Source organism: Streptomyces sp. B15 (genome assembly GCF_018070605.1).
GTDB classification, from domain to species: domain Bacteria; phylum Actinomycetota; class Actinomycetes; order Streptomycetales; family Streptomycetaceae; genus Streptomyces; species Streptomyces smyrnaeus.
Genome location: NZ_JAGPXJ010000024.1, coordinates 1 through 57,671 on the forward strand (window position 1 = coordinate 1; position 57,671 = coordinate 57,671).

Annotated in this window: 48 protein-coding genes (1 of these 48 running past the window's edge); 15 read left to right on the plus strand and 33 right to left on the minus strand. The window is 71.8% G+C overall.

Going from position 1 to position 57,671, the window contains the following annotated elements; all coding sequences use genetic code 11:
- Both KBY19_RS13730 and KBY19_RS13735 read right to left on the minus strand, forming a co-directional pair.
- The coding region (locus KBY19_RS13730) for an alpha/beta hydrolase (protein WP_210965852.1) at positions 1–622 on the minus strand (622 nt) is incomplete at its 3' end.
- Positions 619–1,173: a quercetin 2,3-dioxygenase gene (locus KBY19_RS13735; RefSeq protein ID WP_210965853.1), complete on the minus strand. Its 555-nt coding sequence runs from the start codon at positions 1,171–1,173 to the stop codon at positions 619–621. The genes KBY19_RS13735 and KBY19_RS13730, both read right to left, overlap by 4 nt.
- Positions 1,174–1,298: 125 nt before the next feature.
- Between KBY19_RS13735 and KBY19_RS13740 the strand changes: the two genes are divergently transcribed.
- Positions 1,299–2,558 (plus strand): S9 family peptidase, encoded by a 1,260-nt coding sequence (locus KBY19_RS13740; protein WP_210965854.1) that lies wholly within the window; start codon positions 1,299–1,301, stop codon positions 2,556–2,558.
- 6 nt (positions 2,559–2,564) lie between these two features.
- Here the strand turns inward: KBY19_RS13740 and KBY19_RS13745 are convergent, their stop codons facing one another.
- Complete coding sequence (locus KBY19_RS13745) at positions 2,565–3,989, minus strand: metallophosphoesterase (protein ID WP_099883577.1); 1,425 nt, start codon at positions 3,987–3,989, stop codon at positions 2,565–2,567.
- Positions 3,990–4,043: 54 nt separating this feature from the next.
- Positions 4,044–4,283 (minus strand): SCO4848 family membrane protein, encoded by a 240-nt coding sequence (locus KBY19_RS13750; protein WP_099886732.1) that lies wholly within the window; start codon positions 4,281–4,283, stop codon positions 4,044–4,046.
- Between the two features lie 417 nt (positions 4,284–4,700).
- Here KBY19_RS13750 and KBY19_RS13755 point away from each other — a divergent pair, with 417 nt between their 5' ends.
- Positions 4,701–5,906, plus strand: a complete 1,206-nt coding sequence (locus KBY19_RS13755) for a D-alanyl-D-alanine carboxypeptidase (protein ID WP_307842674.1) — start codon at positions 4,701–4,703, stop codon at positions 5,904–5,906.
- Here KBY19_RS13755 and KBY19_RS13760 read toward each other — a convergent pair.
- The 3 genes from KBY19_RS13760 to trpS form a co-directional block, all read right to left on the minus strand.
- Entirely contained in the window at positions 5,812–6,888 is a 1,077-nt protein-coding gene (locus KBY19_RS13760) for a YihY/virulence factor BrkB family protein (RefSeq protein ID WP_210965855.1), read from the minus strand. The two genes, KBY19_RS13755 and KBY19_RS13760, sit on opposite strands and share 95 nt — an antisense overlap.
- 85 nt (positions 6,889–6,973) lie before the next feature.
- Positions 6,974–7,672, minus strand: coding sequence for a 2'-5' RNA ligase family protein (locus tag KBY19_RS13765; RefSeq protein WP_210957159.1), 699 nt, complete (start codon positions 7,670–7,672; stop codon positions 6,974–6,976).
- Positions 7,673–7,683: 11 nt separating this feature from the next.
- Complete coding sequence (trpS, locus tag KBY19_RS13770) at positions 7,684–8,697, minus strand: tryptophan--tRNA ligase (RefSeq protein ID WP_099883574.1); 1,014 nt, start codon at positions 8,695–8,697, stop codon at positions 7,684–7,686.
- 226 nt (positions 8,698–8,923) lie between these two features.
- On the opposite strand from trpS, the gene rocD reads away from it, so the two are divergent.
- Positions 8,924–10,159, plus strand: coding sequence for an ornithine--oxo-acid transaminase (gene rocD, locus KBY19_RS13775; RefSeq protein ID WP_210965856.1), 1,236 nt, complete (start codon positions 8,924–8,926; stop codon positions 10,157–10,159).
- Positions 10,160–10,180: 21 nt separating this feature from the next.
- Here the strand turns inward: rocD and KBY19_RS13780 are convergent, their stop codons facing one another.
- The 3 genes from KBY19_RS13780 to KBY19_RS13790 form a co-directional block, all read right to left on the minus strand.
- Positions 10,181–10,426, minus strand: coding sequence for a hypothetical protein (locus KBY19_RS13780; protein ID WP_210965857.1), 246 nt, complete (start codon positions 10,424–10,426; stop codon positions 10,181–10,183).
- A gap of 126 nt (positions 10,427–10,552) precedes the next feature.
- Positions 10,553–11,986 carry a cytosine permease gene (locus KBY19_RS13785; RefSeq protein WP_099883571.1) on the minus strand — a complete coding sequence of 478 codons (1,434 nt, stop codon included), beginning with the start codon at positions 11,984–11,986 and terminating at the stop codon, positions 10,553–10,555.
- A gap of 77 nt (positions 11,987–12,063) precedes the next feature.
- Positions 12,064–13,668, minus strand: a complete 1,605-nt coding sequence (locus KBY19_RS13790) for a PLP-dependent aminotransferase family protein (protein WP_210965858.1) — start codon at positions 13,666–13,668, stop codon at positions 12,064–12,066.
- A gap of 46 nt (positions 13,669–13,714) precedes the next feature.
- Between KBY19_RS13790 and KBY19_RS13795 the strand changes: the two genes are divergently transcribed.
- Together KBY19_RS13795 and KBY19_RS13800 are read left to right on the plus strand one after the other, a co-directional pair.
- A complete protein-coding gene (locus KBY19_RS13795) occupies positions 13,715–14,194 on the plus strand; it encodes a carboxymuconolactone decarboxylase family protein (protein ID WP_185017945.1) in 480 nt (159 codons plus the stop codon).
- Positions 14,191–14,934, plus strand: coding sequence for an isocitrate lyase/phosphoenolpyruvate mutase family protein (locus KBY19_RS13800; protein ID WP_185017944.1), 744 nt, complete (start codon positions 14,191–14,193; stop codon positions 14,932–14,934). Before KBY19_RS13795 ends, KBY19_RS13800 begins: the two co-directional genes overlap by 4 nt.
- 4 nt (positions 14,935–14,938) lie before the next feature.
- On the opposite strand, the gene KBY19_RS37505 is transcribed toward KBY19_RS13800, so the two are convergent.
- The 6 genes from KBY19_RS37505 to KBY19_RS13830 form a co-directional block, all read right to left on the minus strand.
- The gene (locus tag KBY19_RS37505; RefSeq protein ID WP_210965859.1) at positions 14,939–15,982 is read right to left on the minus strand and encodes a CopD family protein; all 1,044 of its coding nucleotides are present in this window, start codon (positions 15,980–15,982) and stop codon (positions 14,939–14,941) included.
- A 141-nt stretch (positions 15,983–16,123) separates the two neighbouring features.
- Positions 16,124–17,086, minus strand: a complete 963-nt coding sequence (locus KBY19_RS13810; RefSeq protein ID WP_099883566.1) for a glycine betaine ABC transporter substrate-binding protein — start codon at positions 17,084–17,086, stop codon at positions 16,124–16,126.
- 78 nt (positions 17,087–17,164) lie between these two features.
- A complete protein-coding gene (locus KBY19_RS13815; protein ID WP_099883565.1) occupies positions 17,165–19,204 on the minus strand; it encodes a proline/glycine betaine ABC transporter permease in 2,040 nt (679 codons plus the stop codon).
- A gap of 52 nt (positions 19,205–19,256) precedes the next feature.
- The gene (locus KBY19_RS13820) at positions 19,257–20,393 is read right to left on the minus strand and encodes a glycine betaine/L-proline ABC transporter ATP-binding protein (RefSeq protein WP_210965860.1); all 1,137 of its coding nucleotides are present in this window, start codon (positions 20,391–20,393) and stop codon (positions 19,257–19,259) included.
- Positions 20,393–21,964, minus strand: a complete 1,572-nt coding sequence (locus KBY19_RS13825; RefSeq protein ID WP_210965861.1) for a GMC family oxidoreductase — start codon at positions 21,962–21,964, stop codon at positions 20,393–20,395. The genes KBY19_RS13820 and KBY19_RS13825 overlap by 1 nt, the downstream gene beginning before the upstream one ends.
- A gap of 157 nt (positions 21,965–22,121) precedes the next feature.
- Entirely contained in the window at positions 22,122–23,624 is a 1,503-nt protein-coding gene (locus tag KBY19_RS13830; protein ID WP_210965862.1) for an aldehyde dehydrogenase family protein, read from the minus strand.
- A 275-nt stretch (positions 23,625–23,899) separates the two neighbouring features.
- On the opposite strand from KBY19_RS13830, the gene KBY19_RS13835 reads away from it, so the two are divergent.
- A complete protein-coding gene (locus KBY19_RS13835; RefSeq protein ID WP_099883561.1) occupies positions 23,900–24,697 on the plus strand; it encodes a hypothetical protein in 798 nt (265 codons plus the stop codon).
- A 9-nt stretch (positions 24,698–24,706) separates the two neighbouring features.
- Here the strand turns inward: KBY19_RS13835 and KBY19_RS13840 are convergent, their stop codons facing one another.
- Positions 24,707–24,937: a hypothetical protein gene (locus KBY19_RS13840; protein WP_185017940.1), complete on the minus strand. Its 231-nt coding sequence runs from the start codon at positions 24,935–24,937 to the stop codon at positions 24,707–24,709.
- 322 nt (positions 24,938–25,259) lie between these two features.
- Complete coding sequence (locus KBY19_RS13845) at positions 25,260–26,288, minus strand: ArsR family transcriptional regulator (RefSeq protein WP_099883559.1); 1,029 nt, start codon at positions 26,286–26,288, stop codon at positions 25,260–25,262.
- Positions 26,289–26,649: 361 nt separating this feature from the next.
- On the opposite strand from KBY19_RS13845, the gene KBY19_RS13850 reads away from it, so the two are divergent.
- Entirely contained in the window at positions 26,650–27,957 is a 1,308-nt protein-coding gene (locus KBY19_RS13850; protein ID WP_210965863.1) for an MFS transporter, read from the plus strand.
- Here KBY19_RS13850 and KBY19_RS13855 read toward each other — a convergent pair.
- Positions 27,848–28,240, minus strand: coding sequence for a hypothetical protein (locus tag KBY19_RS13855; RefSeq protein WP_099883557.1), 393 nt, complete (start codon positions 28,238–28,240; stop codon positions 27,848–27,850). The two genes, KBY19_RS13850 and KBY19_RS13855, sit on opposite strands and share 110 nt — an antisense overlap.
- Before the next feature lie 243 nt (positions 28,241–28,483).
- Here KBY19_RS13855 and KBY19_RS13860 point away from each other — a divergent pair, with 243 nt between their 5' ends.
- Positions 28,484–28,900 (plus strand): MarR family winged helix-turn-helix transcriptional regulator, encoded by a 417-nt coding sequence (locus KBY19_RS13860; RefSeq protein WP_210957172.1) that lies wholly within the window; start codon positions 28,484–28,486, stop codon positions 28,898–28,900.
- A gap of 238 nt (positions 28,901–29,138) precedes the next feature.
- On the opposite strand, the gene KBY19_RS13865 is transcribed toward KBY19_RS13860, so the two are convergent.
- The 5 genes from KBY19_RS13865 to KBY19_RS13880 form a co-directional block, all read right to left on the minus strand.
- A complete protein-coding gene (locus KBY19_RS13865; protein WP_210965864.1) occupies positions 29,139–30,137 on the minus strand; it encodes a malate dehydrogenase in 999 nt (332 codons plus the stop codon).
- Positions 30,138–30,249: 112 nt separating this feature from the next.
- A complete protein-coding gene (locus KBY19_RS13870; RefSeq protein ID WP_210965865.1) occupies positions 30,250–31,716 on the minus strand; it encodes an XRE family transcriptional regulator in 1,467 nt (488 codons plus the stop codon).
- A 277-nt stretch (positions 31,717–31,993) separates the two neighbouring features.
- Complete coding sequence (locus tag KBY19_RS13875) at positions 31,994–32,410, minus strand: DUF3017 domain-containing protein (protein ID WP_247690957.1); 417 nt, start codon at positions 32,408–32,410, stop codon at positions 31,994–31,996.
- Positions 32,407–32,613 (minus strand): hypothetical protein, encoded by a 207-nt coding sequence (locus tag KBY19_RS36465; RefSeq protein WP_247690958.1) that lies wholly within the window; start codon positions 32,611–32,613, stop codon positions 32,407–32,409. The genes KBY19_RS13875 and KBY19_RS36465 overlap by 4 nt, the downstream gene beginning before the upstream one ends.
- Positions 32,614–32,646: 33 nt before the next feature.
- Entirely contained in the window at positions 32,647–33,525 is an 879-nt protein-coding gene (locus KBY19_RS13880) for a bifunctional methylenetetrahydrofolate dehydrogenase/methenyltetrahydrofolate cyclohydrolase (RefSeq protein ID WP_099883554.1), read from the minus strand.
- A gap of 341 nt (positions 33,526–33,866) precedes the next feature.
- On the opposite strand from KBY19_RS13880, the gene KBY19_RS13885 reads away from it, so the two are divergent.
- Both KBY19_RS13885 and KBY19_RS13890 read left to right on the plus strand, forming a co-directional pair.
- Positions 33,867–34,826: a hypothetical protein gene (locus KBY19_RS13885; protein WP_210965867.1), complete on the plus strand. Its 960-nt coding sequence runs from the start codon at positions 33,867–33,869 to the stop codon at positions 34,824–34,826.
- Between the two features lie 256 nt (positions 34,827–35,082).
- Positions 35,083–35,736 (plus strand): hypothetical protein, encoded by a 654-nt coding sequence (locus tag KBY19_RS13890; RefSeq protein WP_210965868.1) that lies wholly within the window; start codon positions 35,083–35,085, stop codon positions 35,734–35,736.
- Positions 35,737–35,930: 194 nt separating this feature from the next.
- On the opposite strand, the gene purH is transcribed toward KBY19_RS13890, so the two are convergent.
- Positions 35,931–37,547 carry a bifunctional phosphoribosylaminoimidazolecarboxamide formyltransferase/IMP cyclohydrolase gene (purH, locus tag KBY19_RS13895; RefSeq protein ID WP_210965869.1) on the minus strand — a complete coding sequence of 539 codons (1,617 nt, stop codon included), beginning with the start codon at positions 37,545–37,547 and terminating at the stop codon, positions 35,931–35,933.
- The gene (gene purN / locus KBY19_RS13900) at positions 37,540–38,202 is read right to left on the minus strand and encodes a phosphoribosylglycinamide formyltransferase (RefSeq protein ID WP_099883550.1); all 663 of its coding nucleotides are present in this window, start codon (positions 38,200–38,202) and stop codon (positions 37,540–37,542) included. The genes purH and purN overlap by 8 nt, the downstream gene beginning before the upstream one ends.
- 248 nt (positions 38,203–38,450) lie before the next feature.
- Here purN and KBY19_RS13905 point away from each other — a divergent pair, with 248 nt between their 5' ends.
- Positions 38,451–39,455, plus strand: a complete 1,005-nt coding sequence (locus KBY19_RS13905) for a hypothetical protein (RefSeq protein WP_210965870.1) — start codon at positions 38,451–38,453, stop codon at positions 39,453–39,455.
- Between the two features lie 35 nt (positions 39,456–39,490).
- Here the strand turns inward: KBY19_RS13905 and KBY19_RS13910 are convergent, their stop codons facing one another.
- Complete coding sequence (locus tag KBY19_RS13910; RefSeq protein WP_210965871.1) at positions 39,491–41,350, minus strand: DUF6350 family protein; 1,860 nt, start codon at positions 41,348–41,350, stop codon at positions 39,491–39,493.
- A gap of 76 nt (positions 41,351–41,426) precedes the next feature.
- Between KBY19_RS13910 and KBY19_RS13915 the strand changes: the two genes are divergently transcribed.
- Entirely contained in the window at positions 41,427–43,358 is a 1,932-nt protein-coding gene (locus KBY19_RS13915; protein WP_210965872.1) for an RNA polymerase sigma factor, read from the plus strand.
- 174 nt (positions 43,359–43,532) lie between these two features.
- Here KBY19_RS13915 and sucD read toward each other — a convergent pair whose 3' ends face one another.
- The 5 genes from sucD to KBY19_RS13940 all read right to left on the minus strand — a co-directional run bounded on the left by sucD (position 43,533) and on the right by KBY19_RS13940 (position 50,892).
- Entirely contained in the window at positions 43,533–44,417 is an 885-nt protein-coding gene (sucD, locus tag KBY19_RS13920; protein ID WP_099883546.1) for a succinate--CoA ligase subunit alpha, read from the minus strand.
- A 35-nt stretch (positions 44,418–44,452) separates the two neighbouring features.
- Positions 44,453–45,625: an ADP-forming succinate--CoA ligase subunit beta gene (gene sucC, locus KBY19_RS13925; RefSeq protein ID WP_099883545.1), complete on the minus strand. Its 1,173-nt coding sequence runs from the start codon at positions 45,623–45,625 to the stop codon at positions 44,453–44,455.
- A gap of 280 nt (positions 45,626–45,905) precedes the next feature.
- Positions 45,906–47,123, minus strand: a complete 1,218-nt coding sequence (locus tag KBY19_RS13930) for a VWA domain-containing protein (protein ID WP_210965873.1) — start codon at positions 47,121–47,123, stop codon at positions 45,906–45,908.
- The gene (locus KBY19_RS13935; protein ID WP_247690959.1) at positions 47,120–49,774 is read right to left on the minus strand and encodes a DUF5682 family protein; all 2,655 of its coding nucleotides are present in this window, start codon (positions 49,772–49,774) and stop codon (positions 47,120–47,122) included. The genes KBY19_RS13930 and KBY19_RS13935 overlap by 4 nt, the downstream gene beginning before the upstream one ends.
- Positions 49,771–50,892: an AAA family ATPase gene (locus KBY19_RS13940; RefSeq protein ID WP_099886728.1), complete on the minus strand. Its 1,122-nt coding sequence runs from the start codon at positions 50,890–50,892 to the stop codon at positions 49,771–49,773. Before KBY19_RS13940 ends, KBY19_RS13935 begins: the two co-directional genes overlap by 4 nt.
- A gap of 226 nt (positions 50,893–51,118) precedes the next feature.
- Between KBY19_RS13940 and KBY19_RS13945 the strand changes: the two genes are divergently transcribed.
- Positions 51,119–52,657, plus strand: a complete 1,539-nt coding sequence (locus tag KBY19_RS13945; protein WP_210965874.1) for an SWIM zinc finger domain-containing protein — start codon at positions 51,119–51,121, stop codon at positions 52,655–52,657.
- 275 nt (positions 52,658–52,932) lie between these two features.
- Positions 52,933–54,561, plus strand: coding sequence for a DUF5691 domain-containing protein (locus KBY19_RS13950; RefSeq protein ID WP_307843510.1), 1,629 nt, complete (start codon positions 52,933–52,935; stop codon positions 54,559–54,561).
- A gap of 131 nt (positions 54,562–54,692) precedes the next feature.
- Here the strand turns inward: KBY19_RS13950 and KBY19_RS13955 are convergent, their stop codons facing one another.
- Complete coding sequence (locus tag KBY19_RS13955; protein WP_185017928.1) at positions 54,693–55,103, minus strand: cobalamin B12-binding domain-containing protein; 411 nt, start codon at positions 55,101–55,103, stop codon at positions 54,693–54,695.
- Between the two features lie 901 nt (positions 55,104–56,004).
- Here KBY19_RS13955 and KBY19_RS13960 point away from each other — a divergent pair.
- On the plus strand, positions 56,005–57,671 hold the 5' portion of the coding sequence (locus KBY19_RS13960) for a peptidoglycan DD-metalloendopeptidase family protein (protein WP_210965875.1). 247 nt of this gene lie beyond the right edge of the window; only the first 1,667 of its 1,914 coding nucleotides appear in the window; it begins with the start codon at positions 56,005–56,007; its stop codon lies off the right edge, out of view.

Sequence of the window (57,671 nt, forward strand, 5' to 3'; positions counted from 1 at the left end):
CGATCTGACCCCCCCACGGGGCGGCACCCAGCAGGAGCGCTTCGGGGGTGGAGGCGTCGTCGGGCCGGAAGCCGCCCCGTGGGGTGGTCAGATCGCTGGGGCCGTACCAGCTGACGGCGCCCGCCAGCGGCGGCTCGGGGTGCGTCAGGGCCAGCAGGGCGGCCAGATGTCCGCCCGCGGACTCGCCCCAGGCCACCGTGCGGCGGGTGTCGATGCCGAGCTCCGCCGAGCGCAGCGCGAGCCAGCGCAGCGCGGCTCGCAGATCGTCCAGCGGGGCGGGGAAGGTGGCCTCGCCGCTGAGGCGGTAGTCGACGCAGGCGACCGCGAGGCCCGCGGCGGCGAGGCGGGTGAAGGGGCCCGGGTCCCAGTCGCGGGTGCGCATTCCCATGTCGTCGCGGCGGCCCCGGCGCCAGGCCCCGCCGTGGATGTACAGCACCAGGGGCGCCGGTCCTTCGGGCAGCCACAGGTCGAGTTCGAGGGGGCGGCTGCCCTCGGGGACGGCGTAGGGCACGCCGCGCAGCAGCCGGACGCCGGGCGCCGGCCCGGCCGCGGGCGGGAGCGGCGCCTGGTCGGGGTGCGGTGCGGGGAGCTGCTTGAGCAGGTCCGGGTCCGGAAGGGTCACCGCTTCCTCCACTGGTGGTCGGGCAGAAAGCGTACGTCGTACTGGTCGGGCACGGTGGCGAACTTGTGCGGGGTGGGAACGACGGGCCGGGTGGGCAGGCCGTGCTGGTCGGTGGGTTCGCCGAGGGTTTCGAAGAACCGCTCGAAGGTGCCGCGGGCCCCGGCGACACCGACGACGACGCTGTGGTGGCGTTCCATGCGGTAGGCGTGCGGACAGTTCTTGGGGACGAAGCCGAAGTCTCCCGGGGTGAGGAGCTTCTCCTGCTGCTCGCCCTCGGTGTCCTCGACGAACAGCCGGACAGCGCCGTGGGTGACGTAGAAGACCTCGTGGGTGTCGGGGTGGAGGTGGGCGGGGATGATGTCGCCCTTGGGGCCTTCGACGGTGAAGAAGTTGAAGGTGTTCCCGGTCTGTTCGGCCCCCGCGTAGACGGTGATCAGATCACCGAAGAGGTGGGCGCGGTCGCCCTCGCCCTTCTCGATGACGTAGGGCTTCGCGGGGTCGGCCGGGATGCGGGAGGCCCGCCGGTGGCGGGTGGCGTATTCGATGGTCACGCTGGCTCCGGGTCCACTCGTCATGTCACTCGTTATGTCAGGCGGCCTGACATGCTACGCCCGGTGATACCCCCGGCCGGTCCCCTGGTGGAGGGCCGCGGCGCCGGGTGCGTATCGTGCGGCCGATGGGACGGATGCGGAGCGTACGGACGGCAACGGCGACCCTCGCCCTGACACTCGCCGCGGCGGGCTGCGCGGGCGACGACGCGGGCGCGGGCGGCCCCGCCGAGCCCTCCGGGCAGCACGGGGTGCACTTCGAGACCGGCCGCTCGACCGCTTCGGCGGACACGCCGGTGCGCGTACGGCTCAAGGGGCTCGCACCCCGCGCAAAGGTCCGGATCACCGCGCAGGCCAAGGACCGGCACGGCGCGCGCTGGACGGCCGACGTGTCGCGTACGGCCGACACCAAGGGCACGGTCGAACTCGGCGACAAGGACAGCACCCGGCTGCTAGGAAGCATGCTGCCCACCGGCGGGCGCGCGAAGAAGCTGATCGGCAGCGGCAAGGCGTTCTCGTACCACCCCGGCCCGCCCGGACAGCAGCGGTCCTACACACTGCGGATCAGCGCCACCGCGCTGTCGGGCAAGGACAAGGGCGAGCGGGTCGCCCGCCGCGATCTGGTCAGGCAGTGGCTGGTCGACGGCGCGACGCACCGCGAGCTCACCGTCGCCAAGGACAAGGTGGCGGGCGATCTGTACCTGCCGCCGAAGGGCGGCGACCAGAAGGCTCCCGTACTGGTGTTCGGCGGCTCGGAGGGCGGCAACGCCGGTACGTACACGGCGGCCCTGCTCGCCTCGCACGGCCACCCGGCCCTGTCCTTGTGCTACTTCCGGTGCGGCAAGGACTCCGGGCGCCCGAACGGGATCGACTCCATCGACCTGGACTACTTCACCCTGGCCGGAAAGCTGCTCCGCGAACAGGAGGGCGCCGAACCCGACCGGCTGGCCGTCATGGGCAACTCACGCGGCAGCGAGGCCGCACAGCTGCTCGGACAGCGCCGCCCGTCCGTCTTCCGCGACGTCATCGCGTACGCGCCGTCCTCGAAGGTCAACGGCCCCTATCTGAGCGGCACGACGGCCTGGACCGACCACGGCGAGCCGGTCCCCACCGGCCCCATCCCGCTGAACCACGTGCGCGGCACGGTGCTCGCCGTCGCGGGCGGCAACGACAAGATGTGGGGCTCGGCGGCCTCGGCCAAGGACATGGCCCGGCACGGCGCCAAGACGCTGGTGTACCCGGACGCCGGGCACCATGTGAACTGGTTCCCGCTCGGCCAGCCCGGCCAGGAGGGTGGCCGCGACGGCACCGTGACCAGCACCTCGCAGGCCGACCAGGCCGCCCGCGCCGACTCCTGGCCGAAGGTCCTGCGACTGCTGGAGGACTGACGGCCGCTACGCCTTCCTCGCGGCCAGGGTCACGACGGTGATGTCCGACTCCGCGCCCACCCGGACGGGCGGGCCCCAGGCGCCGGCGCCCCGGGTGACGTACAACTGGGTGTCCCCATAGCGTTCGAGCCCGGCGACCGTGGGGTTGGCCAGGGCCGCGAGGTAGTTGCCGGGCCACAGCTGGCCGCCGTGGGTGTGACCGGAGAGCTGGAGGTCGACATCGTGGTCCACCGACTCATGGATCTGCACCGGCTGATGCGCCATCAGCACGCAGGCGCGTGACGCGTCCCGGTCGCCCAGCGCCTTGTCGTAGTCGGGCCCCTCGCCCTGCTCCTCGCCCGCGAGATCGTTGACCCCGGCGAGGTCGAAGCCCGGCAGCTCCCGCCGGGTGTTCTCCATCGGATGGACGTTCAGCTCGCGCAGATGGTCGATCCACTCGCGGGCGTCGCCGAAGTACTCGTGGTTACCGGTCACGAAGAACGAGCCGTGCCGCGAGCGCAGCGCCCGCAGCGGCTCCGCAGCGGGACCGAGATCGGCGACGCTGCCGTCGACCAGGTCGCCGACTATCGTCACCAGATCCGGCTGCGTCCCGTTGATGGTGTCGACGATCCGCTGGGTGTGGGCACGCCCCAGGATCGGCCCCAGGTGGATGTCGCTGACGACGGCGATGCGGTAGCCGTGCGCACGGCGGTCCAGCTTGGTCAGCGGGACGGTGAGGTGCTTGAGCGTCGGCCCGTTCAGCACGCTGTACGCCCCGGCCGCCGTTGTACCCAGGCCGACCGCCGCCGCGGTACCGGCGAGGGTGCGGGCCAGGAAGACCCGCCGGGTGGGGACGGCGGCGGAGAGGGGGACGGAAGGCTCGGTGGACGCTGCCGACCCGGTGGGCTGCTCGGCCGCATCGGGCCGCTGCCCGGCGGCTGCGTCCGGATGCTGCCCGGTCGGCGTCCCCGCACCACCGCCCGCGCCGCCTCCCGGGAGGCCGCCCGGCACCCCCACCGGCTCCGCCACGGCAGGCTCCGGCTCCGCCGCCACGGACGCGGCTCCCGCCGCTTCCGCCGCCGGCGAGGCCTCCTCCCCCGGTTCCGCCGCGAGGGACCGGGCCTGCCGCCTGCTCCCCCAGGGCGTGCGCCGCAGCACGAACCGCAGCAGCTCGCCGACGAGCAGCGCCAGCGTCAGATAGAGCAGGCAGGCCAGCCACAGATAGCCCGGCCAGGCCAGCACGCGCTCCACCGCGAAGGGCGCGCCCGCACGTCCGGACAGCAGCGCGCCGAACATGGTGACGGGCAGCAGCACCGCCAGCACCGTGCCCGCACGGCGCCACCAGCCTCCCGGCACCGACACGTCGCGCACGAAGCGCCGCCACAGATAGAAGTGCACGCCGACCAGCAGGCTCAGCACCACGAGTGCGATCAGTACGAATACAGCGACCATGAAGGCCGTCCCTCCCCCTCGCTCTCCCCCGCTCCCGGACCGTCCCGCGCTGTCTCAGGTGCGCCGGGCAGCCCGCAGACCGCGCAGACCGAGCAGACCGATCGCCGTCCCCAGCAGGAAGGAGGTGATCGCCAGCAGCAGGTGGACCCAAAAATAACCCGTCGGGTCACCGGCGTCGTCGAAAGCCAGCCCGCTGCTGTCCTTCCAGAGGTTCTTCACGAACGTGATCCACACGAACCAGGACCAGACCCCGAAGGCCAGCAGGAACCACGAGGTACGCCGGGAGAGCACCAGCCCCGCCCGCCGCCCCGCCGGGGCTGCCGCCTCCGGCTCGGATTCGGTGGTGGGGGTTGCGGTGGAGGTGTCGCGCATGATGTCCAGTATGGCCGCCGCGCCGGGGGCCGCGGCCGGGAGGGGGCCCGACGGCGGTGGGCCGCCCCGCCGACCGGCGGGTCCCGAAGCCGGCACCCGGCGGGGGGCCGGCCACCCCGCCACCCCCATCGGGCTATCGCACTGGGCGAGTTGGGCTACGGGAATCCGCACATGGAGGGGCTCGACATCCCCAACGAGCCGAAGGGCCTGTACGTTCGCAGGGTGCCCATTTCTTCGCATTATTCAGACCACGTCGCGCGCGCGTACCCGCGCAGCGCCTCGCACAAGCGCCGCGCGACCACGCTCGGTGGTCTCGCCTCCACCGCGCTCGTCCTCTCCCTGCTGACCGCGACGGGAGCCCAGCCCGCGACCGCCGACGACAACAAGCCGGGCGGCAAGCAGGCCGAGCCGAAGCCGCCCGCGCAGATGTCCACCATCGGTGGCGAGCAGCTCGGCCGCCCCGGCACCCAGGTGAATCCGAAGAAGGGCGCCCCCGAGCTGCCCACCAAGCTGTCCGGGCGCTCATGGATCGTCACGGACGCGGAGTCGGGCAAGGTGCTGGCCTCGCACAACGCGCACTGGCGGCTGCCGCCGGCCAGCACCCTGAAGATGCTCTTCGCCGACACGGTGCTGCCCAAGCTGCCCAAGGACCGCACCCACAAGGTGGTCCCCTCCGATCTGGAGGGGATGGGCTCGGGCAGCAGCCTCGTCGGCGTCAAGGAGGGCGAGACGTACTCGGTGCACGACCTGTGGCTCGGTGTCTTCCTGCGCTCGGGCAACGACGCGGTGCACGTCCTGGCGGCCATGAACGGCGGCAAGGAAAAGACGGTCAGGGAGATGAACGAGCGGGCCCGCACCCTGCACGCCAACGACACCAAGGTGGTCAGCCCGGACGGCTACGACCACGAGGGCCAGGTCTCCTCGGCGTACGACCTGACGCTGTTCGCCCGGTCAGGACTGCAGAACAAGGACTTCCGCGAGTACGCGGCCACCGCCACCGCCAAGTTCCCCGGCGAGACGAAGAAGGACAAGAAGACCGGCAAGACCAAACGGGAGAGCTTCCAGATCCAGAACACCAACCGGCTGCTGACCGGTGACGGCGGCGTCGAACCGTACCCCGGCATCGCGGGCGTCAAGAACGGCTTCACGACCAACGCGGGCAACACCTTCACCGGCGTCGCCCAGCGCGGTGACCGGGTGCTGCTGGTGACGGTCATGCACCCGGGGGCCAAGGAGGCACACAGCGTCTACAAGGAGGCCGCCAAGCTGCTGGACTGGGGCTTCGCCGCGGACGGCAAGGTGGAGCCGGTCGGTGAGCTGGCGGCACCGGGCAACGCCGCGGCCGGTGGGGGCGCTCCCGCGGGCAAGGGCGGCGAGGCGGGCGGCTCGGGCACCCACGCGGCGGCGCACACCAGCAAGCCCTCGGGCGGTGCGGGGACGGCGCTGGGGATCACGGCCGGTGTTCTGGTCGCCCTGGCTCTGGTGGCGTACGGGGTGCACCGTCGCTGGCCTCTTCCGGAGCTGGCCCGTCGCCGTCGCCGGTGACGTCCTCGCCGTCGCCGGAGGCGGTGACGCCCGCGCCGTCGCCGGTCGACTCCTTGTCGTCACCGCCCAGGGCGAGGTCCTGGACGGGCTGCTGGGCTTCCGGGCCCTCGCCGGGCGCGGGGGCCGTGGCCGTCCAGGCGGCGCAGTAGAGGAGCAGCTTGGTCATGAAGCTGATCCACAGCAGCAGTGCGATGGGCACACCGAAGGCGCCGTAGACGTTCTTGGCGGCGACCTGCTGAAGGTAGCCGCCGAGCAGCAGCTTCAGCAGTTCGAAGCCGACGGCCCCCTGGAGCGCTGCCGCCAGGGTCGCGCGGCGCGGCGGCCGCACCCGGGGCAGCAGGGTGAGGACGTACCACAGCAGCACGAAATCGGCGGCCACGGCGGCGGTGTAGGCGGCGGTGCGCAGCAGCACCGTGCCCACACCGCCCTCGGCCGATCCGAGCTGCTCGGCGACCCAGGTGACGGCCGTCACGGCGAAGGTCGAACCGCCGAAGGAGATCAGCCCGACGACGCCGAGGCCCAGCAGGATGCCCACGTCGACGGCGCGCCGGACGACGAGGTTGCCGGGGTCCTCCTCCAGGTCCCACACGGCGCGCAGGCTCTCGCGCAGGGTGCCGACCCAGCGTCCGCCGGTGAGCAGCAGCAGCCCGCCCGCGATACCGCCGACCGTGCCCGCGTTGTCCACCAGCGACTGGAGTTCGAGCTGGTCGGAGATGCCGGGCACCTGCTCGGTGAGGGTGTCCTGGAGCCGGTCCATCTGGTCGTGGGAGAGCAGCGCGGCGGCGACGGCGGCGCCCACGGCCAACATCGGGAACAGCGCCAGGAAGCTGGTGAAGGTGATGGCCGCGGCCAGCCGCGTCCACTTGCGGTCGTCCAGATGCTCGTAGATCCGCCAGATCCGCGTGGTGCGGAGCCGGGCGAGCACGGTGCGCGACCGTGCCACCAGCGGACCCACGAGCGGCAGCTTCCTCAGTCTTTCCACACCAGCCACCTGCCCAGCGCAGCGATCTCCAGCCGTCACCGGACGTTACCGCCCGCGGCGGGGCGCTACCGGTTCCGCCGTCGGGTCAGAGCGTGGCGGGCGGGCGCAGCGCCGAGCGCCGCTGGTGCTGCGGGCGGCACGGGGCGGCCGGGACGGTGACCTCGAAGGGCGGCGCGGTGGCCGGACCCGACGGGTGGCCGGCGCCGGCCCCCGTCCCGGGGCCGGGGACCGGACCGGGACCCGGGCTGGGGCTCTGGGCGAAGGGGAACTCCCGCTTCAGCCGCCACACCTGGTCACCGCCCTGCTCGTAGAGGGCGAACCCGGTGGCCGTCCAGGCGCACTCGAAATCGGACAGCTCCTCGTAGGCGCGGTCCATGGCCGGCTCGGGGATGCCGTGCGCGACCGTCACATGCGGGTGGTAGGGGAAGGCAAGCTCACGGGAGAGGGGGCCCTCCGGAGCGCGCACCCGCTCCTGCAGCCGGGAGCAGGCCGTGGCACCCTCCACCACCTGGACGAACACCACCGGCGACAGCGGCCGGAAAGTGCCCGTACCCGACAGCCGCACCGGGAAGGCGCGCCCGGCCAGGGCCACGCCCGCCAGATGTGCCTCGATCGCCGGCCGATTCCCGACAGGCACCTCGGTGGGCGGCAGCAGCGTGATGTGGGTGGGGATGCCATGGGCGGCGGCGTCGCCGAAGGAGGCCCGCCGCTCCTGGAGCAGTGTGCCGTACGGCTCCGGGACGGCGAGCGATACGCCGAGGGTGACGGTCGCTCCCGCGCCCATAGGTTCTCCCTTCACCGCCTGCCGGGCACAAGGCCCACCTTGTCGTACACGGTCCGCAGCGTCTCGCTCGCCACGGCCCTGGCCTTCTCGGCGCCGTCGAACAGGATCTTGTCCAGCGCCGCCGGGTCGTCCATGAACTCCCGCGTCCGGTCACGGTAGGGCGTCACCCAGTCCGTGACGATCTCGGCGAGATCCGTCTTCAGCGCACCGTAGCCCTTGCCCGCGTACTTATCTTCCAGTTCCTGGATTCCGGCACCGGTGAGTGTCGAGTAGATCGTCAGCAGGTTGCTGATGCCGGGCTTCTTGTCCCGGTCGAACCGGATGACGGTGTCGGTGTCGGTGACCGCGCTCTTGATCTTCTTCGCGGTGGTCTTCGGCTCGTCCAGCAGCTCGATGATCCCCTTGGGCGCCGAGGCGGACTTGCTCATCTTGACCGCCGGGTCCTGGAGGTCGTAGATCTTCGCCGTCTCCTGGGGGATGTACGCGTCCGGGACGGGGAACGTGGCGCCGTACCGCCCGTTGAACCGCTCGGCGATGGTGCGGGTCAGCTCCAGGTGCTGGCGCTGGTCCTCACCGACCGGGACCTGGTGCGCCCGGTAGACCAGGATGTCGGCGACCATCAGCGCCGGGTAGGTGAACAGCCCGACACTGGTGTGATCGGTGCCCTGCTTGGCGGACTTGTCCTTGAACTGCGTCATCCGGGCCGCCTCACCGAACCCGGTGAGGCACTCCACGATCCAGCTCAGCTGGGTGTGCTCGGGCACATGGCTCTGCAGGAAGAGCGTGCAGCGCTCCGGGTCGAGACCGGCGGCCAGCAGCTGGGCGGCTGCCATCCGCGAGTTGTTGCGCAGCTCGGCCGGGTCCTTCGGGATCGTCATGGCGTGCAGGTCGACGACCATGTAGAAGGCGTCGTGGGTCTCCTGGAGCGCTACCCACTGGCGCACCGCACCGAGGTAATTACCGAGGTGGAACGACCCGGCGGTGGGCTGGATCCCGGACAGCACACGAGGACGATCATTGACCATGCGGCCATTCTCTCAGGTGTCCGGACCGGCCTGCCCCCCAGTTCCGGGTGAGCTGGGGCACGGGGCCCGGCCCATGGGAGCACACGGCACGGGCAGGGGGCGCAGGGGGGCGGCCGGGCTCCTGCGCACCCGCCGGGCAGGGGAGACGCGAGCGCCGACAGAAGATAGAAAAGGTGCGGCCCCACCGGGCAGGCACGCCGGTATGTACAGAGGAACGGAGACGACGATGTCCACCCTCTCGAGCCCCTCCAGCGCCGCAGGCGCTCCGAGCGCCCGGAGCATCGCCACAGCGGAAGCTCACAGCGCGCACAACTACCACCCGCTCCCCGTCGTCATCGCCACGGCGGACGGCGCGTGGGTGACCGACGTCGAGGGGCACCGCTATCTCGACATGCTGGCCGGTTACTCGGCCCTGAACTTCGGCCACCGCAACCCGCGCCTCATCGAGGCCGCCAAGGCCCAGCTCGACCGGGTCACCCTCACCTCCCGCGCCTTCCACCACGACCGCTTCGCGGACTTCGCGGCACAGCTCGCCGAGCTGTGCGGCATGGAGATGGTGCTGCCGATGAACACCGGCGCCGAGGCTGTGGAGACGGCCGTCAAGACGGCGCGCAAGTGGGGCTACCGCGTCAAGGGCGTGCCCGACGGACAGGCGAAGATCATCGTCGCGGACAACAACTTCCACGGCCGTACGACGACGATCATCAGCTTCTCCACCGACGAGGAGGCACGCGCCGACCACGGTCCGTACACGCCGGGCTTCGAGATCGTCCCGTACGGCGACCTCGCGGCGCTGGAGGCGGCCGTCGACGAGCACACCGTCGCCGTCCTCCTCGAACCCGTCCAGGGCGAGGCGGGCGTCCTGGTGCCCCCGCCCGGCTATCTGGCCGGCGTCCGCGAGCTGACCCGCTCGCGCGGGGTGCTCTTCATCGCCGACGAGATCCAGTCGGGCCTCGGCCGCACCGGTGCCACCTTCGCCTGCGACCAGGAGGGCGTCACCCCCGACATGTACGTCCTCGGCAAGGCCCTGGGCGGCGGCGTGGTGCCCGTCTCCGCCGTCGTCTCCTCCCGCGAGGTGCTGGGCGTCCACCGCCCCGGCGAACACGGCTCCACCTTCGGCGGCAACCCACTGGCCTGCGCGGTCGCTCTCGAAGTCCTCGACATGCTGCGCAGCGGCGAATACCAGAAGCGCGCCGAGGAGCTCGGCGAACATCTGCACCGGGAGCTGAACCTGCTCCCCTCCGGCGCGGTCCGCGAGGTCCGCGGCCGGGGCCTGTGGGCCGGCGTCGACATCGACCCCTCCCACGGCACCGGCCGCCAGATCTCCGAACAGCTCATGTCCCGCGGCGTCCTGGTCAAGGACACCCACGGCTCCACCATCCGCCTCGCCCCACCCCTGGTCATCTCCAAGGAGGACCTGGACTGGGGCCTGGACCAACTCCGCACCACCCTGGCGGGCTGACCCCCGACCCCGGCCCACCCCTCACACTCCAGGCGCCGCCTCCCTCGCAGGGGGGGCGGCGCCTGCGGCGGGGTCGGCCGGAATCGCCTCGCACTCCCGCAACACCCGTGCCGCCTCGGCGAGATGCCGGTTCTCGATCCCGTCGGCCAACGCGGAGACCATCCCGTCCTCCGCGCCGGGCGCCAGGTGGCATGGCTTCCCGGTCTCCGACGTCCACGGCAGCAGCCGGAGGTCTTCATCGAAGAGGGGTTCGTGATCCTGGGTCATGCTGTGCTCCGTTCCACCACTCGACCCATGCTCGTCGGGACAGGAGGCGCAGCGCGACGACACCGAGGGCGTCCGAGCGGGGTCACCCAAAGGCGTCAAACCGGTGTCATCAGCGACGCGTTGGTTCTAGCGTGGGTGAGAGGCTGATTCCTGCGCCTGGACGGTGCGGCGCTGGGTTGCCAGCGTCAGGACGAAGGTGAGGGCGAGGGCCGCGAGGAGGCCCAGGTTGGCGCCTGCCCAGGTGCCGGTCCGGCCGCCCAGGCCGAGGGGCCCCAGCAGATAGCCCTGCCAGTCGAGCCAGGCCGCGCCGCTGTTGGTGACCAGGCCCCAGCCGAGGGCGGTGGCGCCCGCCAGGAGGGCGACGGGGAGCGGGCGGACGTCGCCGTAGCGGCCGCGGGTACGGAAGAGGTCGGCGTCGTCGAACGGGCGGGCGCGCAGCGCCGTGTCGGCCAGCATCACGCCGCACCAGGCGGCGATGGGCACGCCCAGTGTCGTCAGGAAGGCCATGAAGGTGCCGAGGAAGTCGTCGGCGAAGAAGACGAGGGAGACGGTGCCGGCCACCATCAGGACACCGTCGATCGCGGCGGCGGCGTAGCGCGGCACGCGCACCCCCATGGCGAGCAGCGCCAGCCCCGAGGAGTAGATGTCGAGCACCGCGCCGCCCACCAGTCCGAGCACCGCGACCAGTGTGAACGGCAGGAGGAACCACAGCGGCAGAAGGGTGGTGAGCGCGCCGATGGGGTCGGCGGCCACCGCCTCGTTCAGGCGCGGGGAGGAGCCGGCCAGCAGCAGGCCGAAGACGAACAGCAGCAGCGGCGCCAGGGAGCCGCCGAGCGTGGTCCACAGGGCCACGCTCGCGCCGCGCGTGCGGCGGGGCAGATAGCGGGAGTAGTCGGCAGCGGCGTTCACCCAGCCCAGACCGAACCCGGTCATCACGAACACCAGGGCGCCGAGCATCTGCTGTGCCGAGCCGTCGGGTTGGGCTGTCACCCGCGCCCAGTGGATCTCGTCGGCCACCAGGGCCATGTAGCCGAGGGTCAGTACGGCGGTCACCACGGTGATGGCCGTCTGGAGCCGCATGATGAGGTCGAAGCCGGCGATCCCGGCGGCCACCGTCAGCGCGGAGACCACCACCAGGGCCGCCACTTTCGTGCCCGTACCGCCACCCCAGCCCAGCCGGTCGAGGACGGTGGCGGTGGCCAGGGTCGCGAGGGTCACCAGGACGGTCTCCCAGCCGACGGTCAGCACCCAGGAGACGGCGGACGGCAGCCGGTTGCCGCGTACGCCGAACGCGGCCCGGCTCAGCACCATCGTCGGCGCCGAGCCGCGCTTGCCGGCGACCGCTATCAGTCCGCACAGCAGGAAGGAGACGGTGATGCCGACCACGCCTGCCAGCAGCGCCTGCCGGAAGGACAGGCCGAAGCCCAGCGCGAACGAGCCGTAGCTGAGCCCGAGTACGGAGACGTTCGACCCGAACCACGGCCAGAACAGCTGCGCTGGTCGGCCCTTGCGCTCGGCCTCCGCGATGACGTTGAGGCCGTTCTCCTCGACTGCCGGCATGATGCCGCACCCCCGATTCCGTCGGCGGGGTCCTCGTCCCCGCGCCGATTCAAGATCGGGGCCGGTGGGCCGGGCCGTCAAGACCCGCCGGGGCGGCAGGTCGCGAGTGCCCCGCACAGGGCGTCCAAGGCCGCCGTGTAGGCGTGTTCGGGCGGGGTGCCGTAGCCGACGACCAAGGACGGTGGAGCGAGGGCGTCGCGGGGGGCGGTGGGGTGGTGGAAGCCGGAGAGGGAGTCCGAGGCGACGCCGGAGCGGTCGAGGGCGCGCAGGGCGGCGGCTTCGGTGACGCCGGGCGGGAGGCGGAGGACGGCGTGGAGGCCGGCGGCGATGCCGGTGGCGTGCGCTTCGGGGACGTGGGCGGCCAGCTGTTCGACCAGCCGGTCACGGCGGCGCCGGTACCGCTGCCGCATGGTCCGCACGTGGCGGTCGTAGGCGCCGCGTTCCAGGAAGTCGGCGAGAGTGAGCTGGTCGAGGGCGCCGGTGGTCCACTCGGCGGGGGTCTTGGCCGCCAGGACCGGCTCGACCAGATGGTCGGGCAGCACCATCCACGCCAGGCGCAGTGCGGGGGCCAGCGCCTTGCTGGCGGTGCCGAGGTAGACGATGCGCTCGGGGTCGAGCCCTTGCAGGGCGCCTACGGGGTTTCTGTCGTAGCGAAACTCCCCGTCGTAGTCGTCTTCCAGGACCAGCCCGCCTCTTCGCCCCGCCCAGTCGACGACGGCCGCCCTGCGGTCGGGGTGCAGTGGTACGCCCAGCGGGTACTGGTGCGCGGGGGTGAGCAGCACGGCCCGTACGTCGGCGAAGTCCCGTCCGCTGTCCAGCAGTTGCGTGCGGGCGCCGTGTGCGTCCACGGGGAGCGGGCGGGTGCGGGCCGGTGGCGTGTCCAGCAGCTCGCGGTGGAAGGGCAGACCGTGCTCCTCCACGGCGATCTCCCCGGCCACCACCCGGGCCAGCAGCGCGACGCCCTGTGCGAACCCGGCGCAGACGACGATGCGCTCGGGATCCGCTCGCACGCCGCGGGCCCGGGCCAGATAGCCGGCCAGGGCCTGCCGCAGCTCGGCGGCGCCGCGCAGGTCGCCGTGCGAGAAGGCGCGGGCCGGTGCGGCGGTGAGCGCGCGGCGGGCCGAGGCCAGCCAGGCGGAGCGGGGGAACGCCGAGACGTCCGGGGCACCGGTTCGCAGATCGTGCGGGGGCCGGTACTGCCGGCGCTGGTCGGGGGAGAACGGCAGCCGGGCGGGCCGCCCGGTGCGGGAGCGGTGCTCGGTGCGGGAGGCGTGCTCGGTTCCGGAGGGACGCTCGGTGCGGGAGGCATGCTCGGTTCCGGAGGGACGCTCGGTGCGGGAGGGCGGGCCCGGGCGGCTCGGGGCCGCCGGCTCGGCCCGGTCGGCCACCCGGGTGCCGGAGCCCTGCCGCGCGGTCAGCCAGCCTTCCGCAACGAGCTCGCCGTAGGCGCCGGCCACGGTGTTGCGGGCCAGGCCGAGGTCGGCGGCGAGGGTGCGGGAGGAGGGCAGCCGGGTGCCGGGAGCCAGCCGGCCGGTACGGACGGCGTCGCGGAGGGCGGCGAGCAGGGCCGCGCGGGGGCGGGGCGCGCCGGGTCCGGGGGACGGCGTCAGGTCGAGGTGGAGGTCGCTGCCACTGTCGGGCCGTTGCCCGCGCCGCTCGGAATTGGCCCATGAATCTGCCATGGAAGTGGACCATACGCGTGCGCCACTCCGGAATAGGCTCGGGGCCATGACGACAACACCGCGTATGAACATCTGGCAGGTCTCCCCCGAGATGATGAAGGGCATGTTCGCCTTCCAGCAGGCCGCCTCGGCGGCGGGGCTCGACCCGGTCGTCGGTGAACTGGTCAAGATCCGGGCCTCCCAGGTCAACCGCTGCGCCTACTGCCTGGACATGCACTTGGCCGACGCCCGCAAGAACGGCGAGTCCCAGCTGCGGCTCGACCTGCTCGCCGCCTGGGCGGAGGCCGGCGACCTGTTCACCGAGCGGGAACAGGCCGCGCTGGCGCTGACCGAGGCCGTCACCGAGCTGACGGACGGGTTCGTGCCCGACGAGGTGTACGAGCGGGCAGCCAAGCACTTCGACGAGAGCGAACTGGCGGCGCTGATCGGCCAGATCGTGGCCATCAACTCCTGGAACCGGTTCAACGTGACGGTGCGGGGCCTTCCGCAGAGCCTGCAGGCCGACAAGGCGGACTCCGCCCGATGACCGCGCGAGGTGCCGCCGCCCGGTTCCGCGAGCTGCACCGGGCCGGGGAGCCGGGCGAGGCACTGGTGCTGCCCGGCGCCTGGGACCCGGCGGCGGCCCGGATCTTCGCCCAGGCAGGGTTCGCCGCGCTGGCGACCCCGAGCGCGGGGATCGCCGCATCGCTCGGCCACCGGGACGGGGAGTGCCCCGCCGACGAGATGTTCGCCGCCGTCGCCCGGATCGTGCGCGCCGTGGAGATCCCGGTGAGCGCCGACATCGAGCGGGGGTACGGGCTGCCGCCGGCCGAGATCGCCGCGCGGCTGCGGACGGCGGGTGCGGTCGGCTGCAACCTGGAGGACTCGGTGGCCGGCGAGCTGGTGGCGGCCGAGGTCCAGGCCGCGTTCCTGGCCGCCGTACGGGAGGCGGCGGGGCCGCAGCTGTTCGTGAACGCGCGGGTGGACGTCCATCTGCGGGGCTCGGGCCAGCCGGGCGCCGAGCTGCTCGACGAAGCGCTGGCGCGGGGCCGGGCCTACGTCGAGGCGGGCGCGGACGGGGTGTATCCGATCGGTGCGCCCCTCGCCGATCTGGCCGTGCTGGCACGCGAGTTGCCGGTGCCCGTCAACGGGCTGGCGAGGCAGGACGGGCCCTCCGTCGCCGAGCTGGCGGCGGCCGGTTGCCGACGGGTCACCTTCGGCGGCGGGCTCGCGGCCCGCGCCTACGAGGGCGTCCGGGCACTGGCGGAGCAGCTGCGCGCGGGCTGAGGGCTCAACCCGCGCGGGGCACCGGGGCGACCGTCAGCAGGGCCGACAGGACGAGCACCGCGCCCAGCGCGGCCAGTTCCCAGGCGGTGGGGCGCAGCACCTGGGTGTAGGTGGTCCGGGTGCGGTCCCGTGTCAGCACGCGTCGGGCCAGCACCGCGCACAGGGCCACCGCGGCGACCACGGCCAGCTTCACCAGCAGGGTTCTGCCCCACGCCGAGGAGGTGACCGCGCCGAGCGACGGCAGCTTCCGCAGGGTGCTCGCGGTTCCTGTCGCACACAGGGCGGCGAACAGCCAGAAGGCGCGGCGCGCGTACGCCGCCAACAGGGCCCGCGCAGCGCCGGGTTCGCCGTGCCAGCTGCGCATCGTGCGCAGCACTTGGACGAGGCCGCCGGTCCACAGCACCGTGGAGGTGAGGTGGACCAGGGTCAGGCCGATACCGATCGCGGGGCTGTCGGCCTCCGGGTGCGCCCGGAGCGCTTCGCCGACGAGGACGCCGGCCAGTGGTGCGGCGGCCCATACCGGGCGGCCGAGGAAGACGCACAGGGCCGCCAGCAGGAAGCCGTTGGCCTGCAGGAAGGCCAGCAGGCCGGAGCGGGTCGCGTAGATCTCGCCGAGTTCCGGCAGACCCGCCGCCAGGCTGCCGTCACCGGCGGCGGCCATGGAGGCCAGCCCGAGCGCGGCGAGCATCCCGGCGAGGGCCGCGCCCGCGGCCCACTCGGGCGGCTGCCGGGGGCCGTCGGCCGGGGTGCCGGGCAGCTTTCGCGCGACGTCCCGGGCCAGCCGCCGTCCGGCCACTTCGCCGAGTTGGACGCACAGCGCGGCCAGCAGCACCGAGCGCAGCAGCGTGGTCGTACCGCCGCCGGGTATGCGCAGGTCGTCGGTGCTGTCCGTGGCCAGGTCGGTGCCCGTCAGCGCGACGGCGGCGAGGACGAGGACGCAGCCGGCGGCCGGCAGCAGGGGCAGGACGGGGCGTCGCCGCCCGGCCCGCGCCGCCCGGTGCCGCCCGCGCCCCGGCGGGACGGGGGCGGACGAAGCGGGCTGTTTCACGGCGCAATTGTGCCCCAGCGGCCGTCCGCCCAGGCACCCAGGACGGCTCCGCCCCCGCGACGGCGGGCGTCGCGGGGGCGGGCGGTGCCGGTGGCCGCTACCGCGGCGACACCGACGGCTGTCTCACAGGGAGGGCCGGGATCACTTCTTGGGGATCCACTTCTCCCACTTACTCTTGTTCTCCTTGATCCACTTCGCAGCGGCGTCCTCCGGGTCCATCTTCTGCCCGGCGATCATTCCGGCGACCTCGTTCTGGTCCTTGGTGGACCAGTGGAAGTTCTTGATGAACTTCGCGGCCTTGCTGCCGCCCTCCGCGAAGTCCTTGTTCATGAACTTCTCGAGTTGGTTGGTCTCGTAGCCGCACTTCGCCTTGGACGCGGGAGTCTCGCAGCCCTTGGTGTACTTGGGCAGCTTCACCTCGACCATGTCGATCTTCTCGTTCATCCACTGCGGCTCCCACCAGTAGGTGAGGAACGGCTTCTTGGCGTCGTACAGCCGCTTCAGTTCCTTGAGCTGAGCCGCCTCGGCGCCGGACGGGATGTGCTTGAACTTCAGCCCGAGGTTCTTGATGAGTTCCTTGTCGTGCTGCGAGTACGACGGCGCGGCGCCGATGAAGTGGCCCAGCTTGCCGCTCTCGGACGTCCGGAAGTCCTTGTAGTGCTTGTTGAGGTTCTTGTAGCTCTTGACGACGTCCGGGTGCTTGTCGGCGTAGTACTTGGGCACGAACCAGCCGATGTGGCCGACCACGCCCAGGTCACCGCCGGAGACCACGGTCTTCTTCTCCTCGACGTACTTCTTCTGCTTCTTCGGGACACCGTGCCAGTCCTCGAGGATGACATCGGCCTTGCCGCTGTTGAGCGCGTCGAAAGCGACGGGCTCGTCCATCTGCTTGGCCTCGACCTTCACGTCGAGCTCGTCCTCGAGCAGCTTCTTGACAACGGCCGCGTTGGCAGTGGCACCGACCCAGGAGGGCTCGGCCAGCACGACCTTGTCGTCACTGCCGCCGCTCGCCTTGGTGTCGGCGGCGCAGCCGGTGGTGAGGGCGAGAACACTCAGAAGCCCGACTCCGGCTATTCCAGCAGTGCTTGCACGCTTGATTCTCATACGGATCTCTTTCGTGAGCGACAGGCGGGGAAGACCCGTCGTGCGGGGATATTTCTTTCCTCAGGGGGGTGGAAAACCTCAGCCGCGGTTGCGGTCGGAGACCGGCTGCGAGAGCCGGTCGAGCATGATGCCGAGGCAGACGATGGCGATACCGGCGGGGAAGCCCTGCGAGAGGTCGCCCTTCGACAGGCCGCGCACCACCATGTAGCCGAGCGCGCCGCCGCCGATGAGTCCGGCGATGACGACCATCGACAACACCAGTACGACGCCCTGGTTGAGTGCGACCAGCATGGACTTGCGTGCCAACGGCAGCTGCACACCGAACAGCTGCTGCCCGCCGGTGGCCCCGAGCGAGGTCGAGGCCTCCATCGCGGCCGGGTCGACGTGGCGCAGCCCCTGTGCGGTGATGCGGATGACCGCCGGAGCCGCGTACACGACCGCGGCGAGGATGCCGCCGGTGCGGTTCTGGCCGACCAGCGCGATCACCGGAATCAGGTACACGAACTGCGGCATCGTCTGCATGGTGTCCAGCACCGGCCGCATCATCCTGTCCACCCGCTGCACACGGGCGCACAGGATTCCGACCAGCACACCGACGATGAGCGTCAACACCAGGCCGGCGAGCACCTGCGAGAGGGTGTCCATGGCGACGTCCCACAGTCGCATCCAGCCGACCAGCGCCATGCAGATCACGCCGGTCAGCGCGGCGCGCCAGGTGCCGACGATCCATCCGACGACGGCGACCAGCAGCACCAGCGCCCACCAGGGCGTGGCCAGCAGGCCGTCGCGCAGCGGATTGAGGATGTACTCGGTGAAGCCTTCGGCCCAGGTGATGGTGCCGCCGAGAACCGGGATGCCGGAGCCGAGATGGTCGGTGAACCAGTTGACGGCCGTGTCCACGGAGTTCGAGAAGTCGACGACCCAGCCCTCGGGCCATTCCTCTCCGACGATCGCGGTACCGACGGCCGCGAACACGCCGATCAGCACGACGATGCCGCCCCAGACGGCCAGCCGCAGCCGTGCCAGAGCCTGCGAGACGCTCGTGTTGACGACGTCGTCGAGCCGCTCACCGGCGGCTGCCGTCGTACGGTCCAGCAGCACGGCCAGCAGGACGACGGCGATGCCCGCGACCAACGCGTCACCGATCTTGAGGGCACCGAGCGCCTCGTAGACCTCGGATCCGAGGCCGCCGGAGCCGATGAGCGAAGCAAGGACGACCATGGACAGACACATCATGATCGTCTGGTTCAGGCCCAGCATCATCTGCTTGCGCGCCAGTGGCAGCCGCGCGGTCAGCAACCGCTGCCGGGCGTCGGCGCCCATCGAGGTGGCCGCCTCCAGGGCGGCCGGATCGGCCTGGCGCAGACCGAGCGAGGTGAGGCGGGCCATCGGCGGCGCCGCGTAGATCACCGTCGCGATGAGCGCCGAGGGGACTCCGATGTCGAACATCAGCACGAGCGGCAGCAGATACGCGAACGCCGGCATGACCTGCATGGTGTCGAAAACCGGCCGCAGGATCTTCTCGAAGCGGTCCGAGAGGCCGGAGGCCAGTCCCAGCAGGGCACCGAGGAGCGCGGAGAAGATGACCGCGACGATCATCAGCGCCAGCGTCTCCATCGTCGGCTCCCACACGTCCAGCACGCCGCAGACCACGAAGACCGCGAGCGCCGTAGCACCGGTGCGCAGCGCGCGCCGGGACAGATCGGCGCCGCCCGCGGCCCAGGCGACCAGGGTGCCGACGACGATGACGCCGACGTAGCTCATCGACTCCAGCAGGCTCAGCAGCGTGTCGTACGCGCTCTGCGAGAAGTTGCTGAGGTGGAGCAGGAAGTACAGGAAGATCCAGTGCGACTCGCGGTTGTCGACCAGCCAGTTGTCCAGGTCGTTCAACGGGCTCTGCACATCCGCGGTCAGCGAACGCGGCCAGGTGCCCTGACCGGTGACCAGCGCGCTGACGATGACCACCAGCACCGCGATGATCACCGCAAGCGTCTTCGGATTCCCGAAGAAGCGGGCGAGCGCAGAGGGGGGCGCTACCGCCTGGTCGGGCTCGGGAGGCTCGGGGCTGGACGGCGCGGGGTGCGCGGCCTCGTCCTTGGTGAGCGTCGGGGAACTCATATCAGCCCCCCGCCGGTATGGGCCGCCTCTGCGGCTCGGTGACATGTGGTGCTCATACCGTGGCCACCTCCCGGTCCTTGTCGTCTTCGCCCGTCGTGTCCTTGTCGAGCCCGGCCACGACGGTCAACAGGCTCGCGTGATCGACGACACCGAGCATGCGGCCGTTCTCGACGACGCGGCAGTGCTCGCCGCTGCGCGCGACGATCTCGATCGCGGCCGAGACGAGCGTGCCGGGAGCGACCTCGGTGCCGGTCTTCGCCTCCGCCGCGTCCGCGGGGCGCATGGCGCGGCGCACCGAGATGACCTGCTCGCGGGGGACGTCACGGACGAAGTCCCGTACGTAGTCGTCGGCCGGGTTGGCGACGATCTCCTCGGGGGTGCCCAGCTGGACGACCTCGCCGTCGCGCATCAGCGCGATGCGGTCGCCCAGGCGCAGCGCCTCGGACAGGTCGTGGGTGATGAAGACCATCGTGCGGCCCTCCTCGCGGTGGAGCCGGATGACCTCCTCCTGCATGTCGCGGCGGATCAGCGGGTCCAGGGCGCTGAACGGCTCGTCGAACAGCAGCACCTCGGGGTCGACGGCCAGGGCGCGGGCGAGGCCGACACGCTGCTGCTGGCCGCCGGACAGCTGCCCCGGGCGGCGGTCGCCCAGGCCCTCCAGGCCGACCTTGGCGACCATCTCGGCGGCGCGCTCGCGGCGTTCGGCCTTGGCGACGCCCTGGATCTCCAGGCCGTAGGCGACGTTGTCCAGGACGCTGCGGTGCGGCAGCAGGCCGAAGTTCTGGAACACCATGGAGGCACGGTGCCTGCGCAGCCGGCGCAGGGCGTCCTTGCCCATGGAGATGACGTCCTCGCCGTTGAACTCCAGCGTGCCGGCGGTGGGTTCGATCAGCCGGGTCAGACAGCGCACCAGGGTGGACTTGCCGGAGCCGGACAGGCCCATCACGACGAAGACCTCGCCCTTGTGCACGTCGAAGGAGACGTCGCGCACGGCGGCGGTGCAACCGGTCTTCTCGCGCAGCTCGGTCTGCGAGAGCCCGGTGACCCCGGGGTCGCCGGGGACCCGGTCCGCCTTGGGTCCGAAGACCTTCCACAGATTGCGAACGGAGAAGACGGGACCTGTCTGGGCGCCGTGCTCGTCGGCGTTCTTGTTGTCGGCGGTGGCTGTGGCCTCAGCGGTCTCGGACATCACGCAACACCTCCCGGTGCCGTAGTCGCTCGTTTATCGGACGCAGTGGGTCGGATGAGATCGACCGCCTTCTCGCCGACCATCAGCACGCCGATCATCGGGTTGACGGCGGGCATGGTCGGGAAGACGGAGGCGTCCGCGATGCGGATGCCCGACAGGCCGCGCACGCGCAGCCGGGGGTCGACGACGGCGAGCGCATCGTCCTCGGCGCCCATCCGGCAGGTGCCCGCCGGGTGGTAGACGGTGTGCGCCGCCTTGCGCACCAGCTCGCTGATCTCCTCGTCGTCGGTCACCTCGGGCCCGGGGAAGACCTCCCGCTTGAGCCACTTGGCGAACGGTTCGGCCTGGGCGACCTTGCGGGCGAGCTTGATGCCGTCCACCAGGGTCCGGCCGTCGTAGTCGTTCTCGTCCTCGAAGTACTTGAAATCGAGGGCGGGCTTGACCTCGGGGTCCGCCGAGGTCAGATGGACCCGGCCACGACTGCGGGACTTGGGGATGTTGGGGGTCATCGACACGCCGTGCTCGGGGCGCTGGTAGCCCAGCCGCTCGGGGTTGTCGGTGAAGGGGATCTGGTAGAAGTGGAACATCAGGTCGGGGCCCTTGTGGTCCGGATCCCGCTTGACGAACAGGCCCGCGTCGGAGTCCATCGCGGAGTTGTCCGGAATCGGCCCGTTGGTCTCCCACACGATCACCGACTCGGGGTGGTCGATGAGGTTCTCCCCGACGCCCGGCAGATCGTGGACGACGGGGATGCCCAGCGCCTCCAGATCCTCCTTCTTGCCGATGCCCGAGTGCATCAGCAGCCGCGGCGTGTCCACGGCGCCCGCGCACACCAGCACCTCACGGCCGGCGGTCAGCAGCCGCTCCTCGCCGTCCTTGCCGCGTACGTGCACGCCGGTGACGGTCTTGCCGTCGGCGCCGCCCAGCTCCAGCCGGTAGGCCCAGGTCTCCAGCAGAATGTGCAGATTGGAGCGGTCGCCGGCCTCCATGTGGGGGTGCAGATAGGCGACCGAGGCGGAGGAGCGCTTGTTGTTCTCCGGGTGGTAGGACAAGTCGAAGAAGCCGACGCCCTCCTCGAACGGCTGGTCGTTGAAGCCGACCACCTCGGGGATGTCGAGGGCTTCCTTGGCGGCGTCGATCCAGTCCTGCGCGATCGCGTTCTGGTCCTTCTTGGCGACCCGCACGATGTTGTTGCGCAGCTTGCCGAAGTAGGGCTCCATCGCCTCGGCGCCCCAGCCGGTGGCACCGGCCGCCTCCCACTCGTCCCAGTCGGAGGGCAGCGGCTTGAAGGAGATCAGGGTGTTGTGCGACGAGCAGCCGCCGAGCACCTTGGCGCGGCTGTGCAGGATGTGCGAGTTGCCGCGGGGCTGTTCGGTGGTCGTGTACTCGTAGTCGAGCTCACCCCCCAGCAGGCCCAGCCATTTACGGAGGGTGAGCACCTCGGGCCGGTCGACGTCCGAGGGACCGCCTTCGATGAGGGCGACGGTGACGTCCGGGTCCTCGGCGAGCCGTGAGGCGATCACCGAGCCGGCCGTACCACCTCCGACGATCACGTAGTCATAGCTGGACATAGGGGTACTGCTCCTTGGGGACTTGCGGGGAGAGGACGGGCGGTTGGTACGGGTGCGCCCCGGCGGCTCGGAAGGGCGAGCCGCCGTCGCGCTCTGTTCGGGTGTGCGGTGTTCGGGGTGGAGTGTGGGCCGGTTGCGGTCTCCTCGGCTCGACCGGCTAGCCGGCGAACCAGCGGACGGGTGCGGGGCGCAGGTTCTCGTACACGTGCTTGGTCTCGCGGTACTCGGCCAGACCGTGGGGGCCCAGCTCACGGCCGATGCCGGACTTGCCGAAGCCTCCCCACTCGGCCTGCGGCAGGTAGGGGTGGAAGTCGTTGATCCACACCGTGCCGTGGCGCAGTCGCGCGGCAACCCTGCGCGCGCGGGCGGTGTCACCGGAGAAGACGGCGCCCGCGAGGCCGTACTCGGTGTCGTTGGCCAGCGTTACAGCTTCGTCCTCGGTGCTGAAGCTCTCTACCGTCAAGATTGGGCCAAAGGTCTCCTCGCGGATGACCCGCATCCCGCGGTGGCAGTTGTCCAGCACGGTCGGCGCGTAGAAGTAGCCGCTCTCGGGCCGCACCTCGGACGGCTTCGGGCGCTCGCCGCCGCAGCGCAGCTCAGCGCCCTCCTCCAGCGCGGAGGCGACATAGGCCTCGGTCTTCTCCAGCTGCTGCTGGGAGACCAGCGGACCGCACTCGACACCCTCCTCGGTGCCGCGGCCGAGCTTGATGCGCTGGGCGCGGGAGACGAGTTCGGCCACGAAGCGGTCCTTGACGGACTCCTCGATGATCAGCCGGGCACCGGCCGAGCACACCTGGCCGCTGTGGATGAACGCGGCGTTCAGGGCCTGGTCGACGGCGGTGTCGAAGCCCTCCTCGGTGGCGCAGGCGTCGGCGAAGACCACATTGGGGTTCTTGCCGCCGAGTTCCAGGGCGACCTTCTTGGCACCGGCGACGGCGGCGGCACCGGCCTTGGTCCCGCTCACCAGACCGCCGGTGAAGGAGAACAGGTCCACGTCCGGGTGCTCGGCCATCCGCTGGCCGACCGGGAGGCCCGCGCCGGTGACGATGTTGGCCACCCCCGCCGGGAGCTCGGCCTCCACCAGCAGCTTGACCAGGTGGACGGTGGACAGCGGGGTGACCTCGCTGGGCTTGATCACGAACGTGTTGCCCGCCGCCAGCGCCGGAGCGACCTTCCAGGACGCCTGGAGGAGGGGGTAGTTCCACGGGGTGACCAGGGCGCACACGCCCACGGGCTCGTGCACGACGACGCTGTGCACATCCGCGCTGCCCGCGTCGACGACCCGGCCGCCGGACTCGTTCATCACCAGGTCGGCGAAGTAGCGGAACGCGCCTGTGACGTCGTCCACGTCCACCCGGCCCTCTTCGAGGGTCTTTCCGGTGTCCCGGGACTCGATCAGCGCGATCTCTTCCCGGTCCCGCTGGAGGAGATCGGCGACGCGGCGCAGCAGCGCGGCCCGCTCGGCGGTGGCGGTGTGCGGCCAGGGGCCCTCGTCGAACGCGCGACGCGCCGCGGCGACGGCCGCGTCGGTGTCCGCTGCGTCGCCCTCGGCGACGACGGCGAGCGTGGTGGCGTCCGCGGGGTCCAGCACCTCCCGGGTACCGCCGGCTGCGGCCGTGCGCCACGCGCCGTCAATGTGAATGCTCTCCAGAACGGACACCTTCGGTACTGCCTTCCGTTTCTTACTGCTTTCTCCGGGTCGCGCCCGGTGCCCCGTTGGGGCTTTTTGCCACAGCCCTGGGCAGATGGCAGTCGGGAACCCTGCCCCGTTCTCCGGGTCTCATGTCCAGAAACCGTTGACAAGTGGGCTTCATCACTGGCCGAAGTGCGCCACCCCTCGGCGGATCGTACGGTGAGTACGTCTTTGTCCGTATTCGGCAGCTCGGCATGCCGCCACACAGCCACCTGCCGCCCCTTCGCGGATCGGAGCCATCGATGCGAAAGCAGCACCGCACCTCACTGGTCGTAGCCGTATGCGCTGCAGCGACGGCCTCCGGCGGGCTTCTGACCCCGGCCCATGCCACCACCACGGCCACCCAGCGTGACGGGCCGGATATCGCAGAGTTGTCGGGGGAGGAAATAGCGGAAAAAGCAGCCGCCGAGTTGAATTCCGCGGACTCCGTGCGGCTCAGAATGAAGGCGCCCGACCTCCGGCTCGATCTCACCCTCGACGAAAAGGCGAACTGTTCCGGAAAAGTGACGACTCCGGGCAGCGGGTCGGTGCGGCTGATCAAGCACGGCGACACGGTCTGGCTCAAACCCGACGCCGCCTTCTGGAAGGCCCAGCTCGGCCCGGAGCAGGGCGCGGCAGCCGCCGAGAAGTTCCAGGGCCGCTACATCAAGGGCAGCGCCAAGGACGACGACCTGGGCGGCAAGGGTCTGGCGACCGCCTGCGACCTGGACGCCTTCCGCGCCGCCTCCGGGGTGCGCGACACCCCCGGACCACGCTGGAAACGGGGCCGCGAGAGCAGCGTGGACGGCCACCGCTCCGTCCCCGTCACCCGCGCCCAGGACAAGGCCCGCGTCACCATGCACGTCTCCACCGAGGGCAAGCCCTACCCGCTGCGGCTGGAGCGCAAGGCGGGCAGCAAGCACGACCGGATCGACCTCGGCCGCTTCAACCGGCCCGTCTCCCGCTCCACCCCGCCCAAGGACCGCACGGTCACCGTGGACCAGCTCCGCCGCCACCTCCGCGACTCGGGGCAGGGCGAGCCGCCGTCGGAGTCGGTGTAGCCGGACGCCTCACCGGCCCACGGCCACGGAGCGCGCGGGGCTCAGCTCCCGCGCGATCTCCCGTACGCAATGGCGCAGCCAGCTGTGCGCCGGATCCTTCTCGTAGCGGGGACGCCACGCCTGCGCGATGGGCATGTCCGGCAGCTCCAGCGGGATCTCGAAGGAGACCAGCCCGAGCCGCGCCACATGGGCCGCGCCCAGCCGCAGTTCGGTGCGGCCCACCGGATCGGTCTGCACCACACCGTCAACGCGCTGGTCAGTGTCGGCACCGAGGCGACCACCCGGCGCCGCAGCCCCCGAGCGGCCAGCAGCTCGTCGATCGGACCGTGCGGCCTGCCCCGGCGGGAGGCGGTCACATGGTCGGCGACAGCGAACCGCTCCGGGGTGATCTCCCCCTCGAGCAGCGGATGTCCCCGACGGACGACGCCGCCGTTGGTGTCGGTGAACACGTGCTCGCCCCGGGTCTCCGGCGCCCGTCAGCGACGCTCGACCCGGCAAGCTCAGCACAGCCCGCACAGCTCAGCGAACCAGCAGAGCGCCGCACAGCCCCGCACAGCTCGATTCAGCCCTGGGCCTGCAGGAGGCAGTCCCCGGCCGCGGTGCGGTAGTAGAGGACCGAGCGCCCGGCCCGGCGACGCCGGACCAGCCGCGCGTCGTGCAGCACCCGCAGATGACGGCCCACCGAACCCAGTCCCTGACCGGTCAGCGCGACGAGCTGACTGGTGCTCTTCGGGGAGTCGAGCAGCACCAGGACCATGGCCCGCGCACGTCCGAGCAGGACTTCCAACGCCTCCGGCACGGGCGTCCCCTCGGCGTCGGCGAGCGCACCGGAGCAGGGATACACCACGGCGTAGCGGGGCCGGACCCGCACGGGAGGACGTGCGCATCCCCCCTGGGGCAGCTCCAGGGACGCCTCCCAGGACACCCACCCGGTGCGGGGCGTCACCGGCACGAACATCAGCCGCACCCCGGACAGTTCACGCGGCGGGAGGTTCCGCGTGTTGATCTGCAGCCTGTTCCCGCCGAGCCAGCGCATCCCCGGCCGCATGTCGTCGAGCGCCGCCGCCCAACCACCCCGGCCCAGTTGTGCGGTGCGGGCCACCACATCGGCCTCGATGATCCGGCGCCGCCGCGGCCAGTACGGCAGTACCGTCTCGCGCCACACCCACTCCAGGGTGTCCGCCGTGCGCTGCGGCAGGTCGTCACGGCGCAGCGGAGCGGGCAGCGGGCCCTTGGTGCCCAGCGACACCAGCAGGTCGGCCCGGGCCACGTCCGGTGGGGTCTCCCGGATGCGTGCCACCTCCTGTTCGAACGACGCGGCGGGGTGGCTCCCGTCGGGGTCGGGTGTCGGGGTGAGGAAGTCCGCGTTCCAGGTGGGGCCGAGGGCGGCGCGTATCAACTGCCCGGCGACGGGATCCGCCGACTGCCTGGCGAGATAGGCGGGCCGATGGGCGTCGAGCCAGGCCCGCTCGCCGGGGTGGGCGGCGCTCCCCCGCTCCAGCACCTTGAGGCAGGCGATCACCTCGGCAAGCGGTGACACCACGAATCTGCTGCCCGCCAACGTGTCGGCGTTGACCTGCCACCACCCCACTGCTCGCTCCCCCTGTCGACCTGCGCCGCTCCCACCGCCCAGCCAGAGCCTGCCGATGCCTCCCCCCGCCCCGCCGCTGGGCCGCGCCGACGCCCCCGCCCGCCACAAGCCCGCGCCGACGCCCCGACCCACCCGCCCCAGGGCACGCCGCTGCGGAGCTGCCCCGGTTCCGGTCGTCGCCGATAGGTCCGGGTGGGGCCCTTCCGGGAGCCCGGTGGGGTGCGGCCTTGCCGTCAGGAGCGGCACGCCTCCGGGGTCGTGGACTTCCCAAGGCGCGGCCTGCCTGGGGGCGGCTTCCATAGACGTTTCGCTCTCCTGCGAAACAATAACCAGCTTCCCGGTTCCGCCCGAGACTCCGGCCATGCGCACCTATCGCGAGCTCTTCCGGGCGCCCGAGTTCACTCCTCTCTTCCTCGCCAGCACCTGCCAGGTGGCTGGGCAGACGGTGAGCGGGCTGGCATTGGGCACGCTCATCTACGCCGCTACCGGCTCCCCCTTGCTGTCCTCCCTCGCCATGTTCGGCCCCTCGCTGGCTCAGCTCATCGGGGCGACGACGCTGCTGTCGGCTGCCGACCGGTTGCGGCCGCGTGCAGCGATGACGGCGCTGCCCCTGGCGTTCGCGCTCGGTACCGCCGTGCAGGCCGTGCCAGGGCTGCCCCTCGTGGCATCTTTCTCCGTGCTGTTGGTCCTCGGTCTGCTGGCCTCGCTGAGCGGTGGAGTCCGTTACGGGCTCCTCAACGAGATCCTCGCCAAGGACGGTTACCTCCTCGGTCGCTCAGTGCTGAACATGTCCAACGGCGCCATGCAGATCTGCGGCTACGCACTCGGCGGTGTGCTTGTCACCGTTCTCTCCCCGCGCGGCACCCTGCTGGCCGGAGCCGCGCTCTATCTGATGGGGGCGGTGGTTGCCCGGCTCGGCCTGGGCCAACGTCCGCCCCGTGCCACGGGCCGGCCCTCCGTGGCCCAGACCTGGCGGACCAACTCCCTGCTGTGGTCGTCACCCTCCCGCCGCGTCGTCTATCTGGGGTTGTGGGTGCCCAACGGCTTGGTGGTCGGCTGCGAGTCCCTCTTCGTGCCGTACGCCCCTCGGGAGGCCGGCCTCCTTTTCGCATGCGGAGCGCTGGGCATGCTGGCCGGGGACACCGCCGTGGGCCGTTTCGTGCCCCCTCGCTGGCGGAAACTGCTGGCCGTACCGATGCTCGTGCTGTTGGCTTCCCCTTATCTGCTCTTCGCGCTGCGTCCGTCACTGCCGCCGGCGGCGGTACTGGTGGCGGTGGCGTCCGTGGGCTTCGGCGCCAGCCTGCTGCTCCAGGAGAGGTTGATGGAGCTGACGCCCGAAGAGCTCAGCGGTCATGCGCTCGGCCTGCACGCGTCCGGCATGCTGGCCATGCAGGGGGTGGGCGCCGCGCTCGCGGGTGCTGTTGCGGAACAGACCTCGCCTGCCACCGCCATGGCGGTGATGGCCGTTCTTTCCCTGTCGGTGACCGCCGGCCTCGCGCCGGGCCTGCGCCCCGGGCGGCGGCCGGGCCTCGGCGCCGGAGAACGCCGTGGCCGTCTGCTCAGGTCAGCGCGCCGCCGAGGCCCGAACGGCCAGCCGGAATCCCCACCAGCCGCACCATCACCCGTTCCCGCACGCTCTCCCCGAGGACAGCGACGACGGCGTCGGTGATCGCGGATATCAGCCGGGCGGGTGCTCCGCCGAAGTCGGGATGGTGGAAGAGCCCCTCCCGGGAACGCAGCGTGACGAGGGGCGACGGCTCATCGGTCACCTTCCCGCCGACGCCCCACCTCCCTGCGGGCACACCGAAGAGCTCGACACCGACCAGCTTCCGGAACGACTCGGGATACACGGTCAGTGCCGCTTCCGTCAGTTTTTCGATCAACTGCCCACTGACGGGTGATTCCTCCCCACCCAGGGCTTCCTCATGAATCTGCACCTCGAAGTGCGGCATGGCAACCATCCAATCGGCAAGGTGAACAGCCGGATCGCTAATATCGCGAGACGGATTCACCTTTGATGGCAAAGCATCTTTGAACACAAAGCTAATGGGAGGCCCGCCGCCATGTCAATGGACGGTCACAGAGAGAGACGGGAGACAGAGAAGGGGCAGGTGGGGGAAGAGAAGCAGCAGGGAAGCAAGGGGCGACCGGGGGAACTGGCCGAGGACGACGCCGTACGCGACCTCCTGCTGCTCATGCCGCGCATCGTCGGCCGGGTCAAGCGCGTCCCCGTGCCCGAGGAGTTGCAGTCCCTCGCGCTGGCCCCCCGACACCTTTCCCTGCTCTCGTACCTCCTCTTCGACGGCCCGATGACCGTCAACGATCTGGCCACCCGGCTGGAGGTCGCGCCCACCACGGTCAGCCTGCTGGTCGGGGAGCTGAGCCGGAAGGGCGTGCTGGAGCGGCACGAGGACGAGAACGACCGCCGCCGCCGCATCGTGAGCATCACCGAGGCCCACCGCCCCACCATCTCGCGGTGGCTGGCCCGCGGCGCCGGAGCCTGGCGGCAGGTGCTGACCGAGCTCTCCCCCGCCGAGCGTGCCCTGGTCGTCGCGACTCTGCGCGCGTACGAGGACGTGATGGCCGAGGAGGACGGCGGCGACCACGACTGACGCGCCCGGCAGCTGCCGCCTCCCGCCGGGAGCTCCCCGGGAGACCCCGAGCGGAAAGCCCGAGCGGAAAGCCCGAGCGGAAAGCTCCAGCGGAAAGTCCGAGCAAAAGCCCGAGGGCCCGTACGGATCAGTGGATCCGTACGGGCCCTCGGTGCGGTGCGACAGCCGAGCGGCGCGGCTCAGCAGTGGCAGTGGAGCTGCGCGGCAGTCGACGGCGCAGCAGCTGAAGCGGGCCGGCTCAGACCAGGCCGAGGCCGCGGACCGCGTCCCGCTCGTCGGTCAGCTCCTTGACGGAGGCGTCGATACGGGTGCGGGAGAACTCGTTGATCTCCAGACCCTGCACGATCTCGTACTTGCCGTCCTTCGTGGTCACCGGGAAGGAGGAGATGATGCCCTCCGGCACCCCGTAGGAGCCGTCCGAGGGGATGCCCATGGAGGTCCAGTCGCCCTCGGGGGTGCCGTTGACCCAGGTGTGGACATGGTCGATGGCGGCGTTCGCCGCGGAGGCCGCCGAGGAGGCGCCGCGCGCCTCGATGATGGCCGCGCCCCGCTTGGCGACCGTCGGGATGAACTCGTCGGCCAGCCACTGCTCGTCGTTGACGACCTGTGCGGCGTTCTTGCCGGCGACCTCGACGTGGAAGATGTCCGGGTACTGGGTGGCGGAGTGGTTGCCCCAGATCGTCAGCTTCTTGATGTCGGCGACGGAGGAGCCGGTCTTCTTCGCGAGCTGGGTGAGCGCGCGGTTGTGGTCGAGGCGGGTCATCGCGGTGAACCGCTCGGCCGGCACGTCCGGCGCCGCCGACTGGGCGATCAGCGCGTTGGTGTTGGCCGGATTGCCGACCACGAGGACCTTGATGTCGTCAGCGGCGTTGTCGTTGATGGCCTTGCCCTGCGGCTTGAAGATGCCGCCGTTGGCCTCCAGCAGGTCGCCGCGCTCCATGCCCTTGGTGCGGGGCCGGGCGCCGACGAGAAGCGCCACGTTGGCACCGTCGAAGGCGACGTTCGGGTCGTCGGTGATGTCGATGCCCTGGAGCAGCGGGAACGCGCAGTCGTCCAGCTCCATGGCGGTGCCTTCGGCGGCCTTCAGGGCCGGGGTGATCTCCAGCAGACGCAGCCTGACCGGCACGTCGGCGCCCAGCAGCTGGCCGGAGGCGATACGGAACAGCAGCGCGTAGCCGATCTGGCCTGCGGCGCCGGTGACGGTGACGTTGACGGGGCTGACGGGAGTGCGGGTCATGGCGTTCTCCGTAGTACCTGACGTGGCTGGCGGGTGGCCGGAAGTCTCTCTACGTCAAGAGACCCATCGGCCAGGCTATCCGACCCCGCGCCCGCCTCACCCCCGGGTCCGTTCACCGTGCCTTCTTTCCGGGAACGGTGCAGCCCTTGCCGCCCGCCGCCAGCGTCGCACAGGCGCGCGCCTCGTCCTGCGATCCCACGGAGACCATCTTGGTGTACGTCTCGTTCTTCGCCACCTTGCCGCTCTCCGCCTGGCCGCCCGGGCCGGTGATCCGCAGCGAGTCGCCGGCCCGGGCGCTGGTGATCCGGCCCCAGGACGCCTTGCAGACCTTGCTGTAGCGGACCTCGACGAAGGTGGTCCCGACCCACGCGGAGCTGCTGGTGCCGGCGTGCTCGCCACCGCAGCCCATGGCTTCCGGGTCCTTGCCGGAGCACTCCTTGCCCGAGCACTTCACGCCCGCGGGAAGCTGCGGGGTCTTCTTGGTGGGGCTGGGCTTCGGGTCGGCGGCCTTCTCCTCGCCGCCTCCGCCGATGTCGAAGAACAGCACAGCGCCTGCCGCGACGACGAGAACGGCCACGAGGGACGCCAACAGCACGGTGACCTTGCGCCGACCGCCCGAACCCTTTGTCGCAGGGCCGCTGTCGGCGCCGCCGGGAGCCGGTGCCGATGGTGCGGGCACGCCCTGCGGGACGGCGCCGGCGCTCCCGCCTCCTTGCCCGGCGCTGTGCCCTGCGCCCTGACCGGTCCGTCGGTCGGCGCCGGCTTCTGCGTCGGCGTGTGCGTCGGCGTGTGCGTCGGCGTGTGCGTCGGCGTCGGTGGCATGGCCGGGAGCCCCCGGACTGCCGAGTCCGGGGGCGGGCGTGCCCCACACGGTGGAATCGGACCGATGGCGCCGTTCGCGCGCGCTCGCGCTGTTGCCCGCCGCGCGGATGGCGTCCTTGCGCAGAATGGCCGTCCCCAGATCCCCGTCCTCCGGGACGCCTTGTTCCGCCGTGATCCGCCGCGGGGGTGTTCCCTGCCGCGCGGACGCCTCCTGCTGGGGCGATGTCCCTTGCTGCGGGACGCGGGTGCCGCTGCCCGAACCGGGCGTGCCGCTGCCGGAACCGGGCGTGCCACTGTCGAGCGCTCCACCTTCGGGCGCACCGGGTGTTCCAGGTGCGCCGGGTACCTCGGGGGCCTCGTTACCCGCTGCACTCTTGTTCTTGCGCCGCCTGCGCCCCTTTTCGTGCTCCTGGGAAGGCTCCTCGCTCAGCGCGGCCCTCGCCTGGGCGATCCGGATGGCCTCCAAAGTGGTGTCGTGCCGCATCTCGCTGCGGCTCCACGCCCGTTCGGCCAGCTCCCACATGGTGCCCAGATGCCGCACATCGGTTCCGGTCACCTCTGCGAGCGCCTGCGTGGCGCCGCGCGGCGGCAACAGACGACCGTTCAGATACCGCTCCCAGGACGACTTGCTGTAGCCGGTCCGGTCGGCGATGGTGGCGACGCTCAGCCCGCTGCGGTCGACGAGCCGCCGCAGCTGGCTCGCGAACTCCCGGATCTGCGGGTCCAGATCCTCCGGTAGCGACCTCCAACGAGGCATTGCCTCCCCCTTGTCCGCGAATGCGCTGTCAGTGTTCCTCTCCCCCGTGTCACGCCACGGCCCCGGGTGCTCGTCCGCGCAAACGCTCCCTAGTCTGCCAGCCCATCCGCACACCAACCGTTACGTCCCCCCGGCGGCTGCCCGTTGTTCGCCCGCCGTCCGCCCGACACCGCCCGCACAGAAGTACCCGCCCTCCTGAAGGAAGGCGGGCCCCTTCACATTCGCGGCACTGTTGCGACGGTGCGACGGCAGCGCCCAACGGATGCTGGAGCGCAGGTCAGCGCACTGTGAAGTGCACGATGGTGTCGAGAATCGGCACCGTGAGCCATGGTTCGGGTTGCGCCATCATGGCCAACAGCACGATGACGAGGCCGAGTACGCCATAGGTGATCATGTCGGTGAAGCGTGAGCGCACGGCCAGCATGCCGACCGAGGGCTTCCACCAGCGCAGCACGGCACCGCCCAGCAGCGACAGGCCGATGGTGAGCGTGCCGGCACGGAACTGGAGGACCGTCACCAGCAGTCCGACCAGCACCCCGGCGCAGACCGCCAGCAGCGGCCACTGCCGGTACGGTGCCGGGTGGTGCCCCCCTGTCGCGCGTCCCCCGCCCTCGGGGCGCGCGGTGTCCCGGGTCAGGACCGGAAAACGCCGTGACGCCCTGCGCGCCGGGGCCGCCTCCTGCGCACTGCTCATCCCGGAGTCTCCTTCCGCCTCACCGCCTCCGGCACCACCGGGAGCGGTATCCACGGCACCGTCGGCGGTACCGTCCACACCACCGGCTCCTCCAGCGGCTCCAGCACCGACTGCTGCACCTTCGCGGGCACCGTCCACGTCGCCGCCCCGGTTCCTGTCGCGGTCCCGGCCCTCGCCGCCGCGGTCCGTGCCGGTCCGGTCACCCTCGCCCATGACGGCATTCTCCCTGACCGCGCTCAGCGGGCCGCCGCCTCGGCCGCCCGGTCCCCCGCCGCCTCCGCGGCCTCGACGACGTTCACCAGCAGCTGGGCCCGAGTCATCGGCCCGACACCGCCCGGGTTCGGGGAGATCCAGCCCGCCACCTCAGCCACTCCCGGGTGCACATCGCCCACGATCTTGCCGTTCTCGTCCCGGCTGACGCCGACGTCGAGGACGGCTGCGCCCGGACGCACGTCCTCCGGCTTGATCAGGTGCGGCACCCCGGCCGCGGCGACGACGATGTCCGCCTGCCGCAGCACTCCCGGCAGATCGCGGGTGCCGGTGTGGCACTGCGTCACGGTCGCGTTCTCGCTGCGCCGGGTCAGCAGCAGCGGCAGCGGACGGCCCGCGGTCACACCGCGCCCGACAACCACCACATGGGCGCCGTTGAGCTCGACGCCGTACCGGCGCAGCAGCACGAGCATGCCCTGCGGGGTGCACGGCAGCGGCGCCGGCTTGTTGAGGACCAGACGGCCCAGGTTGGTCGGGTGGAGGCCGTCGGCGTCCTTGGCCGGGTCCATCAGCTCCAGCACCCGGTTGACGTCGATGCCCTTGGGGAGCGGCAGCTGGACGATGTAGCCGGTGCAGGCCGGATCCTCGTTCAGCTCGCGGACGACCGCCTCGATCTCCTCCTGCGACGCGCTCGCGGGCAGCTCGCGCTGGATGGAGTTGATGCCGATCTGCTGGCTGTCGCGGTGCTTGCCCGCGACGTACTTCTGGGAGCCGACGTCCTCGCCGACGAGCAGCGTGCCCAGGCCGGGCGTGATGCCCTTCGCCTTGAGCGCCTCGACACGCGCGGTGAGGTCGGACTTGATCGCGGCGGCGGTGGCCTTGCCATCGAGAATCTGGGCGGTCATACGCCCATCCTCGCGGATCGGGGCCCCTGCTCTCCACTCAGGTGCCGCTCAGTGCCCTTCAGGTGCCGCTCGGCTCCCTTCGGCTGCCGCTCGGCACCCTTCGGACACCGGCCCGGCGCGGTTCCGGTGTCCGTCCGGGAGACAGCGGGTACCGCCCGGCGCGCGGTTCCGCTCGGGCGCGCGCCGGTACGACCGCTGCTGCTGTGCGATCCATTCAGGCTGCTGTGCGAGCCCGTGTCACCCGCGTGGCGTCGCCTTGGCAACGGGACGGCAAAGGTCCGTTCATGTGCCTCTCTGCTACCCCTACGCTCCGTTGTGCACAGGTACGGAGAGTCAGTAGCGTGCCGGGCGTGTTCAGCGTGATCATCGTCCCGGACGGGTGCCGTGGCCCCGAGGAGCAGTACCGGCTGGAGCCGGGCCATACGCTGCGCTTCGGCCGCACGGCACCGGCAGGCAACGGCCTGACCATCTCCCACCCCGCCGTCGCATGTGCGGCCGGCGAGATCACGGCGACCGGTGCCTTCTGGATACTGACCAACTTCAGCAGCGACCAGACCTACATCGTCGAGAATCCCGAGGGCGCGGGGGAGCACATCAGGGTCGCGCCCGGCCGAGCCGATGCGCCGGTCCCCTTCGAATTCGCACGAGTACGCCTGTGCGCGGGCGAGTCGAGACCCGGCTGCGGTTTCGACGTACTGGCACCGCGGCACGACTACCTGACGCCGGCCGACGCACTCGTCGGCGGCAACCCGCTGACCGGCGGCGGACGCGGGGGCGGGGCACGCGGGGGCGGGGCACGGCCGAACAGCTCACCCATGGACGGCTCGCCCAAGGACGGCTCCGCCCTCGGCGGCTCGTTCACCGACGGCTCGCCCGGCGACGGCTCGCCCGGCGACGGAGTACCCGTCGACGGGACATCTGTCGACGGAGCGTCCGGGGCGGCGGACTGGGCTTTCGACCCGTTCCCCCGCCCCTACCCTCTGGACCACACGTGCCACTACTTCCTCGTGCTGGCGGCGCTGTGCGAGGCGAGTCTGCGCGCTGGTGACACGGCACCGGCCGGTGACGCCACCTCGGTTCCGGTGCCCGACGTCGCGGAGCTCACGGAGCGGCTGCGCCCTGTATGGCCCGACGTCTCCCGCGCCGACGTCTCCTGGAACATCGACTATCTGCGGTTGAAGCTGCGGCTGCGTTCACCGGACGGCCCGGAGAACATCCGTGAGGCCCTGGTGCAGTTCGCACTCCGGTTCGATCTCGTGCAGGAAGGACATCTGACCGTACTGGAGGGGCAGTTGGTGTAAGGGCGCGGGCGGCGGCCCCGTCGAGGCGGGCCGCGTGCGGCGGTGACCAGGCGTGGCGAGTACGCCACAGGCGGGAAACCTGGCTGGACAGGCCGACAGTCGGACCATCACCATTGTCAACCGGCGTCGGGCAGTGCAGAGAGGGCCGACGGTGCGGCGCCGGAACCGGGGGAAGCGACATTGCTGAGGGCAGGCCGTGATTCTCCGGAGTCACTCGGCCCCGTCCGCTCCCCAACACCGTCGGAGGAAACAGCTCGTGAGCTACCCCCCGCCCCCCGGCCAGAACCCGAACAACCCCTATGCGGCACCGCCGCAGGGCGCCCCGGGTGCCGCCCCCTACGGCTACCCGCAGCAGGGCGCCGGGCAGCCCGGTTACGGCGGTTACCCGGGCGGTATGCCCGCCTACCCGGGCGGCCCCGGTGGCCATATGCAGCCGATCGTCAAGATGCCCGGACAGGTCATCACGGCGCGGGTGCTGCTGTTCTTCGCCGGGGCGCTGTGGACCCTCACAGCCGCAGGAATGCTGATCGCCGCGCTCTCCGCGAGCGGCGGCTCGGTCGTCCTGCCCGGTGGAGTGGGGCCCGAGGCGGGATCGGCCATGGGTGTTCTGCTGCTGGTGTTCCTGCTGTACGGAGGCATGGCAGCGGTGCACATCGTTCCGGCGTGCCTGTTCGGCAGGGGCCGCTCCGGCACGCGCATCACGGCCATCGTCGCCGGCTCGCTCAACAGTCTGATGCCGGTCATCGGCTTCATCGCCTACTTGTCCTCCGACACCGTCGACAGCAGCGACGGGGCCGAGGCCGTGGGAGCTGCCTTCTTCTACGTCCTCTACCTGGCCATCACCGTGCTGACCGTCATCTTCTGCTCGGGCGGCGCGGCAGGCCGCTGGTTCAACAGGCCGCAGCACTGAGTGCACGCCGCTAGGCGAACGCCACTTGGCGCGCGAGCAATGGGAACGGGCCCCTCCGACGAGGGGCCCGTTCCTTTTGTGCCTTCCGCGCACTGCCATGCGGTGCCGTGCAAGCGCCACGCGGTGCCATGCCGTGGACTCAGTGCCGTGCAGCAGCTGCAGCGGCTGCACGGCCCTGCGTATCGGCTCAGCGCTCAGTGGAAGAAGTGCCGCGTCCCGGTCAGATACATCGTCACGCCCGCCTTGGTGGCGGCCTCCACGACCTGCTCGTCGCGGACCGATCCACCCGGCTGGACGACGGCGCGCACCCCTGCCTCGGCCAGCACCTCCAGACCGTCGGGGAAGGGGAAGAACGCGTCGGAAGCCGCGTAGGCGCCGCGTGCCCGCTCCGCTCCGGCTCGCTGGACTGCGAGGCGGGCCGAGTCGACGCGGTTGACCTGGCCCATGCCGACGCCCACGGTCGCGCGGTCCTTGCCGAGCAGGATCGCGTTGGACTTCACCGCGCGGCAGGCCCGCCAGGCGAAGGCCAGTTCGGCCAGCTCGTCGGCGGACAGCGCCTCCCCCGCCGCCAGGGTCCAGCACGCCGGGTCGTCACCCGCGGCCTGGAAGGCGTCCTTGACCTGCGCGAGCCCGCCGCCGTCGATGGGACGGAACTCGGCCGGTGCGGTCGGCGCCTCGGGACAGCGCAGCACCCGGATGTTCTTCTTCCGGGAGAGGACCTCGATCGCCCCGTCCTCGTAGTCGGGGGCGACGACGACCTCGGTGAAGATCTCCGCGACCTGCTCGGCCATCGCCACGGACACCGGCCGGTTCACGGCGATCACCCCGCCGTACGCGGACAGCGGGTCGCAGGCGTGTGCCTTGCGGTGCGCCTCGGCGACGTCCGCGCCCACCGCGATGCCGCAGGGGTTGGTGTGCTTGATGACGGCGACACACGGCTCGGTGTGGTCGTAGGCGGCGCGGCGCGCGGCATCGGTGTCGACGTAGTTGTTGTACGACATCTCCTTGCCGTGCAGCTGCTCGGCCTCGGCCAGACCACCGCAGCCACCCGTGTAGAGCGCGGCGGGCTGGTGCGGATTCTCGCCGTACCGCAGCACGTTCTTGCGCTCGTAGGTGACCCCGAGGAAGGACGGGAACTGGGAGGCGGCGGACCCGCCCGCGTCCGCTTCCCCGCCTCCGGTCTCGTCCCCTGCGCCGGTCTCGGCGTAAGTGGCGAACCAGCCCGCCACCGCCATGTCGTAGGCAGCGGTGTGCTGGAAGGCCTCGCCCGCCAGCCGCTTGCGGGCCGCCAGGTCGAAGCCGCCGTTCTCGACGGCCTTGAGCACCTCGCCGTAGCGGTCGGGATTGACGACGACCGCCACGGACGGGTGGTTCTTGGCGGCGGCGCGGACCATCGAGGGGCCGCCGATGTCGATCTTCTCCACGCACTCGTCGTCCGAGGCGCCGGAGGCGACGGTCTCCGCGAACGGGTAGAGGTTGACGACGACCAGCTCGAACGGCTCGACACCCAGCTCGCCCAGCTGCTCCCGGTGTGCCTCCAGCCGCTGGTCGGCGAGGATGCCCGCGTGCACGCGCGGGTGCAGCGTCTTGACCCGCCCGTCCAGGCACTCGGGGAAGCCGGTCAGCTCCTCGACAGGGGTGACCGGAACCCCGGCGTCCGCGATCTGCTTCGCCGTCGAACCGGTCGAGACGAGCTGCACCCCGGCGGCGTGCAGCCCCCGTGCCAGCTCGTCGAGCCCCGTCTTGTCGAACACACTGACCAGCGCGCGGCGGATCGGCCGCTTGGCGCCCAGCGCTGCACTCTCACTCATGACCCAGTCGTACCCTTCTCATGTTCGGCCCCTCGAGGGCATAGCCGTGGCGGGCGATGCGCACCACGACCTCGACGAGCAGCCGTCGCTCGACTTCCTTGATCCGCTCGTGCAGAGCGGCACCCTCGTCGGTGTAGTCCTCGTCCAGGACCTCGACCGCGCGCTGCGCGATGACGGGTCCGGTGTCGACGCCGTCGTCGACGAAGTGGACGGTGCACCCGGTCACTTTCGCGCCGTACGCGAGCGCGTCGCGTACGCCGTGGGCGCCGGGAAAACTGGGGAGCAGTGCGGGGTGGGTGTTGAGGAACCGCCCGCCGAAACGCGCCAGGAAGCGACTGCCGACCACCTTCATGAAGCCCGCGGAGACGACCAGGTCCGGCGCGTGCGCCGCGGTGGCCTCGGCGAGCGCGGCGTCCCACTCCTCGCGGCTGTCGTAGTCCTTGACCCTGCACACATAGGTGGGGATCCCGGCCCGCTCGGCCCGCGCCAACCCCTCGACACCGCTCCGGTCGGCCCCGACGACGACGATCTCGTACGGAGTGTCGAGGGCGGGATCGGCCTCGGCGTCGATCAGCGCCTGCAGGTTCGTGCCGGAACCGGACACCAGGACGGCGAGGCGCACGGGGGCGACGGGACGGAAGGACTGCGCGTCCACGACGGGGCTCTCTCTCGCGGGGAGACGGAATTGTGTGGTCGTACAAGTACGTGGACCCGAAGATTCCGGGGAACTCTACGAAGCGTTCGACCGTCGGCAACGATACCGGCACTCGGAACGGCCCCCACGGGACGGGGGCGCATGCGGAAGGTAGCGTCAGGGACACGGTCTCCTTGGGTACCCGCGGGGGCTCGGGGGCCGCAGGGCCGTGGAAGCGACGCGGAAGCGATGAGGAAGACACACACCAGATGACCGACCGACGCCGCCGTGCGGCCGCATCCGACAGCACCTCCCGCGAGGACAACCCCTTCGCGCCACCGCCGGAGGGGCAGCCGGACCAGCCGTGGGAGCCACGGGTGGCCAGGTCGTCGGGGTCCTCGGGGTCGTCCGACGGCGACGGCTCGGGGAACGGGTCGGGGAACGACTCGGGGAACGGGTCGGGCGGCGGGGAGAACGGTGGCTCCGGCTCTTCGGAGGGTGAGCAGCAGCCCTCGGCGTGGGGCAGCCAGTGGAGCAGCAAGCAGCCGGGCCGGCAGGGCGGCGGATTCGGCGGCGGACCGGGCACCTCGGGCGGCGGGAACGGCGGTGGCGGCGGTCCGAGCCGCGGCGGCCAGGGACCCGGCGGTCCGGGCGGTCCGGGCGGTCCCGGCGGTCCGGCCGGTCCCGGTGGGAGCCGCGGTATGCGCTGGGACCCCACCGACCCCCTCCAGCGGCACGCCCGATACTCCCTGCACTCCGGTATCTGGGGGCTCTTCTTCGCACTGCTGAGCGTGCCGCAGGTCGCCCTGCTGCTGGGCGCGCTCTCGCTGTACTGGGGCATCAACGCACTGCGCGGCAAGCTGCCGAAGTCCGCGACGGCGAAGGCGGACAAAAACAGCAAGGGCGGCAAGAGCGGCAAGCGTGGTCGCCGCGGGCCCGCCGCGACCGCGGAGGACGTGGCGGGCACCTCCCGCGGCCCGGAGCGGGACGACACCGCGGGTGCCGGTGCCCGTACCGGGGACGGCAAGGACGGCCGCCCCCCGGTCCCGCTCGCCGTCACCCCGGCGCAGGCGGACAAGGCCAAGCGGACAGCGGCCATCAGCGGGCTGGTCACCGCGGGCCTGACGCTGATGATCGTCGCGGCGACGTTCTCGTTCCAGTTCGTCTACAGCGACTACTACGCCTGCCAGAACGACGCGCTGACCCAGTCCTCCCGCGACGACTGCAAGCGGCACCTCCCCGAGGAGCTGCGGCCGTTCCTGGAAGACCGCTGAGCTCCGCCGACGCCGGCCCGCTCCCTGCGACGCGGCTAGGCGTTGGTGTCAGCCTTGGCGTTGGCCTTGGCGTTGGTGTCAGCGGTGGGGCCGGGGCCGGGTTCCGAGTCGGCGCCTGCGCCTGCTCCTGAGCCGGCGCCGCAGACGGCAGCGAAGCCGCGGCCGGGAACGGAGCCCGCGCCGGGAGCGGATCCGATGTCGGGTGCGGAGCCCGCGTCGGGTGCGGAGCCCGCGTCGGGTGCGGAACCAGCGCCGGGTGCGGAACCAGCGCCGGGTGCGGAGCCAACGTCCGGGGCGGTGTCCGGGGCGTTGTCCGGGTCCGTGGCCGGAGTGCGCTGGTCGTGCGCCCGGTCCGTCTCGATCGGGCCGAACCGCTCGACGTACCACCTGTGATCCCTCGGATCGTCCGGCACGAAGTCGGCCATCAGTCCGCCGGAGGCGGTCTTCATCGCGGACCACCGCTCACGGCGGGCCTCGTCCGTGTGCCAGGCGGCGTCGGGGCCGTGTCCCTCGGCGGCCAGTGCCGCAGCTTCCGCCGCCCGCTCCGCTGCGGCTGCCGCCCTGCGCTCGGTGTGCAGCGTCCACCACCGGACCCACAGCGCGGTCGGCAGGCCGACGACGAGCAGCCAGCCGCATGCCGCGCCACCGGTCTGCCACCAGTAGGGGCCCAGATGCGCGAGCGCGTCGTTGCCGAGGGGTCCACCCGCGCACGCTGTGGACAGTGCCAGGAGGCTGCCGCACAACAGCGCCGCGAGCGGCACGGTGACGACGACGGCGCGCCAGCCCGCCCTGCCGTGAGCTCCCTTTGGCGGGGGTCCGACCGCCACCTCCGAGCGGCCCACCCACCAGCCGCACATCAGACCGCCCAGCAGCGGGACCGTACCCGCCAGGCACCACTGCACGACGCTGCCGGTCCCCTCGTCCGGTACGGCGGACAGCAGCGGGAACGGCGGCAACTGCGGCGCCGAGCTCGTGCCGGCCGGAGCCACGACGCTGCCGGCGCCCAGCGTGAAGCCGGGGCCCAGGCCGTACGACGTCGCCCACAGCATCGCGTTGGGCAGCAGCGCGATCGTGAGCAGCACCACCGCGAACCGGCCGGAGGCACTGTCGGTGAGCTCCGGGAAGACACCGAACACAGCTTGCAGGTTCCAGATGAGGGCGCCCGCGAGCAGCATCGCGCCCCCGGCGCACAGGACGACCGTGGCCGCCCCGCCCGCCTGTACGGCCAGGGCCGCACGATCGCGGGTGACGTGCCGGAGGAGTACCCGAAGGCGAACCCGGGCCGCCTCCGGCAGCCGGGCGAGGAAGGCCGCCCAGCCGGTCGCGACGGACCGTGAGGGATTCCGGGTGCAGTACGCCGCACACAGTCCGGTCACCACGACGACGAACAGGGGCAGGCGCCAGACCGTGCTGACAGGTTCGGCCTCGATCGGGCTGCCGGACGCGTAGGCGACCGCGGCGGCGGCGACGAGGAGATAGCCGCCCGCGACCCAGCCGGCGACGGCGAGCGGCCCGTACGTGTCGTCGTCGTCCGCCGTGAGCCGCGCGTCCAGCCCCTCCCGCGTGGCGCGCCACAGCAGCCACACGGGTACCGCCGTCAGCAGCAACGGGGTCACCCCCACGGGTGCGGATGACCCGGCGAGCGTTTCGTGTCGTACGAGATGCGTGCCGTGCGCAAGCAACCACAGGTCCGCCGCCGTACGCAGGGCGCCTCCGGCTCCGCTGTCGGGGTACGGGGAGACGGTCCACAGCAGCAGGACGACGACCGCGAACACGCCGAGCCCGAGCCCGGCGGCCACGGCGCCGCCCAGCAACCAGCCGCTGGTCAGGGGCAGGGGGCGGGGGTGGCCACGGCCCGAGGACAACGACGGACCGCGGTGCGTCAATTGGCTCACGGCGCCATGCTGCCAAGAACACCCGTTTTGCCCTAGTAGCAGGCATTTTGTCGCTGTGTCGCACAAGCTAAGGGCTATGCATCTTTCCTCCGCCTCCGCCGATGCGGCCGCGAACGCGGCAAAGCGCCATTCCCCGGGAGCCTCCGACGCCCCCTCGACCAAGACCGCTGCGGAAAAGGGCGCGGCGAAGGCGACGCAGACGGTGAATACCGCGAAGACGGTGAACACCGCGAAGATCGCGAAAGCGGCCAAAACAGCGAAGGGTAAGAAGCGGGGAAGGCGGCCGGCCGCGAAGCGGACGAAGAACAGCGCAGAGGCGCAACCGCCGAAGCCGTCGACTCCGCCGACAGAGCCGCTGAAACCGCTGGAACCGACGAAGCAGATGGGCCGGACGGACCAGACGGAACAGGCGGAGCAGTTCGTCGTCGAGGCGTCCGGGGCGCAGGAGACAACACCACAGGCGGCACAAGAGGCGCCGCAGGAGCCTGAGGGGCAGGAGTCGGCGGAGCCGTCGCAGCCTCCGCAGACGACTGATGTGACGACTGATGTGGTGGAGACGCCAGGCTCGGCCGAGCCCACCGATGCAGCAGTCGCAGAAGACGCACAAGACACACAAGAGCCGGCAGAGAAAGTACAGGCAGCGGAAGCACCGGCAGCGGAAGCACCGGCAGCGGAAGCGGAAGCGAAGGCGCCGCTCGCCCCGGACGGAGCAGAGTCCTCGGCGGCCTCCGAAGAACCCCCCGCCCCGGTGGCGGACGGCGACCAGGACGCGAACAGTCAGGACGCGAACAGCCAAGCGACCCTTCCGCCGACGCCGCGCAGCGAGTCGCAGCCGGGGGCCGTCGGTCCGCCACGGGTGTCGGCACCGGCGCCGCGCAGTGAGCCGGAGCCACGGGTCGAGGTGGTGGCGTCGGTACCCGGGCCGGTGGCGGAATTCCTCCGGTCGGCCCGGCAGTCCACGGCGTTGCCGGACGATCCGGTCGCGGCGTTCGACGAGCTGTACCGGCGGCAGGCGCGGGCGCTGACGCGACAGGCGCTGCTGTTGAGCGGTCACCGCCAGGTGGCCGAACGCGCGGTGCGCTGGGCGTTCCACCAGGCGTGGCAGCACTGGCCGAAAGTGCTCGCGGCAACCGATCCGACGCGCACGGTACGGGCCACGGTGTACGAGTACGCGCTCTCGCCCTGGCATCAGTTCCATCCGGGCCGCCGCAGGCCACAGCCGTATCCGATGGCACCCGCCGACCGGGCGGTCCTGGAGGCGTTCCTCGGGCTGCCGCGCAGCTACCGCGCCGCGCTTCTGCTGCACTACGGGCTCGGGCTGACCCTGCCCGAGACGGCGACCGAGGTGGAGTGCAGCACGCAGGCGGCGGCAGGCCGGGTCACACACGGGCGGGCGGCGATGGAGGAGGACTGGCCGCTGCTGGCACGGACGCCGCGACGGCAGCGCGGTGCCGTACTGGCGCGCACGCTGCGCGAGCTGGCCGCCGCGCAACCGGTACGCCCCCTACCGCCCCGGCTGGTAGGGCGCGAAAGTCTCCGTACGACGCGGATGTGGACCCGGGCCTCGATCGGTCTGACAGCCGCGGTGACGGCGGCGACGGTCTTCACGCTGCTGACGACGGAGACCGGAGGCACCCCGTCGGACAAGCCGGTCCGGACCCCGCCGCGGACGTTCGCACCGGTCTCGCTGCCGGGCGGACCGAGCACGGGCGTGGGCACGGGCACGGGCACGGGAACGGGAACGGGAACGAGTATGCGTACGGGGGTGGATGCGGCTGCCGGGACGACCACCGTGGAACGGGGCCCGGGGCGAGGCCCGGACCTGGGGCAGGGCGGGGGCGTGGGGTCGGAAACCACCCGTACGAGTGACGCGGACAAGGCCGGACGCGCCCATCGGAAACCGGCCGGCGGAGCCGGTCACGCCTACCTCCCCCAACTCCGCTCCACCAACGAACGTGTGCACCTGCGCGATTTCCAGCAGCCGCAGAAGTGGGAGCGGAACAGCTGACGGGCCCGCACCCCGGAGGGTGCGGGCCCGTCGAGCAATCAGCCGGGCGAACCGGTGTCGATCCGCCGCGCTGCGCCTATGCGCTGCCGCCGACGCAGCGGCTGCCGTGGCGAGCGCGTCGGCCGTGGCGAGCGCGGCAAGCGCGTCCGGCACAGCCGGTGCGGCGGGCGCGCATCAGGCGCTGAGGCGCTCCCGCGCGAGCCGCGCGGTCTCGGACGGGGTCTTGCCGACCTTCACGCCCGCGGCCTCGAGGGCCTCCTTCTTCGCCTGAGCGGTACCGGAGGAGCCGGAGACGATGGCGCCGGCGTGACCCATGGTCTTGCCCTCCGGAGCGGTGAAGCCCGCGACATAGCCGACAACCGGCTTGGTCACGTTCTCCTTGATGAAGTCGGCCGCGCGCTCCTCCGCGTCACCGCCGATCTCACCGATCATGACGATCAGATCGGTCTCGGGGTCGGCCTCGAACGCCTTGAGGGCGTCGATGTGCGTGGTGCCGATGACCGGGTCACCGCCGATGCCGACGCAGGTCGAGAAGCCGATGTCACGCAGCTCGTACATCATCTGGTACGTCAGCGTGCCCGACTTGGAGACCAGACCGATGCGGCCCGGCTTGGTGATGTCGGACGGGATGATGCCGGCGTTCGACTGGCCGGGGGTGATCAGACCCGGGCAGTTCGGGCCGACGATCCGCGTCTTGTTCCCCTTCTGGGCCGCGTAGTCCCAGAAGTAGGCGGTGTCGTGGACGGCGATGCCCTCGGTGATCACGACGGCGAGGCCGATGCCCGCGTCGACCGCCTCGATGACGGCGTCCTTGGTGAACTTCGGCGGGACGAAGATCACGGTGACGTCGGCGCCGGTGGCCTCCATGGCCTCCTTGACGCCGCCGAAGACGGGCACCTCGGTGCCGTCGAAGTCAACGGTCGTGCCCGCCTTGCGGGGGTTCACACCGCCGACGATGTTGGTGCCGGAGGCCAGCATCCGCTTGGTGTGCTTCTGGCCCTCCGAGCCGGTCATCCCCTGGACGATGACCTTGCTCTCCTTGGTGAGGAAGATAGCCATGGTGTGTCGATGTCCTCGTTCGGTCTCGTCCGGGCTTACTTGGCGGCCAGCTCGGCGGCCTTGTCGGCCGCGCCGTCCATGGTGTCCACCTGCTGCACGAGCGGGTGCGCCGCGTCGGTCAGGATCTTGCGGCCCAGCTCGGCGTTGTTGCCGTCGAGACGGACGACCAGCGGCTTGTTGACGTCCTCGCCCTTGGACTTGAGCAGCTCGAGCGCCTGCACGATGCCGTTGGCGACCGCGTCGCAGGCGGTGATGCCGCCGAAGACATTCACGAAGACCGACTTGACGTCGGGGTCACCGAGAATGATCTCCAGACCGTTGGCCATCACCTCGGCGGAGGCGCCGCCACCGATGTCGAGGAAGTTGGCCGGCTTGACGTTGTTGTGCGCCTCGCCCGCGTACGCGACGACGTCGAGGGTGGACATGACCAGACCCGCGCCGTTGCCGATGATGCCGACCTGGCCGTCCAGCTTGACGTAGTTGAGGTTCTTGGCCTTGGCCGCGGCCTCCAGCGGGTCGGCCGCCGCCTTGTCCTCCAGCGCCTCGTGGTCGGGCTGACGGAAGTCGGCGTTGGCGTCCAGCGACACCTTGCCGTCCAGCGCGATCACCGTGCCGTCGGCGGTCTTGACCAGCGGGTTGACCTCGACGAGGAGCGCGTCCTCCTTGACGAACACATCCCACAGCTTGACCAGCACATTGCTGATCTGGTCGATCAGCTCGGCCGGGAACTTAGCGGCCTCGGCGATCTCACGGGCCTTCGCCTCGGTCACACCCTCGATGGCGTCCACCGGGATCTTGGCCAGCGCCTCCGGCTTGGTGGCCGCGACCTCCTCGATCTCCACGCCGCCCTCGACGGAGGCCATGGCCAGGAAGGTGCGGTTGGTGCGGTCGAGGAGGAAGGAGACGTAGTACTCCTCCTGGATGTCCGCGGTCTGGGCGAGCATCACCTTGTGGACCGTGTGGCCCTTGATGTCCATGCCCAGGATCTGGCCGGCCTTCTCGACCGCGTCCGCCGGGTCGGAGGCCAGCTTGACGCCACCGGCCTTGCCGCGGCCGCCGGTCTTGACCTGCGCCTTGACGACCGCCCGGCCGCCGAGCCGCTCGGTCACCTCGCGCGCCGCCTCAGGTGTCTCGATGACTTCACCGGCCAGCACCGGTACGTCATGCTTGGCGAAGAGATCCCTCGCCTGGTACTCGAACAGGTCCACGCGCGTCCGTCCCCTTAATCAGTGGTCTCGCGGTCGTTGTCAGCGTGGGCGTGCCGCAGGGCCGCGGCGTCCACGGGTCGCGCGGCATGTCCGCCTTGCAGGTTAGCCCTGCGTGCGTGCGCTGCCTAAATCGCACCTCACACATACGCGGTGACAACGGTCACAGCGCGGCCGGTCACTCTCCGGGGAGCCGGTCACGCTCTGAGGAGCCGAACGCTTTCCGAGGTGGGGGTGCCTCGCGTCCCCGCGGGGCACCCCACCCACGCTCGCCGGGCGCGCTCTAGTCCGGAACGGGCAGGGCGCGCTTCTCGATCGCGGCCGCCATCACCTCCGGGAAGTGGTCCGGCGTACAGGCGAACGCGGGAGCACCCAGCGCCGCGAGCGCGGCGGCGTGGTCACGGTCGTAGGAGGGCGCTCCCTCGTCGGAGAGGGCGAGGAGAGTGACGAATTGAACACCTGCCCCCTTCATGGCGGCGACCCGCTTGAGCATCTCCTGCCGTATCCCGCCCTCGTAAAGGTCGCTGATCAGGACGACGACCGTCTCCGCCGGACGGCTGATCCGGGACTGGCAGTAGGCGAGCGCACGGTTGATGTCGGTGCCCCCGCCCAGCTGGGTACCGAAGAGCACATCGACGGGATCGTCCAGGTCGTCGGTCAGATCCACCACGCTGGTGTCGAAGACGACGAGCCGGGTGTCGAGCGTCCGCATCGACGCCAGCACCGCGCCGAAGACGGAGGCGTAGACGACCGAGGACGCCATCGAACCCGACTGGTCGATGCAGAGGATGACGTCCTTCTTGACCGCCTGCGCCGCCCGCCCGTATCCGATCAGCCGCTCCGGAACGATCGTCTTCTGCTCGGGCAGATAGTTCTTGAGATTGGCGCGGATGGTGCGGTCCCAGTCGATGTCCCGGTGCCGGGGACGGTTGACCTTCGCCGAGCGGTCGAGCGCGCCGGTGAGGGTCGAGCGTGTCCGGGAGGCGAGCCGCTTCTCCAACTCCGCGACAACCTTGCGCACCACCGCTCGCGCGGTCTCCCTGCTCGTCTCCGGCATCGCCTTGTTGAGCGACAGCAGGGTGCCGACCAGGTGCACATCCGGCTCGACGGCCTCCAGCATCTCCGGCTCCAGCAACAGCGCGGAGAGCCCCAGCCGGTCTATCGCGTCGCGCTGCATCACCTGCACGACGGAGCTGGGGAAGTAGGTGCGGATGTCGCCCAGCCACCGCGAGACGTGCGGAGCCGAGGCCCCGAGCCCGCCCGAGGCTCCGCCGCCGCTGCCGCCGCCGGCCGGCCCGCCACCGGATCCCCTGCCACCGGGTCCGCCGCCGTAGACGGCCTCCAGCGTGCGGTCCATGCCGCTGTCGGTGGCGCTCAGCGCACAGCCGGTGCCGTCCGCCGCTCCGCCGCCCAGCACCAGCCGCCAGCGCCGCAGCCGCTCGGCCTCCTCGGCACCGACCGCTGTCCCGGTCGCCCCCACGTGGTCCGCGGGAACCGTCATACGCGCGCCACCTCCCCCTCGGTCTCGGCGCTCTCGTGCGCCGGGTCGCTCTCGCCCGTCGGGTCGCTCTTGCGGGTCCGGTCGCTCTTGCGGGTCGGGCTGTCGCCGCTCAGCCGCGACAGCCCGATCAGCAGCCGAACCGTCGGCCGCACGGCGTCCGCCCGGCCGGTGTCCAGTCCGGCCCCGAACCCCGTCAGCGACTCGGCCGGGCCGGCCCCCTGCCGGTCGCCGTCGCCCACCGGCCCGCGCCGCACCAGTTCCCCGAGGGTGCGCCGCACTCCCGTCTCGTACTCCGCGAACGTCCGCCGCAGCAGCGGCAGCACATCGGTGAACGCGTCGCCGGGGACTCCCGTCAGCCAGCGGTCGATGAGCGCGAGCAGCCGTTCGTCATGGACCAGCAGCATCCCGCCGCCCGCGAGGACACCCTCGATCCACGCCGCCGCCTCCGCCGGCGGCGTACCCGGAGACAGCACAAGGCTCATCAGCCGCTCCGCCTCGTCGTCCGCCAGTTCGCCGTCGTCCAGCAGCAGCCGCGCGCAACGGCCGCGCAGCAGACCGGGTATCCGGTCCCGCTCGGCCAGGGTGCGCAGCACCGCCCGCCACCGGCCCAGCAATCCAGCTGCAGCCCGGCCCTCACCGCCCGGCAGCGACCCGGTACCGGGGCCGTCCGGCGCGTCGGCGGAGGCGTCCGGCCCGTCGGCGGAGGCGTCCGGTTCGTCGCGGGCGAGCAGATTCACCGCCTGGTGCGCGGCGTCCAGATGACCGCGCATGTCCCGGGCACCCTCGCCGTCCAGCCCCGCGCAGGCGGGCGGGAGGCCGACGCAGACCCGCTCGGCCATACCCCCGGCGACCTCCGCCAACGCGCCCGCGTCCGTGCCCCGCACATCGCCGTAGCGCAGCGTGCGCACCAGCGCGGGAAGGGCCCGCGCCAGATGTCCGACGTCCGACTCCAGCGCCGCCCGGTCGGCCAGCACCCGCATCACGACGGGCAACGCGTCCGGCAGTTGAGCCAGCAGACACAGCTCGGCAAGGGCCGTCACGTCGGCGAGCGTGGTGCCGCCCGCCTCCGTCGCCTGGGATCTCGCCTTGGCGGTGGCCGCCTCGTACACCGTCGTGCCCCAGATGCCGGCCTCGGCCACCCGCACGGACAGCTCCGGCTCCCAGCGGAGCCGCCAGCTCTCCCGAAAGGTGCCGGTGCTGCCGCTCCGGGAACGGGCGGGCTCGCCCCAGCCGATGCCCAGCAGCCGCAGCCGGTGCAGCAGCCGGCTGCGTGCCGCGTCGGTCTCCTTGCGCAGGTCCAGATCGAGTTCGCGCTCGGCGGCGGCCGGTTTGAGCCGTACGGCACGCTGCTGACGTGCCACATCCCGTTGGAGGGGGACGGCCGGGGCTCCTTCGGGGACCTCGCCCAGTACGTCACCGACCACGAGCTGGTCGAGGATCAGCTCCAGCGGCACGTCCGAGCCCTCGCACAGCACAGCCCGTATCGCATCGGTCGTCTCGGTCAGCCCGGCCAGCGGGCGACCGCGCATCGCGGCCAGCGTCTCAGCCAGTCGCACGGCCTCGATGAGGTGGGCGGAGGAGACCGAGTGGTCCTGCGCCCGCAGCAGTCCGGCCACCTTGGTCATCCACCGCGCCACCGGCCGGTCCGGGGCCGAGAAGAGGTGCCCGTACCAGCCCGGGGAGGCGATCCCGGCGCCGTACCCGGACCGGCGCGCCAGGCGACGGTGCGTCCAGGGCACCCAGGTGATCTCGGTCTTCACCTTGGGCAGCCCCTTGAGCGCCTGCCGGTCGGCAGTCACCGTCGTGGACTCGCCGAGTGCGGGAACATGCCAGGCGCCGCAGACCACGGCCGTCGCCGCGTCCCCGAACTCCTTGCGCGCCTCGCGCAGCCGCAGCCGCATATGGGCCTCCCGGAGGAGATCCCGCTCGTGGCCGCCCTCCCCGTGCACCGCCCGCAGTTCGGCCATGGCCTCACCGAGTGCCGCGAACGGCTCGTAGGGGTCGGCGGGGCGGGTGCCCCGCTCGCCACCCCGGTGTTCGACGGCGTCCTCCCACCAGCGCTCCGGATCGTCGTATCCGGCGGCCTCCGCGAGCGCCGCCAGCGGATCGAGCCGCACTTCGTCCACGCGCTCCCGCCCGGGTGCGGGTTCGATGTCCCCGGCGGCACCACCCCCGTCGGTGCCGCCGGGGACCGTCTTCTCCCCCTCTTCCCGTGACTCTGGCTGTGGCTCTCCCGGTGGCTTCTCCGCCCCTTCTCCCGGTGCCTCCTCCGGCCCGTCGCTCATGGCGAGCGTGTGGGAGGCGGGCAGGTCGATGAAGCGGACCGGGACGCCGCGCCGTACCGCCCAGCGGATCGCCACCCACTCCGGGGAGAACTCCGCCAGCGGCCAGAACGCGGCCTTGCCCGGCTCGTTGACGGCGTGCGCCAGCAGCGCCACCGGCGGGACCATGGCCTCGTCCGCCGCCAGCCCGACCACCGCGTCGCCCTCGGGCGGCCCCTCGATCAGAACCACGCGCGGCTCGTACGCCTCCAACACGGCATCGACCGCGCGGGCCGAGCCGGGGCCGTGATGCCGCACCCCCAGCAACAGCGGACCTGCCGGGCGCTCGCGGACGGGTGGTCCCGCCGCGCCCTCTCGGACAGCCGTCATGCGGACACCTCTCGGCAGGCGCGGTAGAAGTCCTTCCAGCCCTCGCGCTCGCGCACGACAGCCTCGAGATACTCCTGCCACACCACCTGGTCGGAGGAGGGATCGCGGACAACGGCGCCGAGGATCCCGGCGGCCACGTCACCGGCGCGCAGTACTCCGTCGCCGAAGTGCGCCGACAGTGCGAGGCCACCGGTGACGACCGAGATGGCCTCGGCCGTCGAAAGCGTGCCGGAGGGGGACTTGAGCTTGGTGCGGCCGTCGTCGGTGACGCCCTCCCGCAGCTCCCGGAAGACGGTGACCACCCTGCGGATCTCGTCGAACCCCTCGGGTGCGGGCGGCAGATCGAGGGAACGGCCCAGCTGGCCGACCCGGCGGGCCACGATCTCCACCTCCGCCTCGGCCGTCTCGGGCAGCGGCAGCACCACCGTGTTGAAGCGGCGGCGCAGCGCGCTCGACAACTCGTTGACCCCCCGGTCGCGGTCGTTGGCCGTCGCGATCAGGTTGAAGCCGCTGACCGCCTGCACCTCCTCACCCAGCTCGGGGATCGGGAGGGTCTTCTCCGACAGCACGGTGATCAACGTGTCCTGCACATCGGCGGGGATACGGGTCAGTTCCTCGACCCGGGCCGTCATCCCCTCGGCCATCGCGCGCATCACCGGACTCGGCACCAGCGCCTCGCGGCTGGGCCCCTGGGCGAGCAGCTGCGCGTAGTTCCATCCGTAGCGGATCGCCTCTTCCGCGGTGCCCGCCGTGCCCTGGACCAGCAGCGTGGAGTCCCCGCTGACCGCGGCGGCCAGGTGCTCCGACACCCAGGTCTTGGCCGTGCCGGGCACACCGAGCAGCAGCAGGGCCCGGTCGGTGGCCAGTGTGCTGATCGCAACCTCGACGATGCGGCGCGGGCCCACGTACTTGGGCGTGACGACCTTGCCTCCGGGCAGCTCACCGCCGAGCAGATAGGTCGCCACGGCCCATGGGGACAGCCGCCAGCGTGCGGGCCGCGGCCGGTCGTCGACCTCGGCGAGGGCCGTCAGCTCGTCGGCGAAGGCGTCCTCGGCGTGCGGGCGCAGCGCGGTGGCAGGAGCGGCTGCGGCAGCCGGGCCGGATACCGGCTCTTGCACGGACTCGGCGGCCGGGTCTGCGACATGGCTCTCGGTCACAACTCCCCCTCAACGCAGGGCTCTCGTAACGGAAAAAGACAAGGGGATGGCCAGGGAAGGAACCCCCGCGCCGCAGCGCGTCGGCCGATCCGTCAACCACTCTGCACGGCGCCACTGACAATCGCTCCGACCTGCGACGATGGCCGGTCGAGGGACGTTGTCAGTGGCGCCGCCTACCGTTTTCGGCATGGGTGGACAGGCGGTTCGCTGGACGGCGGAGCAGGTAATGGCGCTGGCGCCTGACGACGCGTCACGTCGCGCGGGGAGCAAGCTGTCGGCGCCCGGCCCGTGGACGGAGGCGGGGTCGGACGGCGGCGCGGTATGGGGGCAGTGCAAAGGCAGCGGAAGCAAGCCGTACGAGACGGTGGTGGACCTCGACGGGGGCCAAGGGCCCGGCTACAAGTGCTCGTGCCCCAGCCGGAAGTTCCCGTGCAAGCACGCGGTCGGACTGCTGCTGCTCTGGGCGGGCGACGAGGCAGCCGTCGCGGAGGGGAGCGACCCTCCGGAGTGGGCCGACGGCTGGCTGAGTGGCCGCAGACAGCGCGCGAACAAGAAGGCGGCCGGCAGCAGTGCGGGAACGGGCGGTGCGGACGGTACGGGCGGCGAGCCGGGTGCGGCGCGCAGCGCGGGAGAGGGGGCGACCGCAGGCGAGACGGCGCGTGGTGGAGAGGAGGACGCCCGGCAACGGGCCGAGGCCGCGCGCCGCCGGGCCGAGCAGCGCGCCGCGCGGATCACGGCGGGCGCCGAGGAGTTGGAGCACCGGCTGACCGATCTGCTGCGGGGCGGCCTCGCGGGTGCGGAGCAGTCGGGGTACGCGCCGTGGGAGGAGATGGCGGCCCGCATGGTCGACGCCCAGGCTCCCGGGTTGGCAACCCGGATACGCGAGCTGGGCACCGTCCCCGGGTCCGGAGAGGGCTGGCCCGAGCGGCTGCTGGCGGAGTGCGCGCTGCTCCACCTGCTGACCCGCGGCTGGATGAGAGCCGACGAACTGCCGCCCCCGCTCGCCGAAACCGTCAGATCGCGCGTCGGCCTGACGGTGGAGGCAGCCGAACTGCTGGCGGACGAGCAGGCCTTGATACGGGACGAGTGGCTGGTGCTGGCGCAGCGGGACAGCGACGAGGGGCGCTTGACGGTACGCCGCATCTGGCTGCACGGCCGCACCACAGGACGGGACGCCCTGTTGCTCTCCTACGGCGCGGGCGGGCGCGCTCCGGAACTGGCGCTGCCGGTGGGCGCGGCCCTGGACGCGGAGCTGGCCTACTACCCGGGGGCCGGCCCGCTGCGCGCCGCCCTCGGGGAGCGGCACGGAGCTCCGCTCCCCGGCTTCGTGCCACCGGGCGCGGGCATCCAGCAGGCCTTGGACGCCTACTCGGAAGCCCTGCGCGGCGACCCTTGGCTGGAGGGGTGGCCGTGCGTGCTGCGAGAGGTGGTGCCCGTTCCACCGCCCGGCTCCGGCCCGGCAGGCGGCGGTACGGGTCCGCAGCGCGGCGACGGAGGGGGCGCCGCGGTCCGGCAGGGAAGAGGCGGCGGCAGCCAGGACGGCTGGCAACTCGCGGCTGCCGGCGAGGAGATCGCCCTGCCGGTGGCGCCGGGCACCAGCGTCGCAGCGTTGTGGAGATTGCTGGCGATCTCCGCGGACGGGCCGGTCACGGTCTTCGGCGAATGCGGCCACCGCGGCTTCGCCCCGCACACGGCCTGGAGCGAGGGCAAGCCCATCCCCTTGTGACTGCGGGGGGTGAAGCAAAGGCGGACGGTCCACAGGCGGAACGGCGAGCGGCGATGGAAGAGGCTGATGTGACGGTTGAGACGGAAGCGGGACGGCGCATACGCGAGAGCGAGCCGTCGGCCGGCGACGCGCAGGAGCAGCACGGCGGAGCCGACAGCACAGTCCGCGGCCCGAAGGGCAAGGCGCAGACGCGGGCCGCCGGGTCACGGACAAGGGCGGCGGCAGTCCCGGAGCCGGAGTCCGGGGCAGCGCGTGCCGGGGACTGGGGGGAGCTGGTGACCGCCGCGCTGCTGGGGTCCGAGCGGCGGCGCCCACCGGGCGGAAGCGTGACGACCCTCTTGGACACGGCGGCCACCGAAACCGTCCGTCGCCGGGCGGGTGCGCGGCCCGCCGTGTCCCGGCAGCGGCCCGAACCCGCCCCGGCGGACGAGCGGGAGCCGCTGCCCAGCGCGGCCGAGCGGCGGCTGGCGACGCTGCTCGCCGACCGGGCGCTGAGCGGGTCGAGTCCGGCCGGGGCGGCGGCCGGGCGGCGCGGTTCGGGTCCGGACCTGGGTGAGCTGCTGCCACAGTGGCTCGCGGAGGCGAACACCCAGGGCTATCGCGCGCCTGCCGCGCTGCTGCCCGCACTGCTGGACGCCGCGCGCGCCCGTACCGATCTACGGGCCGAGACACTGGCGTTCGCCGGCCCGCGGGCGCTGTGGCTGGCGCGGCACAACGCCGACTGGAAGTTCGCGCTGCGCGACGGCGTCCGGCACCAGGTCCCCGACGAACATCCCCAGGAGACGGAACGACTGTGGCAGGAGGGCCTGTTCGCCGAGCGGGTGGCGCTGCTGACGACTGTTCGACAGCGCGATCCTCAGGCGGCGCCGGCGCTGTTGAGCTCCACCTGGCAGACCGAGCGGGCCGAGGACAGACTGATGTTCCTCGACTCACTGCGCCTGGGTCTCGGCCCCGCCGACGAGCCGTTCCTGGAGCGGGCGCTGACCGACCGCAGCCGCACCGTGCGGGCGACCGCCGCCGAACTGCTGGCGACATTGCCGGGCTCCGCACTGGCCGCCCGGATGGCGAAGCGCGCCCGCAGCTGCGTGGCGCTGGACCGGAAGGGCGGTGCGGGTCCCACCCCGCCGCAGTCCTCCGGCCACCGCCGGGAGTCGCCTCCGGCAGCGGGCATCGTGGTGGAGGCTCCGCACGCGTGCGACGCCGACATGCAGCGCGACGGTGTGGTGGCCAAACCGCCGACAGGGCGCGGGGAGCGGGCCTGGTGGCTGGTGCAGCTGGTGGAGGCGACGCCGCTGAAGGTGTGGAGCGAACAGCTGGGCGGGCTGACGCCCGCACAGATCGTGGCGCTGCCGGTCGCCGACGGCTGGCGCGACGATCTGCACGCGGCGTGGTGCGGTGCGACGGTGCGGCAGCGGAACGCGGCGTGGGCGCGCGCCCTCATCGGGGAGCCCACCGAGCCGTTCTCCGAGGGGCCCGGCGATCCGGCCAAGCTGCTCGCGGTGCTGCCCGAGGAGGAGCGTGGCGAGTGGGCCGCACGCTTCATAGCGGCGCACGGGCTCTCGGAGGCGTTCCGCATCCTGGGGGTGTGCGGCGTGCCGTGGTCGCTGCCGCTGGGGCGGGCGGTGGTGGACGCCCTGGAGATCGCCCGGGACGCGGGAAGCTACCCGTGGAGCTTCAGCGGGGTGATGGGGCTGGCCGAGCGCTGTCTGGACCCGGCCGACGCGGAGCGGCTCGCCCCGCTCGCGGCTGTGCCGGACGAGAAGGAGGGCGAGTCACCGGGAGCCGGGGCTTACTGGGCGGAGTCGTTCCAGCGGCTCGTCGCCACCCTGCGGCTGCGCTGCGCGATGCTCGCGGAGCTGAGGGAGGGCCGGCGGGAGGAGATGCCGGAGCCCAGGGAGGGATGACCCCGCACTGCACGGGGCCGACCGGCCAGCAACGCCGCACCGGCACCGCGACACCGCACCCCATGCTGACGGCTGACGGCTGACGGCTGACGGACAACAACGGGCGACGGTGACGGGCGACGGGTGGGGGTTCAGGCTGCGACCGGGCCCACGTGGGTGCGGATCCAGTCGACGACCTCGCTGGTGGTGGCGCCGGGGGTGAAGATCTCGGCGACACCCTGTTCCTTCAGCGGGGGGATGTCCGCCTCGGGGATGATCCCGCCGCCGAAGACCTTGATGTCGGTGGCGTCCCGCTCGCGCAGCAGCTCCAGCACCCGCGCGAAGAGGGTGTTGTGTGCGCCGGAGAGGATGGACAGGCCGATGGCGTCCGCGTCCTCCTGGATGGCGGTGTCCACGACCTGCTCGGGGGTCTGGTGCAGCCCGGTGTAGATGACCTCCATACCGGCGTCGCGCAGGGCTCGGGCGATGACCTTGGCGCCTCGGTCATGGCCGTCGAGGCCCGGCTTGGCGACCACCACGCGGATCGGACCGGTCACATCCATCACTGCCTCCCTCTAGGACGACCTCCCGGCCGGACGGGCCACGGGGTGTGAACGCACGTTATCTCCAGCATCCCGCACCCGTCCCCTTCCGGGCTCGCAACCGAGGGGGAAATCACACGCGGGGCCCCGGATCCGGCGCCGGACCAGACCGGAGGCGGACCAGACCGGAGGCGGCCCAGACCGGGGCCGGCCAGACCGGGGCCGGCCAGACCGGGGCCGGCCGGGCCGAGGGCGGCCCCGGGACGGGCCGGGACCAGCGCCGCACGCGTCGGGTGACGCGCGCGAGCCAATTCTCGTCCGCAGCGCCCACGACGTGGCGCGCGTCCTGGATGCTCCCGCGCGCGCCACGTCGGCGCCCGGGGTCCGCGCGCCCCTCGCTGTGCGCCGGACGCGCCCCGGCTCCAGAACGGCCGGGACGCGGGCCGACCGACGGCGCCGGTCGGCCGCCAGTGCCGGCCGACCGTAAGCGTATTGCGCCGCCTTCATCGATTTCCCGAAGCGTCGAGGCGTTGGAGCCTTGATCAATTACGCCGGAAACGGACCGGCTCGACCATTCCGACCTGCGGGTATCGGCGGCCCATGAGAGCGGTGTCGGGCATATGGCGCCGACGGGGTGATTCGGTGTTCGTGCCCGCATCCGTGGGGAGTTGGAACCGGACCGGGTGCCGGGAACGTGCTCACCGCCCCCGGCACCGGGACGACGGACAGGGCCATCCGAGAGACTCACTCTTTCGAACGAATTTCGAACTCAACCTCTGCTACCAGTCCGTAGTCCGCCGAAAGGCGGCCGATTGCCCTTTTCCTGCGGCGCTAAAACCTCCCGTAGATTGTCGCCGTCGCATACCGCCGGGTACAGTCACCGCACTGCTCCGCCCCTGTCGCCGAGGCGAAAGAGAAGTTGGTGGTGAACGACCGTCATCCGTCGGGAGTCCCGAGTCCCGACGACCCCGGTTCCGGCTTCTCGTACGGCACCTACGACGCGGGCTACGCACAGCCCGCGTACGGCGCTTACAGCGAGGACGCCTACCAGGCCGGCTCGCACGACGGGTATTCCACCGGCACCTATGACACGTCCGGTGGCTCCTACGCCGTCGGCTCAGGCACGTCCTACGGTGACGACGATCCCCTTTTCGGCACCCTTCCCGGGACCGACACCGGCAGCTATCCGACCGCGTCGTGGGAGGCCGGCACCGCCTGGGGGACGGGGAGTTACAGCCCCGACCCCATGGCCACCGGGCACATCCCGGCGCAAGCGGGCACCGAGCAGACCGACGGCGGCCTCTCCGCGCCGGGGTTCGGCGCAGGACACCTCAGTGCCGACGACGGCACCGGCCAGTGGACCTTCGGGGTGCAGGAAACCGGCGGCTGGGACACGACTACCTGGGGCACCGGCGGCTGGGACGCGGCCGGTACTCAGACCGGTGGTTGGACGACCGACGGCCAGGGCACGGCCTACGGCTACGAGACCCACGACGGCTACACCGGTTACGAGCACGCCGCCTACGAAGGACAGGGCGCCTACGACGGACAGGCGGTCTATGACGGGCAGGGCGCCTACGAAGGGCAGGGCGCCGACGGGCAGGCCGCGTACGACGGTTACGACTCGCAACCCGGCAGCCACGCGGGCCACTCCGCCCCCGCCGACCATTCCGGCCACGGCAACTACGAGGCGCACGAGAGCGACGCCTACGAGGCCTACGAGAGCTACGAGACCTACAACGGTTACGGCGGTCCGGGCGGTCACGAGCAGCCGGGCGGTCACGGTCTGCCGGGTTACGGCGGCGGCGAAGAGAGCGCCTACGGCGCGGAGGCGGGATACGGGCCGGGCGCCGCACAGTTCGAACCCGACCACCACGGCTTCACCGCTCCCGACCAGGGCCAGGACTCCACCGCCCAGTGGGACTTCTCCGCAGTCGCCCAGCACGAGCACGGGCACGAGCAGGCCGATGAGTCGTCGTACGAGCACGGTTTCGCCCCCGGGCCGGACGACGGTTTCGCCCCCGGGCCGGACGACGAGTGGGACGGTCACGACGACACCGCCGCACCACCCGCCGCGCTCGGCACCGTCGGCGGCCCGCACGGCCGCGGGCGCCGCCGCTCCCCCAAACCCCGGCGCCGGGCGTTGATGACCGTGGCCGTTCCGTCCGTCGCCGTCATGGGTGTCGCGGGAGCCGCGGCGGCCAGTGTGATGGGCGACGACAGCAAGGACAGCACCACGGTCGCCGCGCCGGACGCCGCACCCGTCAAACCGTCGAGCGCCAACAGCAAGCTGGACACCCAGCTCCAGGGGCTCTCCGCGGACGCCGACGACTTCGCCGACCGCGCCAGCCGTACCCAGGAGCGCATCGACCTCAAGCAGCGCCAGGAGGCCGAGAAGGAGCGCAAGGCGAAGGAGGCGGCGCGCAAGGAGGCCATGCGCCCCAAGTTCGCGATCCCGGTCAAGGACCACTCCCTCAGCGCGCGCTACGGCCAGGCAGGCGTCAACTGGATGTCGATCCACACCGGTATCGACTTCCCGGTCAGTTACGGCACCCCCGTCATGGCCGCCACCGACGGCGTCGTCTCCAC

What these genes read in the sequence shown, in the direction of transcription:
- KBY19_RS13740 (WP_210965854.1), top strand. Translation starts at nt 1,299, where the DNA reads ATGGGACGGATGCGGAGCGTACGGACGGCAACGGCGACCCTCGCCCTG.
- KBY19_RS13745 (WP_099883577.1), bottom strand. Translation starts at nt 3,989, where the DNA reads ATGGTCGCTGTATTCGTACTGATCGCACTCGTGGTGCTGAGCCTGCTG.
- KBY19_RS13765 (WP_210957159.1), bottom strand. Translation starts at nt 7,672, where the DNA reads ATGGGCGCGGGAGCGACCGTCACCCTCGGCGTATCGCTCGCCGTCCCG.
- trpS (WP_099883574.1), bottom strand. Translation starts at nt 8,697, where the DNA reads ATGGTCAATGATCGTCCTCGTGTGCTGTCCGGGATCCAGCCCACCGCC.
- rocD (WP_210965856.1), top strand. Translation starts at nt 8,924, where the DNA reads ATGTCCACCCTCTCGAGCCCCTCCAGCGCCGCAGGCGCTCCGAGCGCC.
- KBY19_RS13780 (WP_210965857.1), bottom strand. Translation starts at nt 10,426, where the DNA reads ATGACCCAGGATCACGAACCCCTCTTCGATGAAGACCTCCGGCTGCTG.
- KBY19_RS13785 (WP_099883571.1), bottom strand. Translation starts at nt 11,986, where the DNA reads ATGCCGGCAGTCGAGGAGAACGGCCTCAACGTCATCGCGGAGGCCGAG.
- KBY19_RS13790 (WP_210965858.1), bottom strand. Translation starts at nt 13,668, where the DNA reads ATGGCAGATTCATGGGCCAATTCCGAGCGGCGCGGGCAACGGCCCGAC.
- KBY19_RS13795 (WP_185017945.1), top strand. Translation starts at nt 13,715, where the DNA reads ATGACGACAACACCGCGTATGAACATCTGGCAGGTCTCCCCCGAGATG.
- KBY19_RS13800 (WP_185017944.1), top strand. Translation starts at nt 14,191, where the DNA reads ATGACCGCGCGAGGTGCCGCCGCCCGGTTCCGCGAGCTGCACCGGGCC.
- KBY19_RS13810 (WP_099883566.1), bottom strand. Translation starts at nt 17,086, where the DNA reads ATGAGAATCAAGCGTGCAAGCACTGCTGGAATAGCCGGAGTCGGGCTT.
- KBY19_RS13815 (WP_099883565.1), bottom strand. Translation starts at nt 19,204, where the DNA reads ATGAGTTCCCCGACGCTCACCAAGGACGAGGCCGCGCACCCCGCGCCG.
- KBY19_RS13820 (WP_210965860.1), bottom strand. Translation starts at nt 20,393, where the DNA reads ATGTCCGAGACCGCTGAGGCCACAGCCACCGCCGACAACAAGAACGCC.
- KBY19_RS13825 (WP_210965861.1), bottom strand. Translation starts at nt 21,964, where the DNA reads ATGTCCAGCTATGACTACGTGATCGTCGGAGGTGGTACGGCCGGCTCG.
- KBY19_RS13835 (WP_099883561.1), top strand. Translation starts at nt 23,900, where the DNA reads ATGCGAAAGCAGCACCGCACCTCACTGGTCGTAGCCGTATGCGCTGCA.
- KBY19_RS13850 (WP_210965863.1), top strand. Translation starts at nt 26,650, where the DNA reads ATGCGCACCTATCGCGAGCTCTTCCGGGCGCCCGAGTTCACTCCTCTC.
- KBY19_RS13855 (WP_099883557.1), bottom strand. Translation starts at nt 28,240, where the DNA reads ATGCCGCACTTCGAGGTGCAGATTCATGAGGAAGCCCTGGGTGGGGAG.
- KBY19_RS13860 (WP_210957172.1), top strand. Translation starts at nt 28,484, where the DNA reads ATGCCGCGCATCGTCGGCCGGGTCAAGCGCGTCCCCGTGCCCGAGGAG.
- KBY19_RS13865 (WP_210965864.1), bottom strand. Translation starts at nt 30,137, where the DNA reads ATGACCCGCACTCCCGTCAGCCCCGTCAACGTCACCGTCACCGGCGCC.
- KBY19_RS13870 (WP_210965865.1), bottom strand. Translation starts at nt 31,716, where the DNA reads ATGCCTCGTTGGAGGTCGCTACCGGAGGATCTGGACCCGCAGATCCGG.
- KBY19_RS13875 (WP_247690957.1), bottom strand. Translation starts at nt 32,410, where the DNA reads ATGAGCAGTGCGCAGGAGGCGGCCCCGGCGCGCAGGGCGTCACGGCGT.
- KBY19_RS13880 (WP_099883554.1), bottom strand. Translation starts at nt 33,525, where the DNA reads ATGACCGCCCAGATTCTCGATGGCAAGGCCACCGCCGCCGCGATCAAG.
- purH (WP_210965869.1), bottom strand. Translation starts at nt 37,547, where the DNA reads ATGAGTGAGAGTGCAGCGCTGGGCGCCAAGCGGCCGATCCGCCGCGCG.
- KBY19_RS13905 (WP_210965870.1), top strand. Translation starts at nt 38,451, where the DNA reads ATGACCGACCGACGCCGCCGTGCGGCCGCATCCGACAGCACCTCCCGC.
- KBY19_RS13915 (WP_210965872.1), top strand. Translation starts at nt 41,427, where the DNA reads ATGCATCTTTCCTCCGCCTCCGCCGATGCGGCCGCGAACGCGGCAAAG.
- sucD (WP_099883546.1), bottom strand. Translation starts at nt 44,417, where the DNA reads ATGGCTATCTTCCTCACCAAGGAGAGCAAGGTCATCGTCCAGGGGATG.
- KBY19_RS13930 (WP_210965873.1), bottom strand. Translation starts at nt 47,123, where the DNA reads ATGACGGTTCCCGCGGACCACGTGGGGGCGACCGGGACAGCGGTCGGT.
- KBY19_RS13935 (WP_247690959.1), bottom strand. Translation starts at nt 49,774, where the DNA reads ATGACGGCTGTCCGAGAGGGCGCGGCGGGACCACCCGTCCGCGAGCGC.
- KBY19_RS13945 (WP_210965874.1), top strand. Translation starts at nt 51,119, where the DNA reads ATGGGTGGACAGGCGGTTCGCTGGACGGCGGAGCAGGTAATGGCGCTG.
- KBY19_RS13955 (WP_185017928.1), bottom strand. Translation starts at nt 55,103, where the DNA reads ATGGATGTGACCGGTCCGATCCGCGTGGTGGTCGCCAAGCCGGGCCTC.